Origin of the sequence: Brevibacillus laterosporus DSM 25, from assembly GCF_002706795.1 — a bacterium.
GTDB lineage: Bacteria > Bacillota > Bacilli > Brevibacillales > Brevibacillaceae > Brevibacillus_B > Brevibacillus_B laterosporus.
Genome location: NZ_CP017705.1, coordinates 2,086,030 through 2,143,700, shown reverse-complemented (window position 1 = coordinate 2,143,700; position 57,671 = coordinate 2,086,030). Strand labels below are relative to the sequence as shown.

Sequence of the window (57,671 nt, the reverse complement as noted above, 5' to 3'; positions counted from 1 at the left end):
TCCCTGTTAAGATTGGGCGCATTTCAGAAGAGGCAACTGCAAAGGATGTTTGACGAATCATTGTTTTTAATAAATCGCTTGGGATACTAAAAACTTTATCCTCCTCTAATTGAGGTAATTGAGGATATTCGTTGGCATTTAAACCATTAATCGTAAATTCGGCTTGACCTGAGCGAATTAATGTAAGTAATCGATCATCTACGCTAATGTCAATTTCATTGGCAGGTAATTTACGTACAATTTCACTAAAAATACGTGATGGTAGCACTATGCTACCTGGTTCATGTACAGTAACTCCCCAATTTTCTCCCTCTTCCAATGGAACATGTACCTCAATAGAAATATCTGAATCACTACCAGTTAATGTTAACCCTTCTTGATTTGCAGTTAACTTAATACCTGTCAAAATTGGAATTGTTGTTCTGGTTGATACAGCTTTGGCAACATGTGAAACAGCAGTTGATAGTTTGTCACGTTGAACTGTAATTTTCATTATACCTTACCCCCGTATACAAGGATTTGTTATACAAAAGAATCATGCATATTTCCGTATGCTGTATGCATATATAGTAAGTAATCTTTTATATTAAAAAATAGTAATAGTAGTAATAGGCCCTGTGGATTTGTGGATATCCCCAAAAACCGCTGAAAAGTAAAGCCTATACACATGTGGATAAGTTGTGTATAGGCTTTTTAGGTTATTCACAAATGTACACAGAAATAATAGTTTAATGGCCAGCCTTCAATTTTTCAATAAGTGTTTGGATGGTGACCTGCAATTGAGGATCAACTGCTAATGACTTCGAGATTTTTTCATGGGCATGGATAACCGTTGTATGATCACGTCCACCAAATTCGTCCCCGATTTTAGGGAGTGAGGCATCGGTAAGCTCACGAGATAGATACATAGCTATTTGTCGTGGAAAAGCAACGGATTTTGTCCGTTTTTTGGCTTTAAAATCTTCTAATTTTAACGTGTAAGCTTCACCAACTGCACGTTGAATATCAATAATCGTTATGATTTTTGGCTTAGAGGAAGGAATAATATCCTTTAGAGCCTCAGCTGCCAATTGTGTATCAATATCACGATTAATCAGAGAAGAATAAGCAACAACGCGAATTAAAGCACCTTCTAACTCACGTATGTTGCTATCAATCTGGTTAGCAATATAGATCATGACCTCATTAGGAATATCTAGATTCTCCGCTTTGGCTTTCTTGCGCAGAATTGCAATTCGAGTTTCTAAATCAGGCGGTGAAATATCTGTAATCAAGCCCCATTCAAAACGGGAACGCAATCGATCCTCCAAAGTAGGAATTTCTTTTGGTGGTCGATCGGATGAAATGATGATTTGTTTGCTTTCTTCATGCAATGCGTTAAAGGTATGGAAAAATTCTTCTTGCGTTGATTCTTTTCCAGCCAAAAATTGAATATCATCTATAAGCAAAACATCTACACTACGATATTTATTGCGGAACTCAACCGCTTTATTATCGCGAATGGAGTTAATAAACTCATTCGTAAATTTTTCAGATGATAAATAGACCACTTTTGCAGATGGATTATGCTGAATGACATAATGACCAATCGCATGCATTAAATGTGTTTTTCCAAGACCTACACCACCATAAATAAACAGTGGATTGTAAGCTTTTGCAGGTGCTTCAGCTACAGCGAGTGAAGCTGCGTGGGCAAAGCGGTTCCCCGAACCAATTACAAATGTGTCAAATGTATACTTCGGATTTAAGATACTGGGCGGTTGATCGTCGCCAGCTAGAGGTTGAGATACTAATTTCGCTTTCGCCATAGGTAACTCATCAGTAAGACCGAAATCGGGATTTTGGGGAACGACAAACTTCACCTTCATATGGATGCCTGTCGTTTCATATAGCGTTTCTATGATAAGTGGTGAATAGCGAGATTCTAGCCAATCACGAGCAAATTCATTTGGAGCGACTACAATCAAAGAATCTTCCTCTAATGCAGTTGCCTTTGTCGCCTTCAACCAGGTGTCGAAGCTAGGCTTGCTTAATGTTTTCTCGATTTTAGCTAAAACTTTTCGCCATAATTCAATAATAGTTGCGTCCACCTAGTAAATCCCTCCTTTCAGCACTACACAGGCATTGTGGATAAATAAAAATGCTAAATCATATGTCATCACGGAATCCCGTACCTTCTGAGAAAAAAATAAGACAATTATCCGCATAGCTGTGAGTATCTTATTCACAATGCAGAATATCTGTCCACAACCTTATCCACATGCTGTGGAAAAGTAAAAATCTGATTTCACTTATCAACGGATCAAAACAAAAACATGATATCAAATAAAAGCCATGATATCAATGGTTTTTTAATAGTTATCCACAAACACAACAAATAGTGGCCTTAATATATCAACACCCCTATATTTTGTGTGCAACTTGTAGATAAATTTGTAGAAAACTTTTCTGTGGATAAAAAAGATATACACAGGCGCGGGAAATAATCTTTTGTGGATAGTTATTTTATAGTAGAAAATAGACGTAGAAGAGAAAAAAGTTTAAATAGAGAGGAAGAAGTGATTCTATATAGAGGGATTAATTTGGCAAAAGAGATCAGGTGACCAGTAACTTGACTTTTTGATTATTTCTTTATATAATTCCAAAGAATGCTTGGAGGACGGAGGTGTAACTTCAATATGAGACCTACATTTAATCCTAACAACCGTAAACGCAAGAAAGATCACGGGTTCCGCAAACGTATGAGCACAAAAAATGGCCGTAAGGTTTTAGCTGCCCGTCGTCGTAAAGGTAGAAAGGTGCTTTCCGCTTAGGCCACATTTTAAAGTGGCCTTTTTCTATAGAGGTAAAAGAGTGTTTTCTTCTATAGAAAAAGGTGAGAGAATATATGTGAGGAGCCAGCCCCTGGCTGGCTTCTTCCTTTGTTTCTTGGTAATACTAGAAGCAGTGGAATGCGCCCTTTTTTTCCACTATAATGTTGATGGTAGGGGTGTCCACCAATGCATCGCTCGCATCGATTGCGAAAAAACGAAGAGTTTCAGACGGTTTTTCAAAAGGGAAAATCAGCTGCTAACAAACAATTTGTTATTTATACATTAGAAAATCAGGGACAAGCCACTTTTCGAATCGGGATCTCTGCCAGTAAAAAAATTGGCAACGCTGTCACACGTAATAAAGTAAAGCGACTGTTAAAAGAAGCGATTGCTGCGATTGAGGATCGAATTAAGCCTCATTTGGATATTATTGTAATTGTGAGACCAGGAGTAGAAGAGATGCCGCTTGCTTCCATACAAGGCTCTTTAATGCATGCTTTAAAAAGAGCAAAAGCAGTAAAGGCGGTTGACATACATAACGAAAAAAGAGGTTAGATGATAATGAAGAAATTTTTGATTGGATTTATCCGCTTTTATCAGAAATTTATTTCACCATTAAAACCTCCAACCTGTCGTTTTGCGCCTACGTGTTCCTTTTATGCGATTGAAGCCATACGCCGTTTTGGTGTATGGAAGGGTGGGTGGTTAGCTATTGTGCGAATTGCCAAATGTCATCCCTTTCATCCAGGAGGAATTGATCCAGTACCAGAGAAACATAAATAATATAACTTTCCTTAACTAAAGGAGGAACATGTCTTTGAGTAGTCGTATTCGCTATGTCCTTCTGCTTGGATTGCTAATGGTAATTCTAGCAGGATGTGGGACTGATATTGCACATCCTCCGCCAATTGGTCCTGAATCAACTGGAATCTGGGATAAATTCTTCGTTTATCCACTATCTTGGCTGATCAAGGAATCCGCACTACTACTTGGCGGCAGCTTTGGGCTTGGAATTTTGGTTGCAACGATTTTAATTCGTACTTTGACATTGCCACTTAACGTGAAGCAAATTAAATCTTCTAAGGCAATGCAAGTAATTCAACCGGAACTTCAAAAAATCCGAGATAAGTACAAAAACGATCCACAAAAAGTACAGCAAGAGACCATGTTAATATTCCAAAAAAATAACATTAACCCACTGGCAGGATGTTTACCATTATTGGTTCAAATGCCTATTCTTATTGCCTTTTATAATGCGATTATTCGCACGAGCGAAATCCGAGAACAATCATTTTTATGGATGCAGCTAGGGGAAAAGGACCCGTTCTATATCTTGCCTGTTTTAGCTGCCCTGACAACATTCTTGCAACAAAAAATGATGGGTTCTGCTATGCAAAACAACCCTCAAATGCAAATGATGTTGTATATGATGCCGATCATGATCTTGGTAATTTCTATGACGTTACCTTCTGCCCTTGCTTTGTATTGGGTATACGGTAACATCTACATGATTATCCAAACGTATTTCTTATACAAAGATAACCGTACCACTCAGAAAAGTCCCAAGGGGGGAGCTTCCAAGTGAAAAAAGCGCTAGCTTCAGCCAAAACGATTGATGAAGCTGTTGAAAAGGCACTGCGAGAACTTGGAGTAACAAGAGACAGAGTAAATGTTCGCGTATTAGAAGAGCCAAGTAAAGGGTTTCTTGGTTTAATAGGTACTAGAGATGCAAAAGTAGAAGTGGAAGTACAGTATAATCCGATTGAAGAGGGACGTACATTTTTATCTGATGTGTTAAAGCAGATGAACCTTAATGTGAAAATCGATTCCCAAAAACAATCAGAAGGTACCGTTTTCCACATGATTGGTGAAGATTTAGGCATGGTGATTGGTCGACGTGGTCAGACATTGGATTCCTTGCAATATTTGGTCAACGTTGTAGCCAATAAACATGCAGAAAAACACGTTCGAATTATTTTAGATGCAGAAAATTATCGAGCAAAGCGCAGAGAGGCATTAGAGAAATTAGCGTATCGTCTTGCTCAAAAAGCGATTCATACCAAACGAAACGTACGTTTGGAACCGATGACAGCAGCAGAACGCAAAGTAATTCACGCCTTTTTGCAAACACGCACCGATGTTATTACGTTTAGTGAAGGTGAAGAACCGCATCGTTATATCGTGGTTGCACCGAAAACGAAGGAAAAAGAAGCCTCACGCTAGGCTTCTTTTTTTTGTGCGTTTTACCTGATTTGATTTTGCCAATACTGTGGATAAGTCTCTTTAGCAGGCGCTCTATTCATTGTGGAAAAAATGTGATATGCTAAGGCGTTAGGAAAAGAATGCCTACTTCATAGTTTTGAGGTGAAATATAGTGAATATGGATACGATTGCAGGTGTGGCCACGCCCATGGGGGAAGGTGGAATTGCAGTAATTCGCGTGAGTGGCGATGATGCACTTACGATTGTGGATAAAATCTATCGCGGTAAAAATAAGTTATCCACTGTGGATAGTCATACGATACATTATGGTGCGCTGGTAGATCCAGTGGCCAATGAGCAAGTAGAGGAAGTATTAGTTTCTGTCATGAGGGCACCACGTACTTTTACACGAGAGGATGTAGTGGAAATCAATTGCCATGGAGGTTTGATTTCTGTAGAAAAGGTCCTAGATTTGGTACTGGAGCATGGAGCAAGGTTGGCAGAACCGGGAGAATTTACGAAAAGAGCTTTTTTAAACGGCCGTATTGATTTGTCACAAGCTGAAGCAGTTATTGACCTAATTCGGGCCAAAACGGATAAAGCCTTAAAAGTAGCATTATCACAAGTAGAAGGAAAGCTGTCCAAGCTCATTAGGGGATTGCGTCAGGAGTTAATAGAAGCAATGGCTCATATCGAGGTAACTCTTGATTATCCTGAGCATGATGTAGAAGAGTTTACGCAGAATTTCCTGTTAGGTAAGTGTGAGGATGTAAAAACACAAGTTGCTCGCTTACTACAAACAGCTAAACAAGGTAAAATCTTGCGTGAGGGATTATCTACAGCGATCATCGGAAAGCCTAACGTGGGGAAATCGTCATTATTAAATAGTTTTGTACAGGAAGACAAAGCCATTGTAACAGAAATTGCTGGGACGACTCGCGATGTTATCGAGGAATATGTGAATGTAAGAGGGGTTCCTCTTCGCCTGATTGATACTGCTGGTATTCGGGAGACAGATGACATTGTTGAAAAAATCGGTGTAGAAAAGTCTCGCCAAATTCTTCAACAAGTCGATTTAGTACTGCTTATGGTAAACTATAATGAGTTTTTAACCGATGATGATCTAGCTATTTTTAAGGCGGCTAAAGGCTTACAGGTAATCATTATTGTAAATAAAACCGATCTACCACAAAAGCTGGAATTAGATAAAGTAAAAGAGGCTTTTCCTAATGCACCTTTGATTCTGACGTCCATCAAGGAAGAGAAGGGGATTGATCAGTTAGAGCAAGCTATCGCCCATCTATTCTTTACAGGTCGTGTACAACAGGAAGATATGACATATGTGAGTAACGCTCGCCATATTAATTTGCTACGTCAAGCGGAACAGGCGATGGAAGATGCTATAGATGGCATTCATCAACAAATGCCGGTAGATATGGTGCAAATAGATATTAAAAAGGCGTGGGAGTTATTAGGAGAAGTAATCGGAGAGAGTGTTGGTGAGGACTTAATTGATCAGATTTTCTCCCAATTCTGTCTCGGTAAATAGGAGGTAGAAACATGAGCACAACATACAACGGCGGGGAGTTTGACGTAATTGTTATCGGAGCGGGTCATGCAGGTTGTGAGTCTGCATTGGCAGCTGCCCGTATGGGATGTCAAACCCTGCTTATCACCATCAATCTAGACGCTGTAGCTTATATGCCTTGTAACCCATCAGTAGGCGGTCCGGCAAAAGGACACGTAGTTCGTGAAATTGATGCTTTGGGCGGCGAGATGGGTAAAAATACAGATAAAACGTACATCCAAATGCGGATGCTTAATACAGGAAAAGGCCCAGCTGTTCATGCGTTACGTGCACAGGCGGACAAGTTTGCCTATCAGCATGAAATGAAGAAAACGATTGAAAATACGCCAAATCTCATTTTGCGTCAAGCAATGGTTGAGGAGCTAATTGTAAATGATGGCGTGTGTGAAGGTGTTATAACGAACACTGGGGCACAGTATAAAGCGAAGGCAGTCGTCGTTACGACAGGAACGTATTTACGCGGAAAGATTATTATTGGTGACCTTCAGTATGAAAGTGGACCAAATAACATGCGTCCTTCCGTGCGTTTAGCTGAGCATTTAAAAGAATTGGGCTTTGAGCTTGTTCGTTTTAAAACAGGAACACCGCCTCGTGTGCATAAAAGCAGCGTTGACTTCTCCAAGATGGAAATTCAGCCAGGTGATGAGGAGCCACGTGCGTTTTCATACGAAACAACGGCTTCCATTCCTGAACAATTACCATGCTGGTTAACATATACGAATCTGGAAACTCATGAAGTGATTCAAGATAATCTACACCGTGCTCCGATGTATTCTGGTGCGATTGAAGGGACTGGACCACGTTATTGTCCATCTATTGAAGATAAAGTAGTACGTTTCAACGACAAACCACGTCATCAAATCTTCCTGGAGCCAGAAGGCCGCCATACAGAAGAGATGTACGTACAAGGCCTGTCAACAAGTCTGCCTGAAGATGTTCAGTTAAGCATGCTTCGTTCTATGGATGGTATGGAAGAGGTTAAAATGATGCGTCCAGGTTATGCCATTGAGTATGATTCCATCGTACCTACACAATTGTGGCCGTCCTTGGAAACAAAATTGATAGATGGTCTGTTTACAGCAGGGCAGATTAATGGTACATCAGGCTATGAAGAGGCAGCAGGACAAGGTTTAATGGCAGGGATTAATGCAGCGCGTAAGGTACAGGGAGAGCCTCCAGTAATCTTAGGTCGCGAAGAAGCTTATATGGGAGTTCTCATTGATGATCTAGTTACCAAAGGTACCAATGAACCTTATCGCTTGTTAACATCTCGTGCAGAATACCGTCTATTGCTTCGTCATGATAATGCAGATATGCGTTTAACTGACGTTGGTTACGAAATTGGTTTAATTAGTGAAGAACGCTACAGACATTTTCAACAAAAACGTGAGCTAGTGGCAAAGGAAAAGGAACGTTTACATTCAACTCGGATTCGTCCAGAAAATGAATTAGCACAGGAAGTAATTCGAGAGGCAGGTACACCTGAACTTACAGAGGTTATTGATCTGGCTCAATTATTACGTCGCCCAGAGATAACGTATGAGCATATCCACCGTATTTCTCCTGCGCCAGAAGAGTTAAATATAGATGTGCGTGAGCAGGTAGAAATTCAAGTCAAATACGACGGATATATCCGTAAATCATTAGCTCAAGTAGAAAAAATGAAAAAAGTGGAGGAAAAGCTCATTCCGAAAAGTATCGACTATACAGTTATTTCCGGTATGTCGAAAGAAGCACGTGAAAAGCTACAAAAAATTCGTCCACTAAACATTGGTCAAGCATCACGTATTTCCGGTGTAACGCCAGCTGATATCTCTGTATTAATGATTTATATGGAGCAATTTCATCGCATGCTAAACCAAGCCGCTGAATAGAGGAGACTGGAATGAGCAAACAGGATTTTTCTGCACGCCTACAAGAACAGGGGATTGTGCTTACTTCCGAACAATTGGATCAGTTTGATCAATATTATCGTTTATTGGTGGAATGGAACGAAAAAATGAATTTAACGGGCATTACAGAAGAGGATGAGGTATATAATAAGCACTTTTATGACTCGATTTCTTTAGCGTTCTATGTCCCGTTACAAGATATGAAAAAGATGGCCGATGTAGGGGGAGGAGCTGGTTTTCCAAGCATTCCGCTTAAAATTTGCTTTCCCCATTTACAGATGACCATCATTGATTCCTTGCAAAAACGTATGAACTTCCTAAGTCATGTTGGTACTGAACTAGGTTTAACCGATTTGTATCCTGTACATGGAAGAGCGGAAGAGATTGGGCAGGATAAAAAGTACCGTGAACAATTTGATATCGTATCAGCGAGAGCAGTAGCACGATTGAATTTATTAGCAGAGTTTTGTCTGCCTTTAGTTAAACCAAATGGATTGTTCGCCTCCATGAAGGGGCAAGATGTTACGCTTGAACTGAACGAGGCGAAGCGGGCTATTAAGTTACTTGGTGGTAAAACACGTAAGGTGGAGAGTTTTGAGCTACCTGACGAAGCGGGAGAGAGAAATATAATCCTCATCAACAAAATAGAGACAACTCCCAAAACGTATCCCCGTCGTCCAGGCATCCCGGCTAAAAAACCATTACTATAGTAGCTAACTAAAGCATGTATATAACGGAGAAGTTGGTTCCCAAAAGGGGCTAACTTCTTTTTTGTATGTGAGCATATGAGGGATAAATCATTCCACTTTTCACATAAAAATAAAAGAAAACAGGAAAAGTTTTAGCTCAATTAGCCGTTATACAAAGAGAGATACTGCATCCATATTTTGTTACCTCCTAACGTGAATCAGTTCCTGTGTCTGTAGGAGAGGGGGGAGCGGTACATGGATGCTATTATTCAAGAAGTATTTCCACCTGAGCTACCTGGATGAAGAAGATGAAGTGAAAAAAGAAGAGGTATCAAAAGTAAAACGTATAAAGAGAAAAAAGACATATGGAAGAGAAATAGGACGTCGTCATGTTTCACGTGAAACACAAAGATTATCTGTTTTGTCGGCAGGATTTAAGCTTATTATGAAGAATACTTTGAAGCATAGAGGTGCGGGTTCTACCTGTCATCGTCCTGTGCGAAATGTATAGTAACAAAAGCCTTAAGTCAGAGAAGAGATGTCCATGTTCTTCTCTCTTTGCTTGTAAAGCGATAAATCATGGATAAGTAGATAAACCTAAGGCTCTATCATCGCTACATTTTGGCCAACATCAAAGAATTGGCCACCATGAGTTTTTCTAACAGTGTGTAAAGAAGTGGGGGATTTCAGAATGACAGTAAAAAATCAATTTTCACGTTTGTTTGGTCTCTCCGATAAAGCGGAAAACGAGGAGATTAAACAAATCCCAGTTGATGAGATTGTCCCCAATCCTTATCAGCCTAGAACTGTATTTGACGATGGAAAAATTGAAGAATTATGCCAAACAATTAAGACACATGGTATTATTCAACCAATCGTAGTTCGTGTTCGTAACAACCAGTTTGAGATCATTGCGGGAGAGCGTAGATGGCGTGCATCGAAGAAGCTCGGTATGGAACGGATACCCGCTATTGTAAAAGATTTTAATGATACACAGACAGCTTCTATTGCTTTAATTGAAAATTTACAACGTGAAGGCCTAACTGCCATTGAAGAGGCATATGCCTATCAAAAACTCATTGACCTTCATAATCTAACGCAGGAGAGCTTAGCCCAACGGTTAGGTAAAGGACAATCAACCATCGCTAATAAATTACGTCTTTTACACTTACCACAACAGATTCAAGAAGCTCTGATGGCAAGACGGATTACGGAGCGTCATGCGCGTGCTTTGATACCGCTAAAGGATGCAGAGCTACAAATGAAGGTGTTAGAAGAGATTTCCCTGCGTGAGCTTAATGTGAAGCAAACAGAAACTAGAGTGAAACAATTGTTAGAAATGATGGAAAATCCTAAACCTGAGAAGGAAAAGCGGGGGAGATTTAAGGCCTTTTCACGTGATTCACGCATTGCCATCAATACTGTGCGTCAATCAATTGATATGGTTATTCAGACGGGGTTACCTGTGGAAACCAATGAAGAGGATTACGATGAATATTATCAATTTACGATTCGTATCCCTAAAAATCAAAAACCTTAGTCATAAAGCGGCATGGGCCGCCTTTCTTTTTCTGTATTATTATGTATATATGGAATACCGGCATCATCTAAAATGTGTACTTTATCAACAAAATCGTTCTTAAAAACAGCTAATTTTGCGCGAACAGCGTCAGGAATACGACAAGCTGCTCTCACAAGTAACATGTACAAATGAGGTGGAGATTTTGGGGAAAGTAATTGCAGTAGCCAATCAGAAAGGCGGCGTTGGTAAGACAACAACTGCTGTAAATCTAAGCGCTTGCTTGGCTAGTATAGGCAAAAAGGTTTTATTAGTGGATATCGATCCACAAGGTAATGCTACAAGTGGTGTTGGTATTAATAAAGCCGATGTGCGTTATTGCGTATACGATGTCCTAATTAATGATATCAGTCCGATTGAGACAACTCTGCCTACTGAGATTGAAGGGTTATCTATTATCCCTGCTACGATACAATTAGCAGGTGCAGAAATAGAGTTGGTACCTACCATTTCACGAGAAATTCGTTTAAAGAAGGCACTAGAGGTTGTTAAAGATAACTATGACTTTGTTATTATAGATTGCCCTCCGTCTTTGGGGATTCTTACAGTCAATTCACTGACAGCCTCTGATTCTGTGATCATTCCAATTCAATGTGAATATTATGCGCTAGAGGGGCTTAGTCAACTGTTAAATACGGTCCGATTAGTTCAAAAGCACTTAAATGCTAATCTAGCTATCGAAGGCGTATTGTTAACGATGCTAGATGCGCGTACGAATTTAGGCATTCAAGTGATTGACGAGGTAAAGAAATACTTCCAAGATAAAGTGTATCAAACAATTATTCCACGCAATGTGCGACTGAGTGAAGCACCATCGCATGGACAAGCAATTATCAGCTATGATCCACGTTCGAGAGGGGCCGAAGTTTATACTGAATTGGCTAAGGAAGTGGTCGGTATATGAGTAAACGCTTGGGAAAAGGGTTAGGCGCCTTAATCACCTCTAATTTAATTGAAGAGAGCGAGCAAGTTACAGACGTCGAAATCAGCGAGATCCGTCCCAATCCATACCAGCCTCGTAAAGAGTTTGAACCAACTGCTCTACAAGAACTAGGGGAATCTATCAAGATTCATGGCATTATTCAGCCTTTAATCGTCCGGAAAAGTATTAAAGGATATGAGTTGGTGGCGGGAGAACGGCGTCTGCGTGCTGCTAAATTAGCAGGTTTAAAGAAAGTCCCTGTTGTGATCAAAAGCTATACAGACCAACAGATTATGGAGCTTGCCCTCATTGAAAATCTGCAACGGGAAAATTTAAATCCGATGGAAGAAGCAGAAGCGTATTTTAAATTAATGGAGCATTGTTCCTATACCCAAGAGGAATTAGCACAAAAAGTAGGCAAAAGTCGTCCGCACGTAACAAACATCATGCGGTTGTTACAATTGCCTGATAAAATAAAAGAACTAGTAGCTACGTCTTCCTTATCCATGGGACATGCGAGAGCGTTGATTCCTGTAGAAAACGCAGATTTACAATGGAAACTGGCTTGCGAAGTTATTAGGTACGAGTGGACAGTCCGCCAATTGGAGGAAACGGTGAAACAGCTACATGTTTCACGTGAAACCAAAAAGAAAAAGCCTGTTACAAAGGAAAAGGTATACGTACAATGGGAGCAACGTCTACAGAATCGCTTTGGAACGGGTGTTCAAATCAATAAAACGAATAAAAAGGGAAAGATAGAAATAGAATTTTACTCCGATGACGACCTGCAACGTATTCTTGATATTTTGCAAATAGAAGAGTAAAGGGGATTTCCTATGTCAGTGACTTATTTGGATAATGCCGCATCTTCTTGGCCGAAACCACCTCAGGTAAAAGACGTTATGATAGAAGTAATAGATGAATACGCAGCCAATCCTGGTCGTGGAGGACATGCACTGGCGATGAAGGCCAGCAAAGCGTTGTTTCGGACGCGTATACAACTCGCAAGGTTGTTTGGGATTGAGAACCCGAATAACCTCTTTTTTTACCAAAATGCGACTCAAGCGCTTAATCAGGCGATAAAAGGCTTCCTACAGCCAGGGGATCATGTGGTAACATCATCTATTGAACATAATTCTGTACGCAGACCACTTGAATATTTGCGGGCGAAGCTTGGAATTGAAATTACATATGTCAGTCCGCGTGAAGATCGGCTGTTTTATGCTGAGGATTTTGCCCAAGCATTTCGAAAAGAAACCAAGCTGCTTGTGGTTAGCCATGCTTCCAATCTGACGGGCGTTATTTTACCAATTAAGGAGCTTGGGGAACTGTGTGATCTTCATCAGGTTACTTTCTTGGTGGATGCTTCTCAAACAGCAGGTGTCCTCCCAATAGATGTTACCAACATGAAGATTGATATGTTAGCTTTTCCTGGACATAAAGGTTTATATGGACCACAAGGAACGGGATGTTTATTTGCCAGAGATGAGATAGAGCTGGAACCATTACTACATGGTGGAACTGGAAGCCAATCCGAGGCTATTGAACAGCCGAGGACCAGACCAGATCGCTATGAAAGCGGAACAGCTAATACAGTTGGTATTGCGGGGCTTGGTGCTGGTGTATCGTTCGTATTAGAAACTGGGATTGAGCACATTCATCATCAAGAATGGTCGTTAACAAAATTGACCCTTGAGGAATTAATGAAGATAGACGGAGTAGAAGTATATGGACCTGACTTGTCGATTGAACGGGTTGGTCTGGTTGCGTTTAATATAAAAGGGGCAGACGCTGCAGAGATTGCATTCATTTTAGATCAACAATATCAAATCGCTGTGAGGGCTGGTTATCATTGTACTCCACTTGGTCATGAGACAGTTGGTACCGAAAAAAGAGGCGCCGTGAGGGCGAGCTTTGGGGTATTTAACGACGAAAATGACGTAAGGCGACTGATTTCGGCAATCAAGGAAATTTCCGAGGCATTTTATGTCGGATAAAAGAGGATGAAGATGAAAAGGCAACCTGACTAGTGAGTGAGGTTGCCTTTTTTACTATCAACTACCGTCTCGTATATACGGTATATCCTGCCATGTATAATCGAGCTGAAGGGAAAACAATTGAGTTGTTGCTTTGTTAATAGCTGAGGCAATAATATCTGCCATGCTGACTACAATATGTAGTCGAGTGTTTTGTAAGACGAAATACTCCATAAAACCACCTACATTCACAATTCCAGTGATATGGAAGTGTCCAACTGCGGGTAATTCTTTTTTTACTCCAGCTCCCGGTTTCACTGGACCATCAACGACGTTAATACATCCTACATGTTGATATTGCCCTAGACAAGCATCAATAGCTACGATGAGAGCATTAGGATGCTTTTCTGTTATCAGCGTGATCTGATCTGCAAGATTAACGGCATGAACAGGTGATTCAAGTGTCCCGTACACGTGAATATCGTCAAGAAAATATGTTTGTAATCGGGAGCCAACCAAGGGACCTAAGGCATCGCCTGTAGAGCGATCTGTTCCGATGCAAAGGATTACTAGATCCTGATGTGTTGATTTTTGAAGGAAACGTTCATAGAGATGCTCAGACAATTTTCTTGTAGCTGACTCATGCGTGTGGTCAACTCTAAAAGGAGGATAAGAAACATCCGGATTCTCTTCAAATCGTTTCATAGATACCCCCACGAAAATAAAAGTATTCCTAGTATATGGAGATTCAGGGTGTTTTATACCTAGGGGAGAGACTTGAGATTAGAAATTGATTAAAAACTGCAAGAGAAAGTAGATGAGAGTGTCATCTCCGGGTAAAATAGATAATGCTTTACTAATAAGCCGGTGAGTAAGTGTGATAGAGGGTGGAGGAAAAGGAGAGAGCACAAAGATGAAAGATACCGTCTTGATCGCTTTTGATTCAACACAGCAAGCGTTACGGGCAGAAATGTTATTAGAATATGAGGATATTGAAATTGATACCCGACCGACGCCTAAGGAAATTACGGCTGGATGTGCCCTATCTATTGAATTTCCACGAGAGTCATTTGAACGGGCTCTGGCTATCATCACTTCACAGCACGTAGTCATACGTGGATTTTTCCGCTATGAAAATGGAACTTATGTAGAGATAGGTATGTAAAAAAGAAAGGGGCTGAGAGACTTGGAGGAAATACAACAAGACTTGACTGCTAACTTAACTGCATTTCAAAAGATGTGGAATCAGGTATATGGAGTAATATCAAACCCCGATTTCTGGGTGGATAAAGGCTTTGCTTTGCTGGGGATTATTCTCATTATTGTTTTGGCGCGGGTTTTAGTAACCATTATTGGGAAATCAGTTGATCGCATTTTTATTAATCGCGAAAAAAGTATGATTCAATTTGATAGACGTCGAGTAGATACGATGCGAATACTGGTTAAAAATGTTGCTAGATACACAATCTATTTCATTACGCTATTGGTTGTACTAAGACAGGTAGGATTAGATTTGCAACCGGTATTGGTTAGTGCGGGTGTACTAAGTCTTGCTGTCGGATTTGGAGCTCAGAGCTTAGTAAAAGATGTAATAACAGGGTTTTTCATTATTTTTGAAGATCAATTTGCTGTAGGAGATATGGTAACGATCAATGGAATAACAGGAACGGTTATGGTTATTGGTTTACGTATCACAAAAATTAAAAGCTGGACGGGAGAAGTACATATCTTTCCGAATGGTACGATTAATCAAGTGACTAATTTCTCGATTCAGAATTCAGTTGCTTTTGTTGATGTTTCTGTCGCTTATGAGGAAGATTTAACACATGTAGAAGCGATATTAAAGGAAATTATAGATAAAATGGGGAAAGAAGAAGAGGATATTGTAAATCAACCGCAGGTATTGGGTGTTCAAGCGTTGGGACCGTCAGAGGTCATTATTCGTGTGACAGCAGAGTGTAAGCCTAATACTCATTTTGGAATTATGCGTAAGATGAGAGCACGAATTAAACAAGAATTTGTTCATAGAGGTATTGAAATCCCATACCCTAAAACTGTTATGATGGGTAGAGATAATAAAGTGATAAATCCAGGTGGGTGAATTCATGGAAAGAAAGCATTTTGATCTGGGTGATATCGTCCAGATGAAAAAACAGCATCCATGCGGCACGAATGCATGGAAGATTATTCGTATGGGGATGGATATTCGAATTAAATGTACGGGATGTGATCACAGTGTGATGATTCCGCGACTGGAATTTGAAAAGAAAATGAAAAAAGTATTGGTGCCAGCAGCGCCAAAAGAGTCCTCAGAAGAATAGCTATAAACAATATGCTGGATACAAAAAGGATGCCTCGGGTATGGGGGCATCTTTTTTGTATAGAAAAAACCTTTCCACAAAAATAAATAAAAAAATGTGGATAACCCAAAAAGTGAAAACCCATGTATAGCAAGGCTTTCACTTGTGTATAACTTTTTTTAAAAAAACTATCCACAGAGATATCCACAGGTTTATCCGGGATAGAATTGAATAATTTTGTGACAATTTATCACAATAAAAGAGATGAACACTATCCAATGAGATTTCCTACATAAAAAATAACTAATCTAATATATATAGGAATAAATGTGGAAGTGTTACTTATTAGAAAGGAGCAAGTTGCTATGATTTCTCTCAAAGGAAAGAACCTGGTATGCGCATTTGTTGCATGCACTTTTTTTATCCACAGCAGTTTCGTGTCTGTTTCCTTTGCCTATCCACAAGTGGGTAACAAAGAGACACAACGAACATCATATCAAAATCGCAAAGAAATTCCAACTATTTTTACATGGAATCTATCAGATATTTATCCAAATGTTACAGCGTGGGAAAAAGATAAGCAGGAAGTAAAGCGATTAGCCGATGCTTTTACGACACAACAAGGGAAATGGGTGAATTCGGCAAAGGCACTTGCTCAAGGAATGGAAGCATATAGTCAATTGATGCGTTTACTCGATAAGGTGAATGTGTATGCCACACTCAATTTTGATATACAGACGGCTAACCCAAGTGCTCAGGCCATTGTCAACCAAGCTGAAAAAATCCGAGTATATGTCAAGGAAAGAACCGCATGGGTAGGTCCAGAGCTTGTTTCTATTCCCGATGAAAAGATGAAACAGTTTTTACAGGCACAAGAACTAATCCCTTACAAACCATTTATTCAAGAAACGATACGCGTAAAACAGCACATGCTTCCTAGAGAACAGGAACAGATGTTGGCTTCCTTTTCTTCATTGGGGGAAACGCCAGAAAACATTTATAAGATGATATCCAAAGACATTCCACTGCCTCTCATAAAAGGCGAAACTGGTAAGATGGTTCCTTTAACCAGAACAAACTATGCTACTTATTTGGAAAGCAAGGATCAGCAGGTTAGAAAAGCCGCATACCAAGCGATGTATCGGACACTAGAGAATTATCAGGATACCTTGGCCCAGACGATAGCAGGACAAATTAAAGCAAATAACCTATATGCATCAAGTAGAAAGTATAAGAATGCTATGGAAGCTAGCCTTACCCCGAATCAGGTGCCTGTAGAGGTATATGATCAACTAATTTCCACTGTAAATAAGAACTTGCCACTATTGGAGCGCTATCTCAAGCTACGTAAAGAGATTCTTTCATTACCAGAGCTTCATATGTATGACTTATATGTACCTCTTATTGATCAAAAAACCGAATATATCCCCTATGAGCAAGCAAAAGAGATGGTTGTAAACGGGCTTACACCACTTGGTGAGGAGTATGTATCTGTGATTAAAAGGGCATTTGATAATCGCTGGATAGATGTATATTCTACACCCGATAAAAGAACGGGTGCTTACCAATGGGGTGCCTATGATACCCATCCCTATGTATTGTTAAATTATCAAGGTTTAAAGGGAGATGTCTCAACTATTGCCCATGAATTGGGGCATGCTATGCAATCTTATTACACAAACAAGGCGCAACCTTATATAACATCGGGTTACCCGATCTTCACTGCTGAGGTTGCTTCCACTATGAATGAAAATCTATTATTTACGAGCCAATATAAAAAAGCCAAGACAAACCAAGAGAAAATGGCATTACTCGTGCAAAACCTAGAAAATTTCCGTACAACCTTATTCCGTCAAACTCAATTTGCTGAATTTGAGAAAGCTATGTATGAGGCCGACCAACGCGGTGAGGCACTGCAAGCGGATACCCTTAAAAAAATGTATCTGGATATCAATAAAAAATATTATGGCAAGCAGGTAGTTATGGATCAAGAGATTGCCATGGAGTGGGCACGCGTACCTCATTTTTTTTACAATTTTTATGTCTATCAATATGCTACAAGCTTTGCGGCATCTGTAGCTCTAGCCAAACAAGTAGAGGAGGGTGGAAAACCAGAAGCAGAACGTTATATCAAGACGTTACTTTCGTTAGGGAGCTCTAAGCCTCCTCTCAGCGTTTTGAAGGAGGCGGGAGTAGATATGACTACCGCTAAGCCAATAGAGGATGCGATGAAGGTATATAAGGAGAGACTTGATGAATTGGAAAGATTGTTAAAGGAATCGGAGAAGAAAACCTAGATAAACTGGGTTTTCTTTTTTTGCATCGCTTTGGTTGGGTTTTCATACTATTTTAGCAACTCCATGCCTTTCGGTATTTTGTCTACACGCTGAGAGTCCTATATACCTAGGACTCTAATTTTTATAACCTTTCGAATGTAAATACTTCAGTATTTGTGTACATCCGTTTCCTTGATTTTATTCAGTACGTAAGTTCTTATTGTGGGAACTCTTTCTATTAAAGATTGGAAGCGGTTATAAGGAGTGTATATATATGGGTACGAGGGTTGGAATTTAGGTCTGCCAAACGTCTCATAAGGCTACATTTTTGCCAACCAACCTATCTGGGCTATCCAATTCATCTGGATAATTTTTTTACTTTGGAAGACAACTTTTCCATACTGTTACCTGAGTCTTCTTGTTTTAGTTTTTGTAAGGCTTCGAGTGTTTCTTTTCTTCTCTTCTCAATTTGTTTTTTTTGCATTGACTAAATCTTCATCAGTAATTAATTCTTTTTCCCAAGCTTCAATTTGTCTTTGTGATCGTTTTTCAATGTTTTCTAGTCGAGCCTCTAATTCTTCTTGCAGTGCCTCAGTTGATTTTCTTTTTACGACTTTAGCAGAGTAATCAAATGATTCCGTAAGAGCCTTGATCTTATTGATTACTGTAGCTTCTAGCGGGTCCCTGTCGGTGTAATGGTAGAAGCAAGTACCTTGTTTAGCGTATGCGTTGCAAATATACGCATAACGTACTTTAGGACTTGGATGAGTCTTAGTTGGCCGTTGAGTGAATACTCGTCCTACCATAGGGCCACCACAGTGACCACAACGTAACAATTCACTTAACAAGTAACGACTGTTATCTACATGTTTATTTGCTCCAGATGCTTTCCTAGCGTCCATAGCTTGCTGAACAGCTTCGAATGTTTCTTTAGATAAAATAGGTTCGAGGTGGTCATAGTGCCGTATCCATTACTCTTCCGGAACAGGGACTACCTTTTTCCCCTTAGTAGTCGTCTTATTCCAAACAAAAGTTCCAATTAGTGTCTCTCTACGTAATAACTCTCTAATTACTCGGTCATACCATTGAGAGCCAGACTTGGTTGGAATGCCACGTTCGTTTAGAGATACAGCTATTCGACGGCTACCTATACCCTGGAGGACCATCTCTGCCATTTCTTGTACAACGGCTGCTTCCTCAGGATTGACTACGTACATTTTGTCCACAATATCGTAACCATAGCAAGCGCGTGATATAGCTTTACCTTTACGTTGATCCATAAACTTAGCCATATGAACCACATTGTCTTTGACTCGCTCTGCATTACGCTCACGTTCAAATTCTGCGAAAACCCCTAGTAACTGTGAGACCATTCGATCAACCGGTGTACTGGTGTCAAATGACTCTGTAGAGGACTTAAAATGACAATCATATTTATCAAGTTCCTCAATGAAACTGAGTAAGTCAATCAAACGCCTCGTCAGACGGTCTATTTTCGTCGTGACGACGATTTCTATTCTTTTAGCCCCCTAATAAAAATATCCCCCATCATTCTTTGGAACTCAGGAGGGGTCGTTGTCTTGGCGCTATAGCCATCATCTATGTATAGGGTGTAATCTTTCCATCCATTAGCTTTGCAGTAAGCTACAAGGCGTTCCTGTTGTTCTTCAAGCGAAATGCCTTCCTTGGCTTGTTCATCTGTAGAAACACGAATGTATATCGCTACTTTCATACTGCTGCACCTCCTGACGTATTCGTTAAATAGTTTACAAGATATAGACTCTTAATCCATTTAATATATTGAGTCACTATGTTGGATGAATAAGAAAAAGACCGCCTACAATAGTATTAGGCGATCTCAGTCATAAAAAGTATACGTAAATTTGTAGTTTGGACTATTTTTTTACTTAGGCTCCTTCTTGATAAAGAAAGAGAGCAGAATTATTACGGCACTTATCGCCAATTCCCAGTAAAAAAGCGTATAGAAAGAATCTAAATGATGCGTGATGAAGGAATTAGTTATCTTAGCCTCTGCTAACTCGTAGTATTCTGCCCAAATCATAGCTAAAAATAAATGAGTGAACGCTCCGAAAAGAAAAGCAATACCTACTTTAAACATGGATTTGCTACCTCCTAAATACATATGGTTCAACCTGACAATTGAATATATTTAAAATACTACAATCAATATAGAATATCCAATAATTGTATGCTATTATATAAAATGTTTAAATTTTACAACAATGGAGGAATAAGTATCATGAAAAGGCTAGCAGCGTTATCCTTAGTGGCTGTACTATCTATCGGAGTCACCATTCCTTGGACAAGTACCAATGTCCAAGCAAATGATTTACCTGTTTCATTAAGTGATAGCAGTATCATACCAGATAAGATTGAATACATCACAAGCGAAAAGGGACAGACAGTACCTGTTATTTATATTGATGACCCTGAAAAGGCACAAAAATTTATGGAGCAAAATGGATTTACAAAAGAAACTCTCATCAGGGAACAAAATACTAACAACGATAAAAAAAGTAAAGGTATCCAACCATCATTAATGGATACATACGAATTTGCTGAATATGTTGGAACTATAAAATTTGATTATAAAGTTGACTACACTGAAAATAGAACAAAAAAGGATTTTGAATGGGTTCGGGTGGTTGAAAGGGATTCGTACTCTAAGACATCAATTAAAGTAGGAGGGGAATTTAAAAAGGCTTTCGCAGCTGAAGTGGGTAAAGAATGGTCTAACAAGGAAGTCTATAAAGACACCTTCACTGTGAATATTCCCCCAAGCAAACAAGGGGAAATTTGGACTTGGAATAACGCCAAAGTGTATAAGTTCAAAGAAATCGGTCTGACACGCACAGATCTTTTCACTGCAACTTTAGCAACTGATAATTTTGGTAATAGTATCGTGATATCAAAATTTAGAAACCCGCATGGCAATATTCCTAGATAGTTAGAATAAAAAAGCGCACCTCAAGGGTGCGTTTTTTATGTTGCAATCTTAATAGTTTAGAGAGAGTTTCCTCGAAAACGCTTTTTTTTATTTCTAGCAACCTGCTTGGATTTTTTTGATTAACTGTTATAATTTTCTTGTTACAATAGATCGGTTGTAGGGCTTCAAGTATTTCTTTTCTTTATTTTTCAATTCGTTTTTTTGAATTAACTAAATCCTCGTCAGTAATTAATTCTTTCTCCCAAGCTTCAATTTGTCTTTGTGATCGTTTTTCCATGTTCTCTAGTCGAGCCTCTAATTCTTCTTGCAGCGCCTCAGTTGATTTTCTTTTTACGACTTTAGCAGAGTAATCAAATGATTCCGTAAGAGCTTTAATTCGTTACATAGTTTACAAGATATAAACTTTTAATCCAATTCAATAAGTTATCAAGGTATCAACTATTTGTATTTAGAAGTAATAAATGGAAATAGAATAAAAATTTGCTGTATATTGGGAATTAATTTACAAATATTGTAATTATTGAATATAATTAATTGAAAAAAAATATTCTATTTCAAGGGGTTGCTTATTTTGAAAAAGGTGTTTAAAAGTATCATTGCTTTATCTTGCTTAGCATCGATTTTAACTATTCCGACAGTCAGCTTTGCATTTGAAGAGAAAACAAAGAGCGGGCTAGAAATAAGCGAAAATAGTATTCGTTTGTCAACGCATATTGCTACAGAAGTAGAATTAGAAAAAGCTAGAGAGGCAAAAGCAAGAGCAGGTGAAGAAGTAGAAGATAATATTACTGAATTTGCTAGTGCAGACGAAGCTTTGTTAGAGGAAGTTGTTACAGCATTCTGGCAAATGGACTATAATTTAGATTTTAAATTTAAAAAAGAAGATGTTGCTACAGATAAGTTTACTTTAGAATCTGGCTACAATAGTATTTATATTTACACAAATACCGATACACCAGACACCGATTTACCTCACTTTACTATGGAGCTTTATCGTGTGGGTGGAATTTCAGAGAGCTATATTGGGAGAGTAAAAATGAAATTAAACGGTTCTGATTCCGATGAATTTATAAATATAGGACCTGGTAAGTACTATTTCTTATTAAGTAAAGGTAACGATGGTACTACAGCAAAAGGTAATATTGTAATCGTCGCTCGAAAATAAATTAAGAAAAAGCCGGCTGCTTAAAGTTGCAGTCGGCTTTCTTTGTGAGATTCATTAGTTTTAAACAAGATTTCTTTAAGAGAAAACAAGCCTTTAACAAATACGAATCCTATCACACCACCTATTACATTAAGTATGATATCATCGATTTCAAAGAAACCAGCCTGAGATACTATTTTAACTGAATTCATTAAAAAGCTGAGGGTTAGGGTAAACAAGAAAGTTCTTAACATGTTGTTTATTGAGCTAAATAACAGAGGTATAAGAATCCCAATAGGAATGTAAAGTAGGATTTTTCCTAGTAATTCATAGCGATTAAATGTTTCAAAGTGGGTAATGAAATCTATGATTTTTTCAAACGGAATCAATCTTATCTCAAAGTACTGGCTATGCAAACGCTCTGTATTTAGAAAAATATACAGTAGATAAAGGGGCAGGAAAAAGAAAAACATATTATACAAGATTGTATTCTTTTTAATCATCGTAATAGAACGCCTCCTTAACGTAGTTAATTAAAAAACAAATCTTACATATCAGGGAAAGTATACCAAAAAACAAATGCAATTCCAATTAGAGGAAATAGTTATATTAAGCAGTATATCATTTTTCTTAGAAGCTTTAATTTTGCATTTGTTGGGCCATTTGGTTTTTAAAAATTTGCTGTTATAAATTTCTTAATACAATAGATCGGTGCTCCTCGTTGGCGGTCGGCTCATCCCCAAAAGGAAGGGGGTGAGAGCATGGTAATTACTCACGAAACACTTTCTTTAATGATCCAGTTTGGCAGTACGCTTGTGTAGAACTAAGGAGCATAACTTAGAGAGTAAAAAAAGAAATGGAAAAGGTGTGCCATTACTGCTGTACATTTTTAAAGAAACTCTATTAATAAAGACGACTTTTATAAGTTATTAAAGGAATATGAACAAACAATTTAAGTTCTTATTGTGGGAACTCTTTCTATTAAAGATTGGAAGCGGTTATGATTGTATTATAACCAGTAAGTCTTTATACTAGAGAGCATGTTCTATTTCGGAAAATAAGGAGTGTATATATATATGGGTTCGAGCGTTGGAATTGTAGGTCTTCCGAATGTTGGTAAATCTACCTTATTTAATGCGATTACACAAGCGGGTGCTGAATCTGCAAACTATCCTTTCTGTACCATTGATCCTAACGTTGGTATCGTTGAAGTACCTGATCAACGTTTAAACAAATTAACAGAGATCGTTGTTCCAAACAAAGTTGTACCTACCGCTTTTGAATTCGTGGATATTGCTGGTTTGGTTAAAGGAGCGAGCAAAGGGGAAGGATTGGGGAACCAATTTTTGGCCCATATTCGTGAAGTAGATGCGATTGCACAGGTGGTACGTTGTTTTGAAGATCAGAACATTGTACACGTTGCAGGTAAGGTAGATCCACTAAGCGATATCGAAACCATTAATTTGGAATTGGTATTTGCTGACTTAGATTCTGTTGCTCGCCGGATTGACCGTATGGGGCGCAAAGCGAAGTCAGGGGATAAAGAGGCAAAAGTAGAGCTTGAGGTATTAGAAAAATTAAAAGCCGCTTTTGAAGAAGGTCAAGCAGCACGTGGCGTTGAGCTAACAGAAGATGAGCTTAAAATCATTCGTGACCTGCACCTGTTGACAATTAAACCAATGCTGTATGTTTGTAATGTAGCGGAAGACGGCATTCATACTGCTGACGAGAATCCACATGTACAAGCAGTTCGCAAGCATGCTGAAGCTGAAGGCGCTGAAGTAGTCATTATCAGTGCTAAAGTAGAATCTGAAATTGCTGAATTGGAAGGCGAAGACAAGGAAATGTTCCTAGAAGAGCTAGGCCTGCAAGAATCAGGTCTTGATCGCTTGATCCGCGCTGCTTATTCCTTGCTTGGTTTGATTACGTATTTCACCGCTGGGGTTCAAGAGGTACGCGCATGGACGATTCGTCAAGAAACTAAGGCTCCTCAAGCTGCTGGTGTTATTCATACAGACTTTGAGCGTGGATTTATTCGTGCTGAAGTAGTGGCTTATAATGATTTAGTAGAGGCGGGCAATGTGAATGCTGCTCGTGAAAAAGGGAAATATCGCTTGGAAGGTAAAGAATACGTGGTAAAAGATGGCGACGTTATTCATTTCCGTTTCAACGTGTAATCTCTTGATTTGTCCCTAATGGTTTGTTATAATGCTTAAATGCGAGTATGGAAATGGGTGCCTCTAGTAGGTTTCATTAGCACTCGCTCCTTGTCCTTTTTTTAAAAGGGCCGCTAGTCCAAAAGGAGGTGAAGAAGGTATGCGTCAATATGAAGTAATGTACGTATTGCGTCCAGACCTTGAAGAAGAGAAAGTGAAAGCGAATGTAGCTCGTTATAGCGAAGTCGTGACTAACAATGGTGGAGAAATCACCAAGCTTCAAGAAATGGGTAAGCGTCGTCTTGCTTATGAAATCCAAAAGTTCAAGGATGGTTTCTACGTTTTGATGAACTTTAAAGCTAACGCTGAAGTTGTTACTGAAACTGAGCGTTTGATGAAAATTAACGACGACGTTATTCGTTTCCTTTTCGTAAGAGAAGATCAATAATCGTTGTCGCGGGGAGGGAGTCTTATGCTAAATCGTGTTATTCTAATTGGAAACTTAACAAAGGACCCTGAATTGCGTTATACGCCCAATGGTGTTGCGGTAACGACCTTTACCTTAGCGATAAATCGTCCTTATTCTGGAGCCGGTGGCGAAAAGGAAACGGACTTTATCAATATTGTAGCATGGCGTCAATTGGCCGATCTTTGTGCAAACTATCTCCGTAAAGGTAGAAAAGCTGCCGTAGAAGGTCGTTTACAAACCAGAAGCTATGATAATAAAGAGGGTAAAAGAGTGTACGTAACAGAAGTTGTTGCAGATAACGTGCAGTTCCTAAGCTCACGTGAAGCGAGTGAAGGAAACACCGGCTATGACCCTGGTCCAAGCTATGGTGGTACACGTCCGGCTTCCAAAGGTAATAACGATTCATTTAATGACCCCTTCGCCGATTCTGGAAAGCCGATTAACATCTCAGATGATGATTTGCCTTTCTAGTTAAGTTCTAGATCGTATGTAAACTATCATAACTTGAAAAGGAGGGACTCTCATGGCACGTAAAGGACGTCCTAATAAACGCCGTAAAGTTTGCTACTTTACTGTTAATAAGATTAAAAAGATCGATTATAAAGACACTGATCTTCTTAAGAAGTTCATCAGTGAGCGTGGTAAAATCTTACCTCGTCGTGTAACTGGTACTTCTGCTAAATACCAACGTAGATTGACAATCGCTATTAAACGCGCTCGTCAAGTAGCGTTGCTGCCATATACGGCTGAATAGAATCAATAAAGTCAAAGGGGGGCACAGAGCGTGGCCCCTCTTTTTCCATATTTATAAGAGGGGAGTCGCTCCTTTTTGCCTAATCGAACAAAACAACTAGCAGAAAGTGCTTTGTTACTGGGAATTGCAGGCGTATTTCTCTTTTTAGGCCTGACAACTCCTCTATCTGGCGTATTCTCTTTCTTGTTGCCTATTCCGTTCATTATTTTAGCGATGAGACGTACAGGTAAACAAATGATTATCGTATCGATAGCATTTGCTGTGCTTGGACTGATCATTAGCTCGATTATTGGTATTATTTTTGCACTATCTTCCGTACTGTTGGGCTGGGCGATGGGCTATGCGTACAAGAATACCAATCGAGCATTTCCAGGTATTTTTGCAGGTTCTATTGTTAAAGCGCTGTCTTATGTATTTTTAGTGTATGTCTCATCGAAGCTTATAGGTATTGATATTGTTCAGCAGTTTCATCAAGGTAAAGAGATGGTATTAAATAATCAGCAGCTTTTAGAGCTAAGACCTCCAGAGTATACTGTAGAGGCATGGAAAAAATTGATAACGGATATATTTGAGATGATGACCATCCTGTTGCCGTTTATCATTATGTTTGGTAGCTTTGTATCTACCACGATTATTCATTGGATTGCACGACTAATTTGTAAAAGACTGTCCATTAAAATTCCAGCTTTGCCACCTATACGAGAATGGCAGTTACCGAGATCACTTCTCTTTTTTTATGTGGTAACGTTGCTGTTCATGCTCTTCAATAGAAATACAATGGGTCAAACGACGAGTGGTTCTTTGTTATTTAACTTATTTTATGCTCTACAATTCCTCTTTTTCATTCAGGGGTTAGGGTTTGTAGCATTCGTTGTTGATAAATATAAGAGCAAATGGCGCTTCCCATATGTCTTTGCTGGAGTATTTATTTTTCTCATCCTAGCTACTATACTTACTATAGGCGGGGTAGTATTATTGTTGGCTACCGTATTAGGATTCGTGGGATTGCTTGATTTGGGCATACGATTACGTACAAGACTTGAGAGTAGAAAGTGAAGAGGAGCTGAGTAAATGCCCAAGTTCCTGTTTAAACGTTGGTATGGCTTACATATGGTTTTAGCTTTAAGTTTTAGCTTAGTGCTTGTCGCCATCTTGACGTTATATCACTGGATATATGGCGCGATAGGGATAGTGTGCATTATCGGTCTCATATTAGCCACGCTTCAAATTGAAAAGAGATTTCAGCAAGACTTAAAAATGTATATTGCCACTATTAATCATCGAGTTAAGAAGGCAAGCGAGGGCGTATTACAGGAAATGCCCATTGGGATACTGCTGTTTAATGAGGATCGAGAAGTTGAGTGGACGAATCCTTATATGCAACAAATGACCAATATGGATAATTTGATCGGAAAAGAATTAGCTGAAGTATTTCCTGCGCTTGAATGGAAAGCAGAACAGAAGAAACTGGATTTTACCTTTGGTGAGCGAATTTATGAGGTATTAATTCGCCCTGAAGAACGTTTACTGTATTTTACTGATGTAACTGAATATAAAGAGCTAGCTATTCGGTATCAGCAAGAAAAAATTATTGTGGGTATCATTCATTTAGATAATCTTGATGAGTTGGGGCAGGTAATGGACGACCAAAGCCGTACATTGCTTACGACCAGTGTATCTGGTGTGATACTCGAATGGGCGCAGAAGCATGGGATTTTACTTCGTCGCATGAGTTCTGATAAGTTTTTAGCGGTTATGGATCGCGCTACCTTAGATCGGTTAGAGGAAACACGTTTTGATATCCTGGATGTCGTACGCGAAATGACAGCAGACAACAAGATTCCTATTACGTTATCCATTGGGGTAGGTGCAGCAATGCCAAGCCTAGTGGAAGTGGGCAAGAATGCTCAGTCCAGTCTGGATATTGCTCTTGGACGCGGTGGTGACCAAGCAGCAGTGAAAGTTGGAAACAAATTAACCTTCTATGGTGGTAAGTCGAATGCCGTTGAAAAACGGACGCGTGTTCGTGCGCGGGTTATTGCCCATGCGCTACGTGATTTAATCCACGAAGCTGAGCAAGTTATTGTCATGGGACATAAAAATGCCGATATGGATTCTATCGGTGCTTGTCTTGGTGTGATAAAAACCGTACAAATACACAACAAACCAGGTTTTATCGTGTTAGACGAGGTTAATCCAGCGATTGAACGACTTATGAAGGAAGTGAATCAATCCCCGCTAACGGAAGCATTCATTTCACCAGATCAAGCCCTACAGATTGTTTCTTCAAGAACTTTATTAGTGATTGTAGATACACATCGTCCGTCACTTGTGATTGAATCCCGTCTGTTGCAAGAAACTAGCCGCATTGTGGTGATTGATCACCATCGACGTTCTGAGGAGTTTATTAATGATCCAGTTCTGTTATATTTGGAGCCATACGCTTCCTCTACAGCCGAGCTAGTCACTGAGCTTCTACAGTACCAGAATGATCGTGTCAGCCTGGATAGCGTGACTGCTACGGGACTATTAGCAGGGATTGTAGTAGACACCAAAAGCTTTGCATTCCGTACAGGTTCACGTACCTTTGAGGCAGCCTCTTTCTTGCGGAGGAATGGAGCCGATACAGCAATGGTGCAACGTTTCTTAAAAGAGGATATCCAGCAGTTTGTCAAACGTGCACGCGTAGTTATGAATACAGAGGTGTATCGTGACAAGATGGCAATTGCAGTGGGTGACCCTAAGGAAACCTACTCTCAGGTGCAGGTAGCACAAGCAGCAGAGGCTCTATTAACACTTGAAGGAGTCCAGGCTTCGTTTGTCATTGCTATGCGAGCTGATGAAGTAGTTTTAATTAGTGCCCGTTCCTTAGGTGATATAAATGTACAGTCAATCATGGAAAAAATGGGTGGAGGCGGTCATTTAAATGGGGCTGCTACTCAGATGAAAGATATTGCCATTCCTGATGCTGTACGATTGTTAAAAGATGTTATAGATACAGAATTGTAAAGGAGGACGTTTCAAATGAAAGTAATCTTTTTGAAGGACGTAAAAGGACAAGGTAAAAAAGGTGAAATCAAGGAATTGTCTGAGGGCTATGTTCGCAATTTCTTACTGCCAAGAGGCTTAGTTAAAGAAGCAACAGATGGAAATGTTAAGAATTTAGAGGCGCAAAAAAAGAGCGAAGATAAAAGAAAAGAGCAAGAAAAATTAGAAGCCCAACAATTGGCTGAGAAAATGAATGAAATGACCGTTAAAATAAAAGGGAAAGCCGGTGAGGGCGGACGTCTTTTTGGAGCAATTTCCAGCAAGCAGGTAGTAGAAGCGTTGGAAGAGCAATTTAACGTAAAAGTGGATAAACGTAAATTAGATATGGAGCCTATTCGTTCCTTAGGTGTTACACAAGTAAAAACAAAGCTACATCACGATGTTGTAGCGATTTTAAAAGTGCATGTAGTAGAAGAGTAAAATTTGAACAGAAGTTGAGGGGTGTGAAGTGAGCGATTTATATTTGGACCGAGTGCCGCCGCAAAATATAGAGGCGGAAGAATCGGTGTTGGGTGCGATTTTCTTATCCAAAGAAGCGCTTATTACTGCGATGGAACTCCTTCGCCCAGAAGACTTCTATAAAACTTCTCACCAGCGTATCTTCAATACTATGCTTGCTCTTTATGAAAGAGGCGAGCCGGTTGACCTTGTAACCGTTACAGCAGATTTACAGGATCAAAAGGTCTTGGAAGAAACGGGTGGTGTTGTCTATTTAACATCTCTCGCTAGCTCTGTTCCTACAGCAGCTAATATTGAGTATTATGCCAAAATCGTAGAAGAGAAATCATTACTTCGTCGATTAATCCGTACAGCAACTAAAATTGCTAATGATGGTTACTCACGTGAAGATGAAGTAGGCGAAATCATTGCAGATGCGGAAAAATATATCCTAGAGATCGCACAAAACCGCAATAGCGGAGGATTTATTCCTATTCGTGATGCTTTGATGGAAACCTATGAACGTATTGAGTTTTTGAGCCAAAGAAAAGGCGATATAACAGGTATTCCATCTGGTTATCCTGATTTAGATAAAATGACGGCTGGTTTTCAACGGTCTGACCTGATTATTTTAGCTGCCCGTCCTTCTGTAGGTAAAACAGCGTTTGCTTTGAATGTGGCGCAGAACGTTGCTGCAAGGGCGAATGAAACAGTAGCTATCTTTTCTCTCGAGATGTCAGCATCTCAGCTTGTTCAACGTATGATTTGTGCGGAAGGTAACTTAGATGCTTCCCGTATGCGCTCTGGTGGATTGGAAGAAGATGATTGGCAAAAGCTAACGATGGCGATCGGTACTTTAGCTAAGGCCCCCGTCTATATTGATGATACACCAGGTATAACTGTACAGGATATTCGTGCGAAATGCAGACGTCTTCAAACGGAAAAAGGATTAGGACTCATTCTAATTGACTACTTGCAGTTAATTCAGGGCCGAGGAAAAGGTGACAACCGTCAGCAAGAAGTATCTGAGATCTCTCGTACGTTAAAAGGGATTGCTCGTGAGCTAAACGTACCTATCATTGCTTTGTCACAGTTAAGCCGTTCTGTTGAGCAACGACAAGATAAACGTCCAATGATGTCAGATATCCGTGAATCAGGTTCAATTGAGCAGGATGCTGATATTGTTGCCTTCCTATATCGTGATGACTACTACGATAAGGAAACGGAAGCGAAAAATATTATCGAGATTATTATTGCCAAACAACGTAATGGTCCTACGGGAACCGTTGAGCTTGTTTTCTTAAAGGAATTCAATAAATTCGTCAGCCTAGACCATCGTTATCGAGAAGTAGGGTAACAAACAAAAGCCATCTTCCATTCGAGAAGATGGCTTTTATTGTGTTGTATCGGGATAGAAAATACATATTTCTTGTTTTTACTAGGCACAACAAGAGCTTATTACCGCCATTTTTTCTTTTTTTGGCATATACTAAGAAAAATAGGTAAAAGGACAGGGGAACTTGCTCCTTTTTGGCATAGAATGAATATGTATTTACGAACATATAGTAATAAGGATTATAAAATGTTCGTGATTTGATTGACATCTGGGCTTTGCTTTAGTAAAATGAGTTTGTTTTTCTGATTATTAATCAGGAGGTGTGTTCATTGTCAACAGTCGTGGTTGTAGGAACCCAATGGGGCGATGAAGGAAAAGGAAAAATTACAGATTATTTGGCAGAAACAGCAGAGGTAGTAGCACGTTACCAAGGAGGTAACAATGCTGGTCATACAATTATTTTTGATGGGAATAAATACAAGCTTCACTTGATTCCATCCGGGATCTTTTATAAGGATAAAATCTGCGTAATTGGAAACGGTATGGTTATTGATCCTAAGGCATTGGTAGCAGAGCTAGATTATCTGCACGGTCATGGGTTCACTACTAACAATTTAAAAATTAGCGATCGTGCTCATGTTATTCTACCGTATCATATTAAGCTAGATGGAGTAGAAGAAGAGAGCAGAGGCCAAAACAAAATCGGTACAACTCGTAAAGGTATCGGTCCTGCTTACATGGATAAAGCAGCACGTATTGGTATTCGTATCGCTGATTTGATGGACAAAGAAGAGTTTAAAGAGAAATTAGCTCGGAATCTGATAGAAAAAAATCGCATTCTTGAAAAGCTATATAACGAAGAAGGCTTTAAACTAGAAGATATCTATGAAGAATATCTGAAGTATGCTGAAATCATTCGTCCATACGTAGCTGATACATCGGTTGTGTTAAATGATGTTATTGATAACGGAAACCGTGTCCTTTTTGAAGGAGCTCAAGGGGTATTACTTGATATTGACCAAGGTACTTATCCATATGTGACATCGTCAAATCCGATCGCGGGTGGAGTTACCATCGGTTCTGGTGTAGGACCATCCAAAATTAATCAAGTAATTGGTGTGGCGAAAGCATATACAACACGTGTAGGGGACGGTCCATTCCCAACAGAATTACATGATGCAACAGGTGATCACATCCGTGAGGTAGGATTTGAATTTGGTACAACAACAGGAAGACCTCGCCGTATCGGCTGGTTTGATACTGTTGTGGTTCGTCATGCCCGTCGCGTGAGTGGTATCACTGGTTTAGCAATTACGAAGCTAGATACACTGTCTGGCATAGACAAACTTCGAATTTGTACGGCTTATAAGTACAAAGGTGAGATTTTAAATGAATTCCCAGCAAGCCTAAAGGTACTGGCTGAATGTGAACCAGTATATGAAGAGCTTGAGGGTTGGAGTGAAGATATTACGGGCATTCGTGATTTAAATGAACTGCCGGCTACTGCTCGTCACTATATCGAGCGCATCACACAGCTAACAGGGGTACCTATGTCCATCTTCTCCGTTGGACCTGATCGTGAACAAACAAACGTAGTAAGAGGCATTTACGTATAGTTTCTTCCCAAAATAAAAAAGCGGTTCTTATGCTAGTAAATAGCATAGAGCCGCTTTTTTATATACGGAAATAAGGATTTTCTTCCTCTACAAAAAAATTATTTTGGGACAGTCACCAGTACCCACCATCTGGGCATATCGTATCGTATACCAAATGAAAACGGGGTGCTTGATAATGGGATTCGATCAAAGAGCGATGACATTGGTTGGCAAAGACGTGGAAGTTAAAATGTTTAATGGTGTAATCATCAGCGGAACCATGACCCATGTAAGCAAGGGATATGTTTGCTTCGTACTTGGCAAAAGAGAAGATGACACAAACAAAAAGAAAGAAATTCGTAGATTATCTATCCGTGACATTACTTCAATGGTAGCTATTAACTAGGTTATGCAGGATTCATGAACAGTAGAATAGCAGGGGATAACGATTGAAATGGAAATGAAACGCAATGAACCACTAAATTGGTTTGTTGTTGTCTAAATCGCCAAAAAACCATAGTAGCAAAGAAAAGGACTGTCTTCTTCGTCTATGTGGATACATGTAGACGATAAAAAACAGTCCTTTTCCCTTTTCCCCAAGCTAAATCATACCACCATGGGATTGGATAATTTGATTGGCCTTACTACTGATGGCATCATCAACTAGGCAGGTTAGCAGCAGACCTGGCATACTAGCTTCAGCACCTCGATCAGTCATGCCGCTAGCCGAAGGGTCGGCAGCTGCCAGAACACTAGCATCACGGCCAGTAGGGAAGTCTCCGCTTAACGTCATACTTCCCAAATTGGGTATATCCCCAGTAATGGGATTCATTATGTTATTTACACCTTTTCCAGGATAACTACTTACATCATCAATTTGAACTGTAGAGCACCCCAGCTGCCGTAATTCGTCTGCTGCCTGTTGAGCGCTTTGAAGAGATGAAAAGCCTGCTAAAATACTAATTTCTTTCATAGAAATTACCTCCAATCGTTGAGAAGTATGAAATGAACTGACCCATTTTTCACCAGTGTCGACCTTTATTTCTTTCACATATCATGGGTATTATTTCCTATGAAAATAATCGTTATAATACAGGTAAAAAGTACCTTGTTATTCTTTTGCACTCTTGTGACTTTATTATTACTCGACACATAACTATTTATTCGACTGGATTTTACACTTGATGTCGATTGCTGTGATGTGATACAGTTTAATAAGTTGGCTTAATTAGGAAATTTGACAGGTATAATTTAACTCCAGACACATTGTGCTGGAACATTTTGTTTTTTCAACTTTTCGCGAGTAATGTTGATGTTGGAAAGGCTTATAGGAGGTATTAATGATGCGACCGGCCGAATGGAAAGACTGGTTGGTTCAGCGTGTCAAGCCATTGCTTGATACATGTAATCAAAGTTCCAGACGAATTGCAGACCGTGCTTGGGCATATATCCTTAGCCATAAGAAACAATCTGTTACTGTAGCTGTAACACTTGTAATGGGTGCTACTAGCGTAACCTATGCGAATTATTACTACACTTCTAATATGACTCCCCTTTATCATGTCATGCTAAATGGTAAAGAGATGGGTGTGGTGGACAACCCTGAAGTGGTGAGGCAATGGACGGAAGAACGCTTAAAGGAACAGGAACAGAAACATCATGCCCCGCTTACGCTAAGTGATAATATCACGTTTGCAGAAGAACAGGTATTTAAAGGGCAGGTAAATAATCAAGAAACACTTCAAACACTTGAAAAAGAAGCAAATATTCAGGTTGAAGCAATAAAGGTAATGGTTGAAGGCAAACTTGTAGGTTATGCGGCTAATCAAGAACAAGCAGATAAAATTTTAGCTGATATCAAGGAACGATTCAGTGGCGTTCCGATGAAGAAAACGAAGAATCAAGAAGTTATGGCGGCTTCCCTACCGACTGACAAACAGGTTAAGTCAGTTAAATTCAAGGAAAAGATCTCCCTTGATGCAGAAACTGTACCGGCTGACAAGATTATACCGGCTGAAAAACTAGAAGAAGTATTGGTTAAGGGTACGGCACAAGAAACAACACATTCTGTTAAGTCTGGTGATACAGTTAGCGGAATTGCTAAACAATATGGAATTACCCAAAAAGAGATTTTTAAAAACAATCCTGGTGTTACTGAGAATACGTTGCTTCAATTGGATCAAAAATTAAATGTTACAGAGATTCGCCCTTATGTGACGGTTCAAGTGGTGGAAAACGCAACTAAGGACGAAAATATTTTTTATCAAATTGAAACAAAATCGAATGCAAAAATGCCTAAAGGCGAATCGAAAGTAGTTCAAGAAGGTAAGAATGGTTTAAAACGTGTTCAATACGAATATATAAAAGAAAATGGTCAGCTTGTAGCAACGAAGATGATCGATGAAGATATGATTCAACAACCAGTTTCAAAAATTATTGAAAAAGGTACAAAGGTCATTGCAGACCGTGGTACCGGTCGAATTGCTTGGCCAGCTAGAGGCTATATCAGCAGTGGATTTGGAACTCGCTGGGGACGTATGCATAAAGGTATTGATATTGCGGGATCAGGTACAGTGAAAGCAGCAGATAACGGTCGCGTTGTCCAAGCTGGCTGGAATGGAGACTATGGTATTTCCGTTACGATTAATCATGGAAATGGAACGCAAACCCTTTATGGACATTTGCGTAGTGCAAAAGTAAAAGTTGGACAAGTTGTCAGCAAAGGTGGCGCCATTGGTATTATGGGCTCTACAGGTGACTCTACAGGTGTCCATCTTCATTTTGAAGTGCACAAAAACGGGCGTTTGGTAAACCCGCTTTCTGTGTTACGCTAACTATAGACAATTCAACAGACCAATTCTGACAGATATGTCAGGGTGGTCTGTTTTCTTTTTCTCTACTAGTTATGTGAGGCTTTGTAGATTGCTTGAAAGGGAATTATTCGTTAAAGTGGAATGGATAGAGTACGAGAATAGATCGAGTAGTTGAAAGGAGTGAATCCATTGGCGAAACTCCTCGTAGTGGATGATGAAAAACCAATTGCTGATATATTGAAATTTGCTTTAGAAAAAGAGGGCTATCAGGTGGTGTGCGCATACGATGGTGAGGAAGCTCTTCGGTTGGTACATCAAGAAAAGCCTGATTTAATTTTATTAGATATTATGTTGCCTGGTCGAGATGGTATGGATGTGTGTCGGATTGTACGACAGGAATACGAGATGCCGATCATTATGCTAACAGCTAAGGATTCGGAGTTGGATAAAGTACTAGGCTTAGAATTAGGTGCTGATGATTATGTGACGAAACCATTTGGTACACGCGAGCTATTAGCTCGTGTAAAAGCCCAGCTTCGCAGGCAAAAACCAAAGCAAGGGGAACAGAACAAGCATCTTTTCCGTATTGGAGACCTAGAGATTGACTTGTATTCTTATACAGTAAAAAAGTTAGATGAGACCCTGGAATTAACCCATCGGGAATTTGAATTGCTCGTCTATCTGGCAAAGCATCAAGGACAGGTCATGGTACGAGAGCATTTGCTACAAGCGGTATGGGGCTATGATTATTTCGGTGATGTGCGGACTGTCGATGTCACAATTAGACGTCTTAGAGAAAAGATTGAGGATGATCCAAGTCAGCCTACTTATATCATTACGAGACGTGGGCTTGGCTACACCATGAAACAACCTTCCACGGGGGGATCACTTCATGGGTAAGCTGAAGCTGTTCAAAACAGTTCAGTGGAAAGTAGTCGTCATCTATATGTTGCTACTACTAATGGCGATGCAGGTCATCGGGGCCTATTTTACTCGTGAAGTAGAAAAATACTATACCAACAACTTTTCAGAAGGCTTAAACGGACAGGCTACCTTATTGTCTACTCTATTAGAGAAATATTTTAGCCAGACACGCAGTCCTGATGACCATAATGGACAGGATGTAAAAACCGATATAGATAATCTGATTCGTAACATGTCCTTTAAAGAGGCACATGTACAGGTAGTCGATGCGAATGGAACGGTGATTAGCACCTCGGAAGATAATCCGGCGATTATCGGGCAGCGTACTGCCCAGAAGGAGATTACCATTGCACTCCTTGGGACACGCAACGAGTCGATGCGTATCGACCCGGTTACTGAAGGGCGAGTAAAGGTCTTAGCTGTCCCCATCAAAAAGGGTAATGTGGTATATGGAGCTGTATACATGGTTGCTTCGATTGAAGGCTTGTATACGACCATTCGTCAGACCACTAATATTTTTGCTACAGGAACATTTATCGCTTTAGTAGTAACAGGTGTGTTGGGATATTTATTAGCGCAAACCATCACGAAGCCTGTCAAAGAAATGACGCGTCAGGCGAAGGCCGTAGCTAACGGAGATTTTAACCGATCGGTGCACATTTATAGCGATGATGAGATTGGTCAGCTTGGCAGTACCTTTAACTATATGACGGCACGCTTAAAAGAGGCAGTTTTACTAGAAGAGGAAGAGCGGGAAAAACTATCGCAAATATTAGCAAACATGAGCGATGGTGTCATGGCGACCGACAGAGATGGTACGATTATTCTAATGAATCGATCAGCAGAAGAGATGCTTGAGGTAAAGGAAGCAGATGTTTTAGAGCAAAAGCGTAGTATCTATGATGTACTTCGCCTGCCACCTGAGGAAGAAATGCCTTTGTTTCAAGAGGTGGAGCCCCTTCTCTTAGAGATGATGGTATCCAATCGTGAAGTGATTATGCTGCGGGTCTTAATTACTCCACTCCAACAGGATAGTGGCAAAAAGGGTGGAATTATTGCTGTGTTGCAGGATGTTACAGAGCAGGAACGCACAGAGCAACAACGCCGTAATTTTGTGGCTAATGTATCACACGAGCTGCGTACCCCGCTTACTACCATTAAAAGCTACACAGAAGCACTCATGGATGGAGCTGTGGAAGTGCCAGAGCTATCGAACCAATTCTTGCGTGTCACAATGAATGAGACGGATCGTATGATTCGATTGGTAAATGATTTATTGCAACTTACACGATTTGATGCACAAGGTGTTCAATTAAACCGAAAACAAGTAAGCATGACTGAGCTTTTACTCTACGCAACCCAGCGTTTTACGATGCAGTGTGAACAAAATGGGATCAAGCTAACGCTATCCCATACAAAAGGTCTGGACAATGTCTATATGGACGATGATGCAATTACTCAGGTTCTGGATAATTTGTTGTCTAATGCACTCAAATATACGCCAGAGGGCGGAGAAGTAACGGTAGAGGCTCGTGCTGATAACGAACAACAGCGCGCATATATTTCTGTAAAAGATACAGGCATCGGGATTCCCAAGCGGGATGTAAGGTTGATTTTTGAGCGATTTTATCGCGTAGATAAAGCAAGGTCTCGCAGTCAGGGGGGCACAGGCTTAGGACTAGCTATCGCGAAGGATTTGGTAGAAGCACATGGCGGAGAGATACAAATTTCGAGTGAGTGGAATGAAGGGACCATCGTAACGTTCTGGATTCCGTTAGGTAAAGGAGGAGAGGAAGCTTGAGCAGAGAGCGGATAGAGAATATCAAGTCTGTCGTGCTTGTGGTACTGGTACTGCTCAGTCTGATTTGGACTTCCCTTCTTCTTAACAATCAGCCTCAGCTAGAATTTATATCACCTGCCACCTTCGTCCCTGCCGACAAACAGGGTGCATCTAAGCAAGCGAAGGATTTTGTGGTCCCTGATGCTATTCTTTTTCATTATGGGGAAGATCGTCATACCAAAGCGATCTCCAGTGATGATGTGTATCGAATCCTGATGGGACAGGTGCAGAATTGGTACTTTAATGAATTTAGCTATTACCCTATGACGGAAGAAAAGTGGGATAGCTTAACTCGCAAAAAGCTGGGGTTAGAGCTGCAATATAATTCTCTCATCCCCATTTCCGTTATGGAACAGGTACTGACGTTGCGTGACGTTGATCAGCGTTTAACAGGAATAGACCGAGTCTGGCTGTACTATGAGGAAGCAGATGATACGGTGTATGCTCTATTTTTGTCAACGAAGGATCACCAAAGCTTTCGGGCCAAGACAGCCGTAAGTCCTAAAGACCTACGCAATTCCTATCTTTTGTTTGGCAAGAATTTGCCGGAGCAGATCCTAAAAACGTATAAGGACCCACAAAGATCACCGTATATCGTACAAGATAAGCTATCCTTCTGGAGCATTTATTATCTACCCAAAAAGCCAAGTGTCATGAGTATGTATAATTACAACTATCTACCTATTTCACGCAAGCAGTTACTAGAGAGCTACTTTCTCGATCCGGGCTTGGTCAGACAGATCGTAGAGAGGGACGGTACGAATATTTATACGGATGGTACTCGGTCTGTTCAGGTGCGTAATGGGCAACACTTAATGACTCTCACCACACCAGTTTGGCAAGCTGGCGATACACAAATGACCGCCTATGAACAGCTTCAAGAGAGTGTTTCTTTTATAAACCAGCACATGGGATGGATTGATGATTTCCGCTTACGCTCAATGGAAGAACGCACGGAGAGTAACTCTCAAATCATTTTCCGTCAATATCTAGGAGCCTTCCCGGTAATCAGCCAGGATTCTAAATTAATAGACAACATCCAGCTTAATATGGATAAAGGTCAGGTTCAATCAATGAGAAGGTCGTTGATTGATTTAGATACGTTCTTTGGCTATAAGGAAGTGAATGTCGCTTCTGGCACTGATCTGATTACCTATTTACAAGAGAATAAAATCGATACGGAAAAAGTCAGTAACATATATTTGGCGTATCAATTGATAGAGCAAAAGGGATACATGCAATTAATCCCAGCCTGGGTGGTGCAGTTGGAAGGCGTGTATAATAAAATCATTGATGTTCGCAGCGCTGTGCCAAAAGGAGGGAAAGTGAGTGGACTGGAGTAAGACGAAAACCATTCTGATTCTTGCCTTCCTGACGCTTAATCTTTTTCTTGGCTATCAGGTTTACCTATCAAAATTGCAGCATGGCGTAGAGTCGGAATCTGCTCAAAACACGCAGTGGGAGATTGAAAACTATCTATCAAAGCAAAACATCACGCTCAAGATGGATATCCCACAGGAAACACCTTTATTAAACTATCTGTATGTGGAGTATGTGACGTCAGCGACCTTTGAACAGGAGGAGATGGCAGACCAGCAGGTGGTTGTAGACAATACCGTACTAGAATCACGACTTGAAAAGCCCGTCGCCATCCGCGATTTTAAAAGCCCAAAGGATGTCTTAAATCAACTACACAGCACCATTAAATTCGCAGATCAGTATAAAGAGGATGTCAACTGGACGCTATCTGCCCCGGTATATTGGCAGATGCATGATGGGTTACCGATGTTCGTCGCGCCACTAGAGCTACACATTGCTGATGGATTTATTAGAGGATATAAGCAGACCTATTTACTGGTGAAAAATCAAGGATCAGGTCGCAAAATTATTACTGCTTATACAGCTCTACGCTCACTGATCGAAAAAGAAGTAATTAAGAGCGGAGAAAGTATAGATAGCATTTCACTCGGATATTATGGGTTTAAATATGACGCTGAGATACAGGTGTTAGCACCGGTGTGGCGTTTTCAGCATGGCAATAAGGTTGAATATATGAATGGATTTACTGGGACGATGGAGCGGCCACTAGATAAAAGAGGAATGGTCGAATAGAGGAAAGAGGGATATCTGTTGCAATTTAGTGTTTTAGCCAGTGGAAGTACAGGGAATTCCATCTATGTAGGAACAGAGCGTACTTCTTTATTGATCGATGTCGGTCTTACGGGGAAACAAGCGGAGGCATGTTTGGAAGAGATTGGTGTAAAGCCAAGTGATTTGCAGGCAATTCTAGTAACACACGAGCATTCCGATCATATCAAAGGCGTGGGTGTTATGGCGAGACGCTATGGCATCCCGATCTATACCACACAAAAAACCTGGGGTGAGCTGGACAAGCTAGTAGGAACGATCCCAGAGGGTCAGAAGCAACTCTTTGAGGTGGGCCAAACGTTGGAATTCGGAGATATCACGGTTGAGTCATTTGGAATCTCCCACGATGCTGTCGAGCCAATGGGTTTTTGTATGCATGCGGATCATAAAAAGCTGAGTATCGCTACCGATCTAGGCTATGTAAGTGACCGAATCAAGGAAGTTATTCGTGGAGCAGATGCTTACATTTTTGAAGCAAATCACGATGTGGATATGCTGCGCATGTCGCAATATCCATGGAGCATTAAACGCCGAATTTTAAGCGACATTGGTCATCTTTCCAATGAAATGGCAGGCGAAGCTTTGACAGATATTCTTGGTGGACGAGCAGAGCGCGTATTCCTGGCGCATTTAAGCAAAGAAAACAATATGATGGATCTGGCAAAGCTTACGGTTAAAAATATCTTGGAGGAACAGGGCTTACATGTCGGAAATGATGTGCATTTGCGAGAAACCTACCCGCATCGTCCGACGAAAATGGAAGTGTTGTAGTATCATTATCAGCTTTCATAGAATTACTGTGGCTTGGTAGGCACATAGCTTCCGTTGGGTGCTTTTGGTGAGGCTTGAAAATTAACGGCAGCATGGTTTTGGCTTTTTTGCAAGGACGCCAATCCTTTTGGACAAGTTTTTTCAACGATCTGTGTATTCATGTGGCTGTCTAATTGTTGGACTTTAGCAGTTACTTCTTCATGATTAAGAATACCTTTTTCGGTCAATAACTCAATAATGGCATGAAGCACCAACGTGTTATGGTAATCCACATGTCGCAGATCGCTAAGCTTGGCCAAAAGGTCTAGCTGGTCTAAGGGAGAAAAGGGCTGTTTCATGTGAAGCACGTCCTTTCTTTTTATGAATGAAGTGCGGTGGATAAGCCTTGTACATGTATTCATAAGACCATTCTTGACGCTTACCACTCATCTTATGCGAGTGGACAAGTTTCATTCCACAACCTTTCCATATTTCTAACGTTAATTTGCCTCAATGCCTGCGTATACTGTTACTACAGCAAGAATATGAAAGCTCTTCATTACAAAATTATCTTTTATTCCTGCTAGAACGAAAGGAGTAATTGTTATGGGTTATTACGATAATGATGATTTTTATGAAATGGAACCAAAGAAAAAGGCCAGCCGTTCCGGCATGGGCAAATATATCGTGACCTCTGTCACATCTGCTGTCATTGGAGGTCTGGTCGTGCTTATGCTTACGCCAGCTATCTCCAAAACAGGTTATCTGAATCTACCTTTGAAAACAGGAGCAGATGCTAATCAAGCAGCCGTGACAGCATCGACGATCTCTACGAAAACCAACCAGCCTGTAAGTGTTAACGTGGAAACCGCGATTACCAGTGCAGTGGAAAAGACAGAGGATGCCGTCGTCGGAATTACCAATATCAAACGGGTAGCTAACCTCTGGACCAGACAAACAGGTAACGTGGCAGCAGGTGTGGGCTCTGGTGTCATTTTTGAAAAGAAAGATGGCAAAGCACATATCATCACGAACAATCACGTTGTACAGGGAGCGCAAAGCATTGAAGTGAGTTTAGCAAGCGGGGACAAAGTAACGGCTAAAGTCCTTGGAGCTGACGCATACAACGATTTGGCCGTGTTAGAAATAGATGGATCAAAGGTAACAAAGGTTGCCGAGCTAGGCGATTCTAGCACCTTAAAAGTAGGGGAACCAACCATTGCGATCGGTAACCCGTTAGGTCTAGACTTCTCCCGTACCGTTACACAAGGAATTATCAGCTCGAAAAGCCGCTCCATGCCGACAGACGTCAATGATGACGGTATTGTAGATTGGGAGCTGGACGTTATCCAGACAGATGCGGCCATTAACCCAGGAAACAGCGGTGGGGCTCTGGTCAATATCTATGGACAAGTAATCGGGATTAATACCTTGAAAATCTCTCGTGAGGGCGTAGAAGGCTTAGGATTTGCGATCCCTATTAACGATGTGAAAAATATCATTCCGCGTCTGATGCAGGATGGCTATCTCAAACGCGCCTACCTCGGCGTAACGCCACGCGACTTAACAGATGTACCGAAATATGCGTGGAAAGAAGTATTAAATCTACCAAACGAAGTGACAACAGGCGTAGTTGCTATGGAAGTAGGAAGCTTCTCTCCAGCAGCTAAAGGTGGATTGAAACAGTACGATGTCATCACTCAGTTAGACGATACCCCAATTAATAGCAGCGCCCAGCTATTGAAATATTTCACTCTGAATAAAAAAGCAGGTGAATCTGTATCGATTACCCTGTATCGAGATGGATTTAAGAAAGTGGTTAAAGTAACGCTCGGGGAAAAACCACAGCAGGATCAGGAACAGCTACAACCGCAATTACCGTAAGTAATAGGGTAATGAGGGGGGCCGCCAGCAAATCAAGTGTTGCTGGCGGTCTCCTTCGTCATCAAGCTAGTGAAAAGGAAAAGCTGAGAATGGAAAACCTGTCATTTTCCTTGCCAGCATAAATGTTAGGCATGTGAAAAGCCCTATCGGGTAATTTCTCGCTCATTCCAATACAAGCATCGGTGATAGATAAAGTACTCCTCGGACTTGGTATTTTGCTAATACACCGGCGTATTAGATTTTATACGAGAGAGATAGTGTGCTTTTTCTCCAATCAATTCTTTGAGGAGAGCATGTAGGCAACAAAGTAAAGACCATCCTTCATTTTCAGATTTTACACTGAATAAGGATGGTCATTTTTATCTTTTTATATCATGATCTTAACTTAATGGTTTTGGAGACAGCCTGTTTTAGAGTTACTAAAATCAACCTGCTGCCCAAACATCTAATTCAATTTTTAATTCCGGTAACCCTAATCCTTTAATGTATGCAATCGTCATTGAAGGAGGTGTGGTACCGAATACTTGATTCCAAACCTCATCGAAATGCTCCCAATCAATTTCTTCTGTGGCCCAAATATTAACCTTAATGACGTGATCGGGAGTCAATTTTTGAGAAGAAAGGATTTCAACGATATTATTCATTGTATTTGTCACTTGTTGATTAAAATCTGTGGGTATATTATTGTTTTGATCTATACCAATTTGCCCAGAAAATACATACATTTCAGCATTTCTGCTTATTTTTGTTACATGACTATAGTTCCCGACAGGTCTCGCTATATTTTCTGGATTATATCTTTTGATCACATGATTATTCATTGTAAAAGTCTCCTTTTAAATAGAAAACATATAACTTATGGATATGTCATATATTTTCACTGTTTTTTAATCTTTCTTGATTTTAGACAGACTTATCCCGTCATTAATCAATTCTAGAAAAAAACAGCGGTAGAATACCCAATACCAAAAGATAAAGATTTAATCGATCTCTTTTTCATCGGGTATTTCCTCCTTACCTTTAAAAGTGAGATAATTACATCAATATTCTAACATTAACGCAAGACAAATGAAATGATGGTCTGATTCCAAGCCAAAAAAGCGGGTACATCTATTAACAGGTGATTGATTTGAAAAGTAATAATAGGCTTACTTAAACCCACTCTAGGGTTAGCTTTTCGTTAACATACCTAAAAGTTGTAGTTGATGAGAGGAGAGATTTGTATGGAAAATGCTTTATCGGATGAATGTAGAATGAAATGGTATTCAGTAAAGGTTCTTTTTGAATCTATCCATTCAGGCGCTCCACTTCCCGATAAAATAAATGCCGACTATTACGTAAGCAAGGACAATAAACTTCTGGAGGAAAGCATCATAATAGTGAAAGCTACAGACACTGAACAGGCTTGCAAATTGGCAGAAGAATATGCAAAAAAAGCCGAGCATGAATATCTAAATTACTATGGTGAACAAGTTAAGGATCAATTCGTATGTACACTGCATGCATTTGAGCTTAACGATTTGGAGTTAACAACTGGGGTAGAGGTTTACTCAAGATTTATACATGCAACAAACAAAGAAACCACTAATGACATTATTAAAAGGTACTATCCTGAGGCTTTAGATGGAGAGGAAGAGCAATAGTACAATTATCATAGATATATAAAGGCGATGGAGATGGAGGTTTTGAGCTATAAAGAAAGCTGGTTAGATCCTTACCATGGTGAAAACCGGCTATTTTCGTGTCTTGATGTCCTTAGTAAATCTGCGTTTTGATGTTAGTTCTTAGGTTGGTAATAAATAGATAACAAGAAGTCGAATCTTTTCGTTTTTGGAACATCTTATTAAAAGAGCTGTCCTTTTTTATGCCCAACCACCTTTGATTCATTACTCATCTGGGGTAGACTAGGAGAGTGAGAAATACGAGCAAGTTTACTATGAATCTAAAGTCGATCTTTTCCGAGTGAGAAAGACGACTTACTATAAAGCGAGGGTAAATACATCATGGCAAAAACAATCGTGATTCAAGGAAAAGAAACACCACTTCATGAGGAGCATCCAATCCGTGTGAGCTGCATGGAGCATATTGAAACTGAGCTGGACGATTACGTGAATTATCACGATGTGGCACCAGATACATTTTCCATAGATGAAGTAGAATTAGGAGACATCCCAGCTACCTGCATGGAGTGTAATCAACCAGGCAAGATTGTGTTATTGCATGTGAAGGGAATGTAGGAGAAGTGCAGATTACAATTATTACGGTCGGGAAGCTAAAAGAGAAGTATCTAAAGGAAGGCATCGCCGAGTATACCAAGCGTCTAACGGCTTACTGCAAGCTTAATGTCGTCGAAGTGAACGATGAGAAAGCTCCAGAAGAACTAAGTGCCACGGAAATGGAGCAGGTGAAGCGCAAGGAAGGCGAGCGGATACTAGCGCATATGAAGCAGGACCATTACGTGATCGCGCTGGCTATCGAAGGGCAAATGTGGTCGTCTGAGAAGCTATCTAGCGAAATGGATAGGCTAGCGCTGCACGGACGTAGTCAGGTGGCGTTTGTGATTGGCGGCTCGCTGGGTCTGGCAGATGAGGTGTTGAAACGAGCGGATGCGAAGCTGTCGTTTTCCAAGATGACGTTTCCCCATCAATTGATGCGGTTGGTGCTGGTGGAGCAGGTTTATCGGGCGTTTCGGATTAGTCGGGGGGAGCCATACCACAAATAACAACAAAAATTAGAGAATGTCTGTCCACTAATAACGGCAAACCAAAGTCTCAACCCTTGCAAGAAGCTGGGTTAAGGCCTTGGTTTTTGTGTGTTCCTAGGGCCTTGTGGACGGAGTTCTCACTTTTTTACCAGCTTTAAATAGTTTATAACTATCAGAAAATAGTAGATATTTTAATCTATAAATAATTTTATGATATGGTTATAATTGAGACAGTAAAGGTGTGTTCCTAGGTGGCGCCTTGCTTTTTGTGACACCTAAGCAGGAGCGCCTACTCAATTTTTGCAAATATAGGAGATAAGGAAGATTATAATGAGTAGCATACAGAAAAAAACAGACGTTATCTTAATAGGTGCCGGAGTCATGAGCGCGACTTTGGGATCATTACTGAAAGAGTTAGCACCGGAATGGGAAATCAAAGTGTTTGAGAAACTCCCAAACGCAGGAGAAGAAAGCTCTAACGAATGGAATAATGCGGGTACGGGCCATTCTGCACTGTGTGAGCTTAACTATACATCCGAAAAATCTGACGGATCTATAGATATTAGCAAAGCTATAAAAATTAATGAACAGTTTCAGCTTTCCAGACAGTTTTGGTCTTATCTTGTAAACAGCAATCTGATTCGTAATCCGCAGGACTTTATCATGCCAATACCTCATATGAGTTTAGTACAAGGTGAAAAAAATGTAACGTTTTTGAAAAAACGTTTTGAAGCGCTGTCAAACAATCCCCTGTTTCAAGGGATGGAATTTTCCGATGATCCTGAAAAACTGAAGGAATGGCTTCCGCTTATCATGGAAGGCCGTACACCGAATGAACCGATAGCGGCAACAAAAATCGACTCTGGAACGGATGTCAACTTTGGTGCTTTAACACGCATATTGTTTGACCACTTAAAGAGTAAAAACGTCGAGATAAACTACAAGCATAGTGTTAAGGATATGAAACGTACTAGCGACGGCTCGTGGGAAGTGAAAGTGCATGATATCGATAGCGGTAAAATCGAATACCATACTGCAAAATTCGTCTTTATCGGCGGTGGGGGCGGAAGTCTGCCTTTACTACAAAAAACCGGTATTCCTGAGTCAAAACATATTGGAGGATTCCCGGTAAGCGGACTATTTATGGTATGTAACAATCCGGAAGTTGTAGCGCAGCATCATGCAAAAGTATACGGTAAAGCTAAGGTTGGTGCTCCTCCAATGTCTGTTCCGCATCTTGATACAAGATATATCGACAACAAAAAATCATTGCTGTTTGGACCGTTTGCCGGCTTCTCACCAAAGTTCTTAAAAACTGGTTCAAATTTTGATTTGATAGGTTCCGTAAAACCGAATAATGTCTTCACTATGTTGGCGGCAGGCGCAAAAGAGATGGCATTGACAAAATACCTGATCCAGCAAGTTATGTTATCGAATGAAAAGCGTATGGAAGAGGTACGTGAGTTTATTCCGAACGCCAAAAGCGAGGATTGGGATATAGTGGTAGCGGGCCAACGTGTGCAAGTTATCAAAGATACTGAGGCCGGCGGCAGGGGAACACTTCAATTTGGTACGGAAGTTGTTAGTGCCGCTGATGGCTCGATAGCTGCATTGCTCGGCGCTTCTCCGGGTGCTTCTACTGCCGTTCACGTTATGTTTGAAGTATTAAAAAAATGCTTCCCACAACATATGAAAGATTGGGAACCGAAAATAAAAGAAATGGTTCCTTCTTATGGCGTGTCACTAGTGGAAAACCCAGAGCTTTTCCAAGAAATTCATACTTCAACAGCGCAGACGCTTGGTCTAAGCGAAAAAGAAACGGTCTATAGTTAATTCTTTGGATGTAGAAACAAAGGTATTTAATGAAAAAATTAGAGCAACATTTTTTTCATTAATGGACAATTGTTTCTATGATGAAGAGATTGAAAAGGCAATGATTGCAAAAAAACAGAGATAACATAAAAAGTTTCATAAAATATTGAGTAAACAATAGAATATCATTGAAAATAAAACATAGAACCTTGTGATCTATCTTTGGATTGAAGGTTCTTTTTTCAAAATTCGCAGTTAGAGAGGCTACGGTGAGCCTTATCATAAGTAACTGGGAAATTTCACCTAATCCTTCGAATAGAAAGAAGGAACGACAATAGAAAGATCAAAAGCATTGAATTTTAATGAAATAAGGGATACCACTTTTATTAACTAACCCCTTTTGTGACAAGCGCAGAAGGGGCCTTTTTGCATTGATAAAAAATCACTCCACGAATGGTTAGTTTTTTTAGCACCCACTCGCTTGTCACCGTTTCTCCACCCTTTTTGTGAGCCGTATCACATCGAATAGGATGGTTGATTTTTATAATCAACTTATAAAGGGCGGAAGAGAAAAGGAGAGATCGTGATGTTCTGTTACCAGTGCGAACAAACCCCAAGCGGTGGGTGCAAGGTGATCGGTGTCTGTGGGAAAACAGAGGAATTGGCTAGCATTCAAGACACGATCGTTTTTGCGTTAAAAGGGATTGCGGCGTATGCAACGCATGCTCGCCAACTGGGTTATATCGACTCCGAAGTGGATGGCATCACCCAGGAAGCGCTATATTTCACCTTGACTAATGTTAACTTTAATCTGGACGATCATCTAAAAATGGCGATGAAAGTAGGTCAGGCAGCAATCAAGGTGATGGAGCTATTAGACAAAGCCCATACTGAGCACTTCGGTATTCCCCAGCCTGTAACCGTATCGCAAAATAAAATCGAAGGCAAATGCATTGTGGTTACTGGACATAATCTGTTTGCTCTGGAGGAATTGCTGAAACAGACAGAGGGGAGAGGCATAAACATCTTTACTCATTCCGAGATGCTACCTGCCCACGGATATCCTGCTTTGAAAAAGTACCCACATTTGAAAGGAAACATCGGCAAAGCATGGTTCGATCAACGACGGCTGTTTGAGGAGTTTCCAGGGGCAATTCTTGCGACAACAAACTGCGTCATGCCGATTAAAGGCAGTTATGCTGACAGATTTTACTCCTACGATGTCGCCGGGCTGGAGGGAGTAACTAAGATTGAAAACGACGATTTTTCTCCACTGATTGAAAAAGCACTCTCCCTGCCAGAGGCAAATATCGAATCTGATCAAACTTTAATCACCGGATATCATCACGAGACGGTTTTGGGGTTAGCGCCGGAAATTATCGATGCTGTAAAAGCAGGCAAGATCAAACGCTTCTTCGTGATCGCAGGGTGTGACGCACCGGGGAAAGGCGGCGAATACTACCGGGAATTGGCCACTTCTTTACCAAAGGAAACAGTTATTCTTACCACGTCCTGTGGAAAGTTCCGTTTTAATGATGTGGACTTTGGAACAGTGCCAGGAACTGACATTCCCCGCTATATTGATTTGGGACAGTGTAACAACTCTGTATCTACAATCAAGATCGCAGCGGCTCTGGCAGACGCGTTTGGCTGCGAGGTCAACGATTTGCCGGTAAGCATCGTGCTTTCATGGTTTGAGCAAAAAGCAGTGGCTATTTTGCTCGGTTTGTTCAGCTTGGGAATCAAGGATATCCGAATTGGTCCAAAGCTGCCTGAATTTATTCAGCCAGGCGTGCTCACGGTCTTGCAGGACTTGTTTAACGTTAAACTGATCGGACATGCGCAGGAGGATATGAAGCAGATGATGGGGATTACCCAATAAATTTCTATAAACCACAAAGACAGTCTGAAACTTGCTTTAAAAGTTTTGGACTGTCTTTCTTATTTGAGCAAAAGTGACCACATTTAGCTATCAATGGAGATTAATACCTTATTCTTCTCCCGCACAAATGAGTTGAAAAAAACACCATTTCACTTGAATGGAGAATACTATTATGTATCACCTACATGTACAATAAAAGATAGTACAGACATCAAAGTAAAGGGTCCAAAATATAAATCCAAATTAGCAAAAACAGAAAAATTCTAGTAATCATTAGGAAGGAGGAAGATTATTTCAATGAGATTCAAATTATTTACACCCATATTATTCTTTATTTTATTTGGTTTTTTATTAGGATGTCAGGATGATAAATTAAAAGATCAAAATAAAGAGACAGTACTGGAAGATACAAAAATACCTAATAAAGAATCTAAAGCGACTAAAGATAAAAAGGTTAAGTGGGTTAAGGTACTTGAGTCACCTAAAAATATCTCTTCCCCTTCCGAAGCTGTACTACACCAATATGAAGTTACTTTTAAAGATGGGAAAAAAGAATTCCCTAAAAAAGATTCTGTAATTTTCGAAACAACTCTTGGTGGTAGTAGTATAGTTGCTATTCACTCTCCTGAAGGAGAAAATAATTATGCCATTTTTCTGTATGAATATAATAGTTCTAATAAATGGATTATAAATGGGCTTTTAAGATTACTGGGAGGTAAAGGGTTTACGGATAAAGAGGGTTTAGATTTACCGATGAATAAGTTCAATGCACTCAACCTTACAATATCAGATAAAAAAATTTGGACATTTGCAGATGAAAAAGAAATAGTTACAATCACTGTATCTAATCGGGTTTCTTTTGTTGAACATTCTGATCCTAAAAAGATATCCTTGAGCAACGGAAATGAAGCATATATCTCTAAAGATCATTTGAAAAATAGCTATTTGTATTATTTTGATACCGGAAAAACAATTGTTGTTTCAGGAAATGTAAGTGAACAAAATATTATTAATCTGGCAAATTCCTTGCCGTCTGTTAATTCTGCATTTTTCCCTAGCCCTGAAGTAGATTAAATAGAAATACCAGCGTCTAAGATTTCTCTGAAATACTAAGTTGTTCAGCTATTTGTAAATTCAAGACTAAAAAAGATGGCTGACCTAATATAGATCTGCCATCTTTTTATTTGGGAATGTTTTTTTCGATCTCATTGAGTTTTTTCTCATGAAAAATGATTGGAAAATTCTGGGGTTTATCAAAAGCATAACCACCTAATCCTCACAACAGTAAGTAAATTTCCCCCGCTACCAATAAAGAAACAAAAAAACATATGCATATTCTAATATTGACACAGAAAATGATAATCATTATCATCTTTCTTTAGGAGGCATATCATCTGGTTCAACTATGCAATCATTTTGTGCTACATCATAGAACTAAAGTAGGGGGAATCATTCAATGCGTTTTGTTAAACTGCCAGTCTTTTTTGTCTTTCTGTCGTTGATGCTGGTACTTGCAGCATGCGGTAATTCAGGCACAGCCCCACAAACAGGGAGAACACAGACACAATCAGCTCCAACAGCCCAGTCAGAGTCTGACAAATCCGGAGAACAGCAAGAACGAACAGTGAAGCATGTAATGGGTGAGTCAAAGATCAAAGGGGTTCCTAAGCGTGTCGTTGCATTGGAATGGAGCAGTGCTGAGCATGTGCTGGCATTAGGTATGCAGCCTGTAGGGATTGCTGATATTAAGAATATGAAAAAGTGGGTCAAGCTCCCAGTGGAAATTGCACCAGATGTAGTGGATGTGGGAAGCCGTATTGCACCAAATCTGGAATCGATCATGCTGTTGAAGCCAGACCTAATCATCGGGATAAAACGTAATGTGGAAGCAAACTACGACGAGCTGAGCAAAATTGCTCCTACGATCGTGTATGATTCTAACCCGCTTGAGGGTCAAGGTGACCAATATTCCAGAATGATTGACACTTTTACAGAGATTGCCGATATTCTGGATAAAAAAGCAGAGGCAGATAACGTTTTGAAAAACCTCGACAAGACTTATGCAGAGGCAAAGGACAGAATTGTCAAAGCCGGCATGGACAAAATACCGTTCGTATTGGCAATGGGCTACAGTAATCAAAATGCGGTAGAATTCCGCCTATCTTCTGATAACTCTACAGCAGTAAAAATTCTGGAGCATATCGGTTTGAAAAATGCGTACAAGCCGAAGAAGTTTGAGCAAAATGGAATGACGACCACGGATGTGGAGGCGCTTCCACCGTTGCAGGATGCTAACTTCCTGCATATCATTCAGGATGATGATAATGTCATCAACAATCAATTGAAAAACAATCCTGTATGGAATGGGTTAACCTTTGTGAAAGAAAATCGCATCTATGCGTTGGGAGGAGACATGTGGCCTTACGGCGGGCCATTGTCCGCAGAAATCATGGCTAAAAAAGCGGCAGATCTACTAGCGAAATGAGCCTTGCCAAGCATGTATCGTCTGTCTCAACCGACATCCATCCTTCTTCTCAAAGAAAAGGCTGGAGGCCGTTTTGGATGCTATTGGGAGGGCTTGCCGTTTTAGTGGTCCTTACCTTTGTCAGTCTGACACAGGGCTTGGCTGATATTTCTCTTCACTCCGTAGTTCAGGCGATTATCTCTCCTCAGGATATCGCCGATCATCAGATGATTCGAGGGGTTAGACTGCCACGAACCGTAATGGGGCTTTTGTCTGGTGCGGCCTTGGCTGTAGCAGGAGCGGTGATGCAAACCGTGACGCGAAATCCGCTCGCCTCAGAGACGACTCTGGGAGTGAATGCGGGCGCATATCTCTTTGTGGTGTTCGGGATGGTCTTTTGGCCTTCGATCCTCCATCAGTTCCCGCTTCCTTTTGCAATGGCTGGAGGAATCCTTGCTGCGGTTGCCGTTTACTTCATGTCAGGCGGGCGAAAAGGAACTCCTGTACGAGTGGCTTTGTCTGGGATGATCATCACGTTGGTGTTCTCCTCACTTACAAGTGCCATCATTTTATTTAACGAAGAAACAACACAAGGAATTTTCCTCTGGGGATCAGGCTCACTGAAACAAAATGACTGGACAGGAGTTCAGTTTAGCTGGTCTTTGATCCTTGGGGGAATCGCAGTTGGTTGTCTGATGGCTCGCCAGCTAGACGTACTCAGCTTTCATGAGGAAACCTCGCGTTCGCTTGGACAAAAGGTAGGCAAGACTCGTCTGCTTGCTATGCTTCTGGCGATTATGATTACGTGTGTCAGTGTAAGTGTAGTAGGTCCAATCGGGTTCATTGGACTGGTCGCTCCCCATTTAGTACGGTTGTCAGGATTGAACCGCCACATTTGGTTGTTGCCGATCAGTGCGATCTGGGGTGCCGCCTTACTTGTTGCCTCTGACACGATTGCCCGCACGTTTGTAAATGCTTATGGGGAGCTTCCGGCAGGAGCCATCACTGCTGCTATCGGCGGTCCATGGTTGATTTGGCTGGCGTTACGCGTTTCCCGGAATTTGAGTGCAGGCTCCGCTTCGGGTACTTCGATGAGTGTAGGAGTCTGGCGTCGCCGAATTTCTTATCCACTACTGGTTCTTCTGCTTTGTGTCATGCTAGCTGTTGTCTGGATGATCAGCCTGTCGAGCGGAAACCTGTACATATCGTGGACAGAGATCGCTGCCATTTTCATGGGGCAAGGAAATGATTTGTACCGTCAATTGCTGTTTGATCTGCGAATGCCTAGGCTTTTAACGGCTATGTTGGCAGGAGTGGCATTAGCAATCAGCGGGAGTCTTATGCAAAGCGCGGTTCGAAATCCTTTGGCTGATCCGCAAATTGTTGGGGTTACCAGTGGGGCGGGGGTAGGCGCAATCCTCCTGTTACTTGTATTTCCACAGTTCTCGGGGTGGATGCCCCTAGGAGCTATGCTAGGGGGTATTATCTCAGCAGCTATTGTATACGCTGTTTCCTGGCGTCGAGGACTAAACCCAGTCATTTTGACTCTTGTGGGTATTGCGGTAGCAGCGGTGGGTTCTGCCTTTATCAATATTTTGATCGTGAAAGCCCAGCTTCTAGCAGCGCCAGCTCTTGCTTGGATGGCAGGGAGTACATATGGACGCGGTTGGACGGAAGTGAGCCGCTTGCTACCTACCATACTTCTCCTGACGCCAATTGCTTGGTGGTTGGGACGCAGAGTTGATCTCTTGTCCTTTAACGACGAGAGCTCGATGGGTTTGGGCTTACATGTACGTCTGACGAGGTTGATTGTAGCGGTCATCGCGGTTCTGCTTGCTTCATCTGCGGTTGCCAGTGTGGGAGCAGTTGGATTTATCGGCTTGCTTGCTCCTCATGCGGCACGAATGCTGGTCGGCTCCTATCATCGACGGATGGTTGTTATCTCTGCCCTGCTGGGAGCGGTACTTCTAGCATCTGCCGATCTAATCGGGCGAGTCATCCTCATTCCTAAGGATATTCCTTCAGGTATCGTTGTCGCTTTGCTAGGGGCACCTTACCTATTCCTGTTGATGATTCGATCGGCGCGTTCGGTCAAGTGAGTGGGCTCGACATTGGCCCTCCACCGACATCAAATATCGTAGATTTATAAATGGATAAGTAGACAAGCGGGATGAGTGTGATTCCGTTTGTCTACTTTTTTCATTTTGGAATTTTGGATGAAAGAGATAGGACATTTATTTATGATTCTCTTTTTTAACGATAAGGTCTTTCGGTATTTTATAGGTAGCTAGATAGTGGTTTTGATTGTCGTCTTTTATGTAAAAATGTTTATCTCTCATGCTACAGAAGCTTCCTTATTAGACCAGAAAAGAAGAGGCATCGACTTATTTTTTATACAAACACACAAACGTATGTACTGTAATGATAAGAGATACATTCCAAAACAGATGATTATTTCCGTTTCTTACAACCAAGCCTTACCTTCTTCGTCTATATCACATAACGTAAGTAAGATATTTTTTTCACAGTATGTTTGGATGCTCGTGTTTTGGGTTTGAGTACTTATGAAATAGGTAAAAAACAGAGCCTATCAAGCTATGGCATTTTCAAATTAAATATCTGCTACATGAGCAAAGGAGAGGAGAATAGTCTATGGATAAAAAAGCGAAACAGATCGTAATGAAGACCTTCTGGAACAGTACGGGCTGGATTGATAGAGAATCACGTAGCATCTCAGACGAAGATTTTGCCTATGCCAAGAGCAAGGGACTGATGTTTGAACCGCTCACGATCACCCATGATGAGTGCGTGCAGAGATTAATTGATTTGCATCAAATCGTAACAAAAGAACAGGTGGCAAAAGCATTCCTACATAGCTTGTCGACAAGAAAGCTACATCTTCGAAGTGCGCTTTCCAGCTGGATATTAACTCACCAGCTTCCACAGCATGCTTTTGAGAGCAACGCTGGAAAGTATGCAACTATAAACAATGGCAGTACCTATGCGATGTTTGGGGATTGCTATATCTGTGACGGTTATCATGTTGCCAGTCTGCAAGCTTACAAGAATGAAGACCTGAACGTGTTGAATTTTGAGAGAATCAAATGGGGCGGAATCCGGCTCAACCACATTGTATATAATCTGCTTGATTTGGAGCTATTGATCAAGGAAGAGGACATCGAGGTACAAGCAGAGGATGTCGAGATTTTTCGCAGGGTTATGGAGACGATTAGTAGCTGCGAGCCTACGGATGCAGCCCGTCAGCTGGAGAAACGGCTTAAGGGCGTGCTTCCTTCAAGTAAAAACGAACGGGATGCCTTGCTTGAAATTTTGGCAACAGTAGGAATACTAACCTCTAGCAAGGATCGACCGGGTCGAGGAGGAAAAAATGATTTTTTTGCCATTGTGAACTGGCGTGGTGAGGACGGATACTCCGCGCAGGCTGTAGACCATTATTTTAGCCATTGGTTGTAGCAAGAGGGAAATGTAAATAGAAAAGTGGCGGTCCCTTTCTGGTATATGCTGATATTTTTAACGGTAATCGGGATATATGGGTTCAGTGCGGCTCTAAGGATACGGACTACGGCTTCGCCTACCTTCGTTGTTACCTTCTGACGCTTTTCTATTTCTAAAACAGGCTGTGAATCAAATTGCTTTACGACTAATGCTTTTCCACCAATCCCTCTGACATGTACACCTACCTAAGCTGTTTACCCAGTTGGTTCACGGTCCTTAGCCACCGCTTTCTCTTTTCATCATCTGCCTTGCCAACCTGACTAAGGGTTGTTATTTTTATTGGACTAATACCGCAGAATTGCAAGGTAGACCTTTTCATCATCCGATGGCCCGGTTTTCCTTGAACAAGACTGTAGTACCAATAGGGGGAATCCATGGTGACGATCAGTCTTGCTGATCTTCCTTTCAATAATTGCTGAGGGAGGGATGAGCCTTTCTTATAGGAAAAAGCATAGCCTGGCATGAAAACGCGATCGAGAAAACCCTTAAGCAATGCAGGTGGAGCGCCCCACCAGATTGGATAGACGAACACCAGATGATCAGCCCAGCTAATTAATTGCTGAGCAAGGATTAGATCATCCTCCAATTGTGGTTTATTTTTATAGCCGCCAGCTAAGTTAGGATTAAAATCAAGATCAGCCAGACGTAAGCTTTTCACCTCAGCCCCTGTTGACACGGCACCTTTTTGATAAGCCTCCGCTAGTGCTTCCCCATAGCTTTCTTTCACGGGATTACCTTGAATAATGAGAATTTTTTTCATGAATGAGCCTCCTGTATAAGTTGAAATGGTTAGTGTTTACTAACTTTATGATAAAAAGGAAAAGGTCAATTTCGACCTAACCTGTTAAGAAACAATGACTGCATAGTATATTTCTATTGTAATAAAGCAAATAATCGCTTCTTAATTTGAGAAGCCAATGCTTCTAGCTGACTAGGGAGCTCCCCCTGAAAACTAGAGACTGCTAGGCCTGTAAAAGCACCAATAATCAAAACAGCGGAGAGTCTTGCGTCTTGCTCAGGAAGCTCATTGCTCTCGATTCCTTGAAGGATTAAATCAATCAAAGCATCTAGTGGCTGTCTCATGTTTTTCTGAGCAACCTGCTGATACACATCGTGATGTTGAGATAGCAATAGCAATCCGCAGTGATCCTCGTCGTGCATCTCTACTAGCTGATCGATTAAACAGTCAAATCTGTCATGAAACGTTCCAGACTGGCTTACATAAAAATCAATCATTTTGGTGTAACTATTGCAATACTGGGTAAATACCTCTGATGCTACCTCATTTTTGTTCTTAAAATGCTTGTAGATTGCGGCATCTGTGACACCCGCCGCGTCGCCAATCTCTTTGACCGAGATGCCATCGATCCCTTTTGTTGCAAATAGGCGCATAGCGGCTTGTAAAATATCTTTCTTTTTACTGTCAACGTGTGGTTTTTTCTTCATGATAATATGGTAAGTGAATGCTAACTTAATTGCAAGGGGAAATTGAAGTAGTTGGTTGTGACTTTAATTTAGGTAAGAAGTATTAAGAGAGTAGATGATACATTTTCAAATGGTCAACAATTGTTCAAATTATACTAATGAAATACAAAATTAATTGTATAAGTTTCTACAAATGTAATAAAAAGGTAATTTATGAAACAGCTAATATAGTAACAAGTGTACAGTAGAAAGGAGGGATTGTTATGCAATGTATTTTGTATAACAAATAAGGACGTTCTCAGGTGCTTGCCCGCTACGAGAACATCCTTATCTTTATACCATAAAAATTTTTACTTACGACTATTTTATCACTCTTGTATTGATAGAAAAAGGGGATGTCATTTAAACAATATTTTATAAAAGGCTCTCTCCTAGAAGAAAACCATAAAAATTAAATATATTGTTACTGAGATTGTTATAAGTAACGATGGATTAAACTGTACATTTTGAAATGAAGGGGATTAAAAACATTTTAGGAGGATTTACTTTTATGAAAAAGTACTTATTATTATCAATAGTATTAGCTGTCTTTACACTTGTAGTCCCTTTATATGCTTTTGCAAATGTCGATGACTATTTTGCTCCTAACGAGGAAATTAATAGGGATAATAAACAAATTAACGAACAAGAAGTACTTTTTTATAAAATGGAAGATCTTATAAAATCGGAAAATTCAATAGATTTAGAATCCTTAGGTGCTAAAGCAATAGGGGGAGGAATGATTACGTGTGAAGTTGAGGGGATGACTTCTTATTGCGATTGGAGAATTTTAGCTCCTGGGGTAAAGATCAAAAAATCAAATATTACAGTTAGATACAAAAGGGGTAATACTGGAGATGGCTCTATTTTGTTCAGGTATGACGTACCACTGACTAACTTTATCAATAATCAGTCGATAAAAACTCACACTTCAAAAGGTGACTATACTGCGACTCTAGGGGGCACATTTGAAGGACATGATGGTACTGATTATGCTGCTTCGGGGAGTAAGCCAGCTAAGTTCACCATTAAATAAGAATATTTTTCTTAAGATCATTCTAGACTTAAAACCACACCTTCAAATTTGAAGGTGTGGTTAGTTTAAGGACTATTTTATATAACCAATAAAAAGGAGGAAGAAAATGAAGTGGATTAAGAAAATAAGTAAAGAAGAGTATAATTTTCTATCTACAGTATACGTAACTTTAAATGATAATAATTTTAAAATAAAAAAAGTACTTCCATATGGAAATAGAGATAAGATGTCTTTACTTGCACAATTCTTTTTGCTACCTCTGGTTATTAATGATAATAATATGGTGCTA

60 protein-coding genes (2 of these 60 only partly in view) are annotated in these 57,671 nt (G+C 40.4%); 47 read left to right on the top strand and 13 right to left on the bottom strand.

Translation table 11 applies throughout. The features are described 5' to 3' along the window. Both dnaN and dnaA read right to left on the bottom strand, forming a co-directional pair. Nucleotides 1-493: the start of a DNA polymerase III subunit beta gene (gene dnaN, locus BrL25_RS10150; protein ID WP_018671241.1), read on the bottom strand. Its footprint begins 647 nt before the window's first position; only the first 493 of its 1,140 coding nucleotides appear in the window; it begins with the start codon at nt 491-493; its stop codon lies beyond the left edge, outside the window. A 235-nt stretch (nt 494-728) separates the two neighbouring features. Continuing rightward, a complete protein-coding gene (dnaA, locus tag BrL25_RS10145; RefSeq protein ID WP_018671240.1) occupies nt 729-2,090 on the bottom strand; it encodes a chromosomal replication initiator protein DnaA in 1,362 nt (453 codons plus the stop codon). Nucleotides 2,091-2,678: 588 nt separating this feature from the next. Between dnaA and rpmH the strand changes: the two genes are divergently transcribed. From rpmH to BrL25_RS10080, 13 genes are all read left to right on the top strand, one after another. Continuing rightward, the gene (gene rpmH / locus BrL25_RS10140) at nt 2,679-2,813 is read left to right on the top strand and encodes a 50S ribosomal protein L34 (RefSeq protein WP_003333985.1); all 135 of its coding nucleotides are present in this window, start codon (nt 2,679-2,681) and stop codon (nt 2,811-2,813) included. A 186-nt stretch (nt 2,814-2,999) separates the two neighbouring features. After that, entirely contained in the window at nt 3,000-3,368 is a 369-nt protein-coding gene (gene rnpA / locus BrL25_RS10135) for a ribonuclease P protein component (protein ID WP_018671239.1), read from the top strand. Nucleotides 3,369-3,374: 6 nt separating this feature from the next. Further along, entirely contained in the window at nt 3,375-3,596 is a 222-nt protein-coding gene (gene yidD / locus BrL25_RS10130) for a membrane protein insertion efficiency factor YidD (protein ID WP_004432969.1), read from the top strand. Between the two features lie 34 nt (nt 3,597-3,630). Beyond that, nucleotides 3,631-4,398, top strand: a complete 768-nt coding sequence (gene yidC / locus BrL25_RS10125; RefSeq protein WP_018671238.1) for a membrane protein insertase YidC — start codon at nt 3,631-3,633, stop codon at nt 4,396-4,398. Further along, nucleotides 4,395-5,036, top strand: coding sequence for an RNA-binding cell elongation regulator Jag/EloR (jag, locus tag BrL25_RS10120; RefSeq protein WP_018671237.1), 642 nt, complete (start codon nt 4,395-4,397; stop codon nt 5,034-5,036). The genes yidC and jag overlap by 4 nt, the downstream gene beginning before the upstream one ends. A 151-nt stretch (nt 5,037-5,187) precedes the next feature. Beyond that, nucleotides 5,188-6,564, top strand: a complete 1,377-nt coding sequence (gene mnmE, locus BrL25_RS10115; protein ID WP_026315122.1) for a tRNA uridine-5-carboxymethylaminomethyl(34) synthesis GTPase MnmE — start codon at nt 5,188-5,190, stop codon at nt 6,562-6,564. Between the two features lie 11 nt (nt 6,565-6,575). Further along, nucleotides 6,576-8,477 (top strand): tRNA uridine-5-carboxymethylaminomethyl(34) synthesis enzyme MnmG, encoded by a 1,902-nt coding sequence (gene mnmG / locus BrL25_RS10110; RefSeq protein ID WP_018671235.1) that lies wholly within the window; start codon nt 6,576-6,578, stop codon nt 8,475-8,477. An 11-nt stretch (nt 8,478-8,488) separates the two neighbouring features. Then, the gene (gene rsmG, locus BrL25_RS10105) at nt 8,489-9,205 is read left to right on the top strand and encodes a 16S rRNA (guanine(527)-N(7))-methyltransferase RsmG (RefSeq protein ID WP_018671234.1); all 717 of its coding nucleotides are present in this window, start codon (nt 8,489-8,491) and stop codon (nt 9,203-9,205) included. Between the two features lie 238 nt (nt 9,206-9,443). Then, nucleotides 9,444-9,695 carry a hypothetical protein gene (locus BrL25_RS10100; protein WP_018671233.1) on the top strand — a complete coding sequence of 84 codons (252 nt, stop codon included), beginning with the start codon at nt 9,444-9,446 and terminating at the stop codon, nt 9,693-9,695. Nucleotides 9,696-9,875: 180 nt separating this feature from the next. Continuing rightward, nucleotides 9,876-10,724 carry a nucleoid occlusion protein gene (gene noc, locus BrL25_RS10095; protein WP_018671232.1) on the top strand — a complete coding sequence of 283 codons (849 nt, stop codon included), beginning with the start codon at nt 9,876-9,878 and terminating at the stop codon, nt 10,722-10,724. A gap of 184 nt (nt 10,725-10,908) precedes the next feature. Beyond that, on the top strand, nt 10,909-11,667 hold the full coding sequence (locus tag BrL25_RS10090) for a ParA family protein (protein WP_003344627.1): 759 nt from the start codon (nt 10,909-10,911) through the stop codon (nt 11,665-11,667). Further along, nucleotides 11,664-12,509: a ParB/RepB/Spo0J family partition protein gene (locus tag BrL25_RS10085; protein ID WP_018671231.1), complete on the top strand. Its 846-nt coding sequence runs from the start codon at nt 11,664-11,666 to the stop codon at nt 12,507-12,509. Before BrL25_RS10090 ends, BrL25_RS10085 begins: the two co-directional genes overlap by 4 nt. Before the next feature lie 12 nt (nt 12,510-12,521). Next, on the top strand, nt 12,522-13,682 hold the full coding sequence (locus BrL25_RS10080; RefSeq protein ID WP_018671230.1) for an aminotransferase class V-fold PLP-dependent enzyme: 1,161 nt from the start codon (nt 12,522-12,524) through the stop codon (nt 13,680-13,682). Nucleotides 13,683-13,739: 57 nt separating this feature from the next. Here BrL25_RS10080 and yyaC read toward each other — a convergent pair whose 3' ends face one another. Continuing rightward, nucleotides 13,740-14,366 carry a spore protease YyaC gene (gene yyaC, locus BrL25_RS10075; RefSeq protein WP_018671229.1) on the bottom strand — a complete coding sequence of 209 codons (627 nt, stop codon included), beginning with the start codon at nt 14,364-14,366 and terminating at the stop codon, nt 13,740-13,742. Between the two features lie 208 nt (nt 14,367-14,574). Between yyaC and BrL25_RS10070 the strand changes: the two genes are divergently transcribed. The 4 genes from BrL25_RS10070 (at nt 14,575) to pepF (ending at nt 18,258) form a co-directional block, all read left to right on the top strand. Further along, nucleotides 14,575-14,826, top strand: a complete 252-nt coding sequence (locus BrL25_RS10070; RefSeq protein ID WP_018671228.1) for a putative Se/S carrier protein — start codon at nt 14,575-14,577, stop codon at nt 14,824-14,826. A gap of 21 nt (nt 14,827-14,847) precedes the next feature. Next, the gene (locus tag BrL25_RS10065) at nt 14,848-15,762 is read left to right on the top strand and encodes a mechanosensitive ion channel family protein (protein ID WP_018671227.1); all 915 of its coding nucleotides are present in this window, start codon (nt 14,848-14,850) and stop codon (nt 15,760-15,762) included. Between the two features lie 4 nt (nt 15,763-15,766). Beyond that, on the top strand, nt 15,767-15,982 hold the full coding sequence (locus BrL25_RS10060; RefSeq protein WP_018671226.1) for a DUF951 domain-containing protein: 216 nt from the start codon (nt 15,767-15,769) through the stop codon (nt 15,980-15,982). Between the two features lie 344 nt (nt 15,983-16,326). Then, nucleotides 16,327-18,258, top strand: a complete 1,932-nt coding sequence (gene pepF, locus BrL25_RS10055; RefSeq protein WP_018671225.1) for an oligoendopeptidase F — start codon at nt 16,327-16,329, stop codon at nt 18,256-18,258. Nucleotides 18,259-18,701: 443 nt separating this feature from the next. On the opposite strand, the gene BrL25_RS10050 is transcribed toward pepF, so the two are convergent. The 4 genes from BrL25_RS10050 to BrL25_RS24785 all read right to left on the bottom strand — a co-directional run bounded on the left by BrL25_RS10050 (nt 18,702) and on the right by BrL25_RS24785 (nt 20,356). Next, the gene (locus BrL25_RS10050; RefSeq protein ID WP_081621600.1) at nt 18,702-19,139 is read right to left on the bottom strand and encodes a recombinase zinc ribbon domain-containing protein; all 438 of its coding nucleotides are present in this window, start codon (nt 19,137-19,139) and stop codon (nt 18,702-18,704) included. Nucleotides 19,140-19,208: 69 nt separating this feature from the next. Further along, nucleotides 19,209-19,709 (bottom strand): recombinase family protein, encoded by a 501-nt coding sequence (locus tag BrL25_RS26150; protein ID WP_018671222.1) that lies wholly within the window; start codon nt 19,707-19,709, stop codon nt 19,209-19,211. Between the two features lie 41 nt (nt 19,710-19,750). Continuing rightward, nucleotides 19,751-19,969 carry a recombinase family protein gene (locus BrL25_RS26145; protein WP_018671221.1) on the bottom strand — a complete coding sequence of 73 codons (219 nt, stop codon included), beginning with the start codon at nt 19,967-19,969 and terminating at the stop codon, nt 19,751-19,753. 171 nt (nt 19,970-20,140) lie between these two features. Further along, a complete protein-coding gene (locus tag BrL25_RS24785; protein WP_018671220.1) occupies nt 20,141-20,356 on the bottom strand; it encodes a hypothetical protein in 216 nt (71 codons plus the stop codon). A gap of 141 nt (nt 20,357-20,497) precedes the next feature. Here BrL25_RS24785 and BrL25_RS10035 point away from each other — a divergent pair, with 141 nt between their 5' ends. Then, nucleotides 20,498-21,205 carry a hypothetical protein gene (locus BrL25_RS10035; protein ID WP_018671219.1) on the top strand — a complete coding sequence of 236 codons (708 nt, stop codon included), beginning with the start codon at nt 20,498-20,500 and terminating at the stop codon, nt 21,203-21,205. Nucleotides 21,206-21,776: 571 nt separating this feature from the next. Further along, the gene (locus BrL25_RS10030) at nt 21,777-22,370 is read left to right on the top strand and encodes a hypothetical protein (protein ID WP_018671217.1); all 594 of its coding nucleotides are present in this window, start codon (nt 21,777-21,779) and stop codon (nt 22,368-22,370) included. 20 nt (nt 22,371-22,390) lie between these two features. Here the strand turns inward: BrL25_RS10030 and BrL25_RS10025 are convergent, their stop codons facing one another. Further along, complete coding sequence (locus tag BrL25_RS10025) at nt 22,391-22,852, bottom strand: VanZ family protein (RefSeq protein ID WP_018671216.1); 462 nt, start codon at nt 22,850-22,852, stop codon at nt 22,391-22,393. A 573-nt stretch (nt 22,853-23,425) separates the two neighbouring features. Here BrL25_RS10025 and ychF point away from each other — a divergent pair. The 10 genes from ychF to BrL25_RS09975 all read left to right on the top strand — a co-directional run bounded on the left by ychF (nt 23,426) and on the right by BrL25_RS09975 (nt 32,551). Then, nucleotides 23,426-24,526, top strand: coding sequence for a redox-regulated ATPase YchF (ychF, locus tag BrL25_RS10020; RefSeq protein ID WP_018671215.1), 1,101 nt, complete (start codon nt 23,426-23,428; stop codon nt 24,524-24,526). Nucleotides 24,527-24,665: 139 nt separating this feature from the next. Further along, complete coding sequence (rpsF, locus tag BrL25_RS10015; RefSeq protein ID WP_018671214.1) at nt 24,666-24,953, top strand: 30S ribosomal protein S6; 288 nt, start codon at nt 24,666-24,668, stop codon at nt 24,951-24,953. 24 nt (nt 24,954-24,977) lie between these two features. Next, on the top strand, nt 24,978-25,445 hold the full coding sequence (gene ssb, locus BrL25_RS10010; RefSeq protein ID WP_003334008.1) for a single-stranded DNA-binding protein: 468 nt from the start codon (nt 24,978-24,980) through the stop codon (nt 25,443-25,445). A gap of 52 nt (nt 25,446-25,497) precedes the next feature. Continuing rightward, the gene (gene rpsR / locus BrL25_RS10005; RefSeq protein ID WP_018671213.1) at nt 25,498-25,728 is read left to right on the top strand and encodes a 30S ribosomal protein S18; all 231 of its coding nucleotides are present in this window, start codon (nt 25,498-25,500) and stop codon (nt 25,726-25,728) included. A 75-nt stretch (nt 25,729-25,803) separates the two neighbouring features. Next, entirely contained in the window at nt 25,804-26,784 is a 981-nt protein-coding gene (locus BrL25_RS10000) for a DUF2232 domain-containing protein (RefSeq protein WP_018671212.1), read from the top strand. Between the two features lie 15 nt (nt 26,785-26,799). Further along, nucleotides 26,800-28,737 carry a DHH family phosphoesterase gene (locus BrL25_RS09995; protein ID WP_099327244.1) on the top strand — a complete coding sequence of 646 codons (1,938 nt, stop codon included), beginning with the start codon at nt 26,800-26,802 and terminating at the stop codon, nt 28,735-28,737. 15 nt (nt 28,738-28,752) lie between these two features. Continuing rightward, the gene (gene rplI / locus BrL25_RS09990) at nt 28,753-29,196 is read left to right on the top strand and encodes a 50S ribosomal protein L9 (RefSeq protein ID WP_018671210.1); all 444 of its coding nucleotides are present in this window, start codon (nt 28,753-28,755) and stop codon (nt 29,194-29,196) included. Nucleotides 29,197-29,224: 28 nt separating this feature from the next. After that, nucleotides 29,225-30,571, top strand: a complete 1,347-nt coding sequence (gene dnaB / locus BrL25_RS09985; RefSeq protein ID WP_018671209.1) for a replicative DNA helicase — start codon at nt 29,225-29,227, stop codon at nt 30,569-30,571. 308 nt (nt 30,572-30,879) lie between these two features. Further along, nucleotides 30,880-32,166, top strand: coding sequence for an adenylosuccinate synthase (locus BrL25_RS09980; RefSeq protein ID WP_018671208.1), 1,287 nt, complete (start codon nt 30,880-30,882; stop codon nt 32,164-32,166). A gap of 175 nt (nt 32,167-32,341) precedes the next feature. After that, the gene (locus tag BrL25_RS09975) at nt 32,342-32,551 is read left to right on the top strand and encodes a hypothetical protein (RefSeq protein WP_018671207.1); all 210 of its coding nucleotides are present in this window, start codon (nt 32,342-32,344) and stop codon (nt 32,549-32,551) included. Between the two features lie 195 nt (nt 32,552-32,746). Here the strand turns inward: BrL25_RS09975 and BrL25_RS09970 are convergent, their stop codons facing one another. After that, nucleotides 32,747-33,118, bottom strand: a complete 372-nt coding sequence (locus tag BrL25_RS09970) for a hypothetical protein (RefSeq protein ID WP_018671206.1) — start codon at nt 33,116-33,118, stop codon at nt 32,747-32,749. A gap of 367 nt (nt 33,119-33,485) precedes the next feature. Here BrL25_RS09970 and BrL25_RS09965 point away from each other — a divergent pair, with 367 nt between their 5' ends. From BrL25_RS09965 to BrL25_RS09940, 6 genes are all read left to right on the top strand, one after another. Next, entirely contained in the window at nt 33,486-34,979 is a 1,494-nt protein-coding gene (locus tag BrL25_RS09965; RefSeq protein WP_081621599.1) for a peptidoglycan DD-metalloendopeptidase family protein, read from the top strand. Between the two features lie 168 nt (nt 34,980-35,147). Beyond that, a complete protein-coding gene (yycF, locus tag BrL25_RS09960; RefSeq protein ID WP_018671204.1) occupies nt 35,148-35,858 on the top strand; it encodes a response regulator YycF in 711 nt (236 codons plus the stop codon). Next, nucleotides 35,851-37,683, top strand: a complete 1,833-nt coding sequence (walK, locus tag BrL25_RS09955; protein ID WP_018671203.1) for a cell wall metabolism sensor histidine kinase WalK — start codon at nt 35,851-35,853, stop codon at nt 37,681-37,683. The genes yycF and walK overlap by 8 nt, the downstream gene beginning before the upstream one ends. Continuing rightward, the gene (locus BrL25_RS09950; protein WP_018671202.1) at nt 37,680-39,065 is read left to right on the top strand and encodes a YycH family regulatory protein; all 1,386 of its coding nucleotides are present in this window, start codon (nt 37,680-37,682) and stop codon (nt 39,063-39,065) included. Before walK ends, BrL25_RS09950 begins: the two co-directional genes overlap by 4 nt. Continuing rightward, nucleotides 39,052-39,834 (top strand): two-component system regulatory protein YycI, encoded by a 783-nt coding sequence (locus tag BrL25_RS09945; protein ID WP_018671201.1) that lies wholly within the window; start codon nt 39,052-39,054, stop codon nt 39,832-39,834. Before BrL25_RS09950 ends, BrL25_RS09945 begins: the two co-directional genes overlap by 14 nt. An 18-nt stretch (nt 39,835-39,852) precedes the next feature. Further along, the gene (locus BrL25_RS09940; protein WP_018671200.1) at nt 39,853-40,641 is read left to right on the top strand and encodes an MBL fold metallo-hydrolase; all 789 of its coding nucleotides are present in this window, start codon (nt 39,853-39,855) and stop codon (nt 40,639-40,641) included. Between the two features lie 23 nt (nt 40,642-40,664). On the opposite strand, the gene BrL25_RS09935 is transcribed toward BrL25_RS09940, so the two are convergent. Beyond that, the gene (locus BrL25_RS09935) at nt 40,665-40,979 is read right to left on the bottom strand and encodes a hypothetical protein (protein ID WP_018671199.1); all 315 of its coding nucleotides are present in this window, start codon (nt 40,977-40,979) and stop codon (nt 40,665-40,667) included. Between the two features lie 247 nt (nt 40,980-41,226). Here BrL25_RS09935 and BrL25_RS09930 point away from each other — a divergent pair, with 247 nt between their 5' ends. After that, complete coding sequence (locus BrL25_RS09930; protein WP_018671198.1) at nt 41,227-42,504, top strand: S1C family serine protease; 1,278 nt, start codon at nt 41,227-41,229, stop codon at nt 42,502-42,504. Between the two features lie 425 nt (nt 42,505-42,929). Here BrL25_RS09930 and BrL25_RS09925 read toward each other — a convergent pair whose 3' ends face one another. Next, a complete protein-coding gene (locus BrL25_RS09925) occupies nt 42,930-43,325 on the bottom strand; it encodes a RidA family protein (protein WP_018671197.1) in 396 nt (131 codons plus the stop codon). A 402-nt stretch (nt 43,326-43,727) separates the two neighbouring features. Here BrL25_RS09925 and BrL25_RS09920 point away from each other — a divergent pair, with 402 nt between their 5' ends. The 9 genes from BrL25_RS09920 to BrL25_RS09880 all read left to right on the top strand — a co-directional run bounded on the left by BrL25_RS09920 (nt 43,728) and on the right by BrL25_RS09880 (nt 54,840). Then, nucleotides 43,728-44,147 (top strand): DUF4288 domain-containing protein, encoded by a 420-nt coding sequence (locus BrL25_RS09920; protein ID WP_018671196.1) that lies wholly within the window; start codon nt 43,728-43,730, stop codon nt 44,145-44,147. A gap of 360 nt (nt 44,148-44,507) precedes the next feature. Next, entirely contained in the window at nt 44,508-44,741 is a 234-nt protein-coding gene (locus BrL25_RS09915; protein WP_018671195.1) for a CxxH/CxxC protein, read from the top strand. 5 nt (nt 44,742-44,746) lie between these two features. Beyond that, on the top strand, nt 44,747-45,226 hold the full coding sequence (gene rlmH, locus BrL25_RS09910) for a 23S rRNA (pseudouridine(1915)-N(3))-methyltransferase RlmH (protein WP_018671194.1): 480 nt from the start codon (nt 44,747-44,749) through the stop codon (nt 45,224-45,226). A 312-nt stretch (nt 45,227-45,538) separates the two neighbouring features. Next, nucleotides 45,539-47,041, top strand: a complete 1,503-nt coding sequence (locus BrL25_RS09905; protein WP_018671193.1) for a malate:quinone oxidoreductase — start codon at nt 45,539-45,541, stop codon at nt 47,039-47,041. Nucleotides 47,042-47,606: 565 nt separating this feature from the next. Then, nucleotides 47,607-48,902, top strand: coding sequence for a hydroxylamine reductase (gene hcp, locus BrL25_RS09900; RefSeq protein WP_018671192.1), 1,296 nt, complete (start codon nt 47,607-47,609; stop codon nt 48,900-48,902). A gap of 297 nt (nt 48,903-49,199) precedes the next feature. Then, nucleotides 49,200-49,976, top strand: coding sequence for a hypothetical protein (locus BrL25_RS09895; protein ID WP_018671191.1), 777 nt, complete (start codon nt 49,200-49,202; stop codon nt 49,974-49,976). A gap of 382 nt (nt 49,977-50,358) precedes the next feature. After that, complete coding sequence (locus tag BrL25_RS09890) at nt 50,359-51,387, top strand: ABC transporter substrate-binding protein (RefSeq protein ID WP_018671190.1); 1,029 nt, start codon at nt 50,359-50,361, stop codon at nt 51,385-51,387. Next, nucleotides 51,384-53,465, top strand: coding sequence for a Fe(3+)-hydroxamate ABC transporter permease FhuB (gene fhuB, locus BrL25_RS09885; protein ID WP_081621598.1), 2,082 nt, complete (start codon nt 51,384-51,386; stop codon nt 53,463-53,465). Before BrL25_RS09890 ends, fhuB begins: the two co-directional genes overlap by 4 nt. 553 nt (nt 53,466-54,018) lie before the next feature. Further along, nucleotides 54,019-54,840, top strand: coding sequence for a hypothetical protein (locus BrL25_RS09880; RefSeq protein ID WP_018671187.1), 822 nt, complete (start codon nt 54,019-54,021; stop codon nt 54,838-54,840). Nucleotides 54,841-55,063: 223 nt separating this feature from the next. On the opposite strand, the gene BrL25_RS09875 is transcribed toward BrL25_RS09880, so the two are convergent. Together BrL25_RS09875 and BrL25_RS09870 are read right to left on the bottom strand one after the other, a co-directional pair. After that, on the bottom strand, nt 55,064-55,642 hold the full coding sequence (locus BrL25_RS09875) for an NAD(P)H-dependent oxidoreductase (protein ID WP_018671186.1): 579 nt from the start codon (nt 55,640-55,642) through the stop codon (nt 55,064-55,066). 113 nt (nt 55,643-55,755) lie between these two features. Then, complete coding sequence (locus tag BrL25_RS09870; RefSeq protein ID WP_018671185.1) at nt 55,756-56,328, bottom strand: TetR/AcrR family transcriptional regulator; 573 nt, start codon at nt 56,326-56,328, stop codon at nt 55,756-55,758. A 529-nt stretch (nt 56,329-56,857) separates the two neighbouring features. On the opposite strand from BrL25_RS09870, the gene BrL25_RS09865 reads away from it, so the two are divergent. Beyond that, nucleotides 56,858-57,382, top strand: coding sequence for a hypothetical protein (locus BrL25_RS09865; protein WP_018671184.1), 525 nt, complete (start codon nt 56,858-56,860; stop codon nt 57,380-57,382). Nucleotides 57,383-57,488: 106 nt separating this feature from the next. Further along, nucleotides 57,489-57,671, top strand: partial view of a hypothetical protein gene (locus tag BrL25_RS09860; RefSeq protein WP_018671183.1) — the beginning only. 498 nt of this gene lie beyond the right edge of the window; only the first 183 of its 681 coding nucleotides appear in the window; the start codon lies at nt 57,489-57,491; its stop codon lies off the right edge, out of view.

Coding starts and splice junctions, on each gene's coding strand:
- BrL25_RS09915 (WP_018671195.1), top strand. CDS start 44,508: ATGGCAAAAACAATCGTGATTCAAGGAAAAGAAACACCACTTCATGAG.
- ychF (WP_018671215.1), top strand. CDS start 23,426: ATGGGTTCGAGCGTTGGAATTGTAGGTCTTCCGAATGTTGGTAAATCT.
- rnpA (WP_018671239.1), top strand. CDS start 3,000: ATGCATCGCTCGCATCGATTGCGAAAAAACGAAGAGTTTCAGACGGTT.
- rpmH (WP_003333985.1), top strand. CDS start 2,679: ATGAGACCTACATTTAATCCTAACAACCGTAAACGCAAGAAAGATCAC.
- BrL25_RS26145 (WP_018671221.1), bottom strand. CDS start 19,969: ATGAAAGTAGCGATATACATTCGTGTTTCTACAGATGAACAAGCCAAG.
- BrL25_RS10100 (WP_018671233.1), top strand. CDS start 9,444: ATGCTATTATTCAAGAAGTATTTCCACCTGAGCTACCTGGATGAAGAA.
- BrL25_RS09965 (WP_081621599.1), top strand. CDS start 33,486: ATGATGCGACCGGCCGAATGGAAAGACTGGTTGGTTCAGCGTGTCAAG.
- BrL25_RS09920 (WP_018671196.1), top strand. CDS start 43,728: ATGGAAAATGCTTTATCGGATGAATGTAGAATGAAATGGTATTCAGTA.
- noc (WP_018671232.1), top strand. CDS start 9,876: ATGACAGTAAAAAATCAATTTTCACGTTTGTTTGGTCTCTCCGATAAA.
- yidD (WP_004432969.1), top strand. CDS start 3,375: ATGAAGAAATTTTTGATTGGATTTATCCGCTTTTATCAGAAATTTATT.
- BrL25_RS09880 (WP_018671187.1), top strand. CDS start 54,019: ATGGATAAAAAAGCGAAACAGATCGTAATGAAGACCTTCTGGAACAGT.
- ssb (WP_003334008.1), top strand. CDS start 24,978: ATGCTAAATCGTGTTATTCTAATTGGAAACTTAACAAAGGACCCTGAA.
- BrL25_RS09930 (WP_018671198.1), top strand. CDS start 41,227: ATGGGTTATTACGATAATGATGATTTTTATGAAATGGAACCAAAGAAA.
- BrL25_RS09975 (WP_018671207.1), top strand. CDS start 32,342: ATGGGATTCGATCAAAGAGCGATGACATTGGTTGGCAAAGACGTGGAA.
- BrL25_RS10070 (WP_018671228.1), top strand. CDS start 14,575: ATGAAAGATACCGTCTTGATCGCTTTTGATTCAACACAGCAAGCGTTA.
- rpsF (WP_018671214.1), top strand. CDS start 24,666: ATGCGTCAATATGAAGTAATGTACGTATTGCGTCCAGACCTTGAAGAA.
- BrL25_RS09895 (WP_018671191.1), top strand. CDS start 49,200: ATGAGATTCAAATTATTTACACCCATATTATTCTTTATTTTATTTGGT.
- BrL25_RS09935 (WP_018671199.1), bottom strand. CDS start 40,979: ATGAAACAGCCCTTTTCTCCCTTAGACCAGCTAGACCTTTTGGCCAAG.
- rsmG (WP_018671234.1), top strand. CDS start 8,489: ATGAGCAAACAGGATTTTTCTGCACGCCTACAAGAACAGGGGATTGTG.
- BrL25_RS09865 (WP_018671184.1), top strand. CDS start 56,858: ATGAAAAAGTACTTATTATTATCAATAGTATTAGCTGTCTTTACACTT.
- BrL25_RS10080 (WP_018671230.1), top strand. CDS start 12,522: ATGTCAGTGACTTATTTGGATAATGCCGCATCTTCTTGGCCGAAACCA.
- rplI (WP_018671210.1), top strand. CDS start 28,753: ATGAAAGTAATCTTTTTGAAGGACGTAAAAGGACAAGGTAAAAAAGGT.
- BrL25_RS10060 (WP_018671226.1), top strand. CDS start 15,767: ATGGAAAGAAAGCATTTTGATCTGGGTGATATCGTCCAGATGAAAAAA.
- hcp (WP_018671192.1), top strand. CDS start 47,607: ATGTTCTGTTACCAGTGCGAACAAACCCCAAGCGGTGGGTGCAAGGTG.
- BrL25_RS09870 (WP_018671185.1), bottom strand. CDS start 56,328: ATGAAGAAAAAACCACACGTTGACAGTAAAAAGAAAGATATTTTACAA.
- mnmG (WP_018671235.1), top strand. CDS start 6,576: ATGAGCACAACATACAACGGCGGGGAGTTTGACGTAATTGTTATCGGA.
- BrL25_RS09995 (WP_099327244.1), top strand. CDS start 26,800: ATGCCCAAGTTCCTGTTTAAACGTTGGTATGGCTTACATATGGTTTTA.
- BrL25_RS24785 (WP_018671220.1), bottom strand. CDS start 20,356: ATGTTTAAAGTAGGTATTGCTTTTCTTTTCGGAGCGTTCACTCATTTA.
- pepF (WP_018671225.1), top strand. CDS start 16,327: ATGATTTCTCTCAAAGGAAAGAACCTGGTATGCGCATTTGTTGCATGC.
- BrL25_RS09875 (WP_018671186.1), bottom strand. CDS start 55,642: ATGAAAAAAATTCTCATTATTCAAGGTAATCCCGTGAAAGAAAGCTAT.
- rpsR (WP_018671213.1), top strand. CDS start 25,498: ATGGCACGTAAAGGACGTCCTAATAAACGCCGTAAAGTTTGCTACTTT.
- BrL25_RS09970 (WP_018671206.1), bottom strand. CDS start 33,118: ATGAAAGAAATTAGTATTTTAGCAGGCTTTTCATCTCTTCAAAGCGCT.
- BrL25_RS10085 (WP_018671231.1), top strand. CDS start 11,664: ATGAGTAAACGCTTGGGAAAAGGGTTAGGCGCCTTAATCACCTCTAAT.
- BrL25_RS10050 (WP_081621600.1), bottom strand. CDS start 19,139: ATGGACGCTAGGAAAGCATCTGGAGCAAATAAACATGTAGATAACAGT.
- BrL25_RS09925 (WP_018671197.1), bottom strand. CDS start 43,325: ATGAATAATCATGTGATCAAAAGATATAATCCAGAAAATATAGCGAGA.
- BrL25_RS09905 (WP_018671193.1), top strand. CDS start 45,539: ATGAGTAGCATACAGAAAAAAACAGACGTTATCTTAATAGGTGCCGGA.
- BrL25_RS10025 (WP_018671216.1), bottom strand. CDS start 22,852: ATGATTAAAAAGAATACAATCTTGTATAATATGTTTTTCTTTTTCCTG.
- walK (WP_018671203.1), top strand. CDS start 35,851: ATGGGTAAGCTGAAGCTGTTCAAAACAGTTCAGTGGAAAGTAGTCGTC.
- BrL25_RS10035 (WP_018671219.1), top strand. CDS start 20,498: ATGAAAAGGCTAGCAGCGTTATCCTTAGTGGCTGTACTATCTATCGGA.
- fhuB (WP_081621598.1), top strand. CDS start 51,384: ATGAGCCTTGCCAAGCATGTATCGTCTGTCTCAACCGACATCCATCCT.
- BrL25_RS09890 (WP_018671190.1), top strand. CDS start 50,359: ATGCGTTTTGTTAAACTGCCAGTCTTTTTTGTCTTTCTGTCGTTGATG.
- yyaC (WP_018671229.1), bottom strand. CDS start 14,366: ATGAAACGATTTGAAGAGAATCCGGATGTTTCTTATCCTCCTTTTAGA.